The organism is Bradyrhizobium liaoningense, assembly GCF_018130955.1.
Taxonomy (GTDB): Bacteria; Pseudomonadota; Alphaproteobacteria; order Rhizobiales; family Xanthobacteraceae; genus Bradyrhizobium; species Bradyrhizobium liaoningense_C.
In genome coordinates this window covers 1-53,974 of the sequence record NZ_JAFCJM010000045.1, presented here as the reverse complement: position 1 = coordinate 53,974, position 53,974 = coordinate 1, and the positions used below count along the sequence as shown (strand labels likewise).

Here is a 53,974-nt window from a genome sequence, read left to right as displayed (position 1 = left end):
GACTGCGCTTCATGCTCTGGTCCTTGTCGTGGGCCAGAACGAACTTCAAACTGGATTAAGCCCGTGGGGCAAGGTCAAACCGCCCGTGCTTCACCCCGCGCACGAAGCCGCGAGATACCTGCATCTCCATTTCCTTTTCCAAGAACTCATTCGCCAGAATGAGCGCGCGGATGGTGGCGCGCAAATCACCTCCGCAAGCGGCGATGGCCTGATCAACAGCCACGTCAAGTCTGTCCGACTCGGGCGTTGAGGCGGCCGTAGAGGACTCAGCCATGACGGAGAAACTCAATTAGTCACCAACAACACGATGCGAACAAACCGCGAACAAGTCAAGGGCCAGTCCCTAACGTGCGCTAGGGAATACCGGCGCCAGCTCACAACCAGAATGAAGCCGTGAACAAGTCGGCTCCTATCCCTGCCAGAATCGGCGCCGCGCATGTAAGCAAACGAGTCCATTCGTGACATGAGGCAGCTATGCAAGCTCCATTTGACCTCTCCGAAGGCGAGAAGCGGCTGCGCGCGATCCTGGACTCGTTTCCTCCCGACAGCCCCCATTGGAATGAGGCTCAAAATCGCTTCCAGTTTATCGACCGACTCTTGACGGAGGTCTTAGGCTGGGAACGTCCATACATTGAGGTCGAACACACCGACGAATTGGGCGGAAAGTCGGACTACTTATTGGGACGGCCTGTTAAGGCTGCACTGGAAGCCAAGCGCGAGAGCGTCGCATTCAATCTTCCACCGACAAGCAAACCAGATGCGGCACGCAAGATCGAGCCAATCGTCAAGTCTTGCAAGAATTTCCGTAGCGCCGTCGAGCAAGTGATTCCCTACTGCGCGATAAAGGGAGCTCCGATTGCGATCGTTTGCAATGGACCGCAACTCGTCATCTTCCAAGCGCTGGTACAGGGGCAGTCCCCATTTGACGGCGAATGCTTCGTATTTGACGGTTATGACTCCTATCTCAGAAACTTTCCAGTTCTGTGGAATTTCCTATCGCCTGAGGGCATCTTTGAAAATCGCGTCTACCGTGACTTCTCACAGTTGCGCAACCCACGAATTCCGCCCAAGGCCGCGTTCGTCATTCCAGAACCCACAAAGTATCGATATCGGAACGCGTTCAAGGAGAACCTACGTCTTTTAGCTGCGACGTTGTTGGAAGACATTGAAGAGAATCCCGCTGTAAAGCCCGCGTTCTATCGTGAGTGCTATGTGCCGATTGACGCAAACAACAAGCACCTACTGCTCAGCAAGAAGCTAATCGCAGCCCGTTACGCGCGCGTCGCGGATGGCGACGGGACGCCCACCAGCTTTCAAAGCGCGGCATCACTGGATGCGGAAGGAAATTTTCAAGTCAATGACCCCGCCTTGATCGCGTCTATCAGCGCACGACCAATCGTAGTCGTGGGCGATGTCGGTGTCGGCAAGAGTTCGTTCTTCGAGAATCTATTTGAGAACCTCGATGCATCAGAGCGGGCGAACGCTTACTTCATTCATATCAATCTCGGCGTGAAAGCCAACCTTAGAAACGACATCAAGGGATTTGTTATCGACGAAATAGGTCGCGTGCTGAAGCAAGAATACTCGGTCGATATCGACTCGATGGATTTCGCAAGAGCCATCTATCACGCCGATCTTGAAGCTTTCGACAAGAGCGTCAGAGGCGCGATGAGAGGCGTGGACGACATCGCCTATCAAAAGGATAAGATTGAATTCTTGAAGGAACGACTTGCCGTGCGTGATAGTCATCTGCACGCCGCGCTTGGTCACTTGGCACATGGCAGGAATAGGCAGATTATCCTCGTTATTGACAACGCTGACCAACGGGAGTTCGACGCCCAGCAGCAAGCCTTCCTTATTGCTCAAGAGCTAGCTGCCACTAGAAACCTACTCGTTTTCGTCGCTCTGCGCCCCAGCACTTTCTATGTCTCAAAAACCAGCGGCGCTCTTTCTGGCTATCAGAATCGCTTGCTAACGATATCGCCACCGCCGGCCGATGAAGTAATGACCCGCAGAATAGCGTTTGCGGTGCGTGTAGCGGAAGGACAAGTAGCTCCGGCCGCACTTGAAGGCATTCGATTGCATTTGAAGAACATCGTGCTCTTCTTGCAGGCCACGCTGCGGGCCATACGCGCGAACGACGAGATCAAGCAATTTCTAGATAACATCACCGGCGGCAACGCGCGCGCTGTTGTCGAACTTGTTGCAGGATTTTGCGGAAGTCCCAACGTCGATTCTGAGAAGATCGTGAACATTGAGGACGAAACCGGCAACTACAAAGTACCTCTACACGAATTCACTAAGCACGCCCTGCTTGGAGACTATGCATATTTCAACCCGCTATCCTCGACTGTCGCATGCAACATTTTCGACGTTAGCGCGGCCGATCCGCGCGAGCACTTTCTCGCGTCGCTAATTGTTTCGTTTCTGAGTTCTGGCGCAGGCGTCAGAAGCAACGATGGCTTTATGAGCGGCTTGGCCATCATTCAAGAAATGGCACTCCACGGCTTCAACACCGAACAAACGGGAGCTGCGTTGAGGCGACTCGCCTCCAAAAAGTTAATCGAAACACCCCACGCCCATTTTCGCGAGGTCAGCGTGCCTGAGTCTGACCCCGTAGAGGACTTTCCTTTCCGAGTTACTTCAGTCGGAATTTATCACGTTCGCTTTTGGACCGGCTCATTTGCATTCCTTGATGCGACGTCCACGGACACACCAATCTTTGATGAAGAGGCGCGCGGTGTCGTCTGCGATTTGGCAGCATCCTTCGACATTAAGGACCGCTTCAGGAAAGCCGTCGCATTCCGCGACTACCTATTGCAAACTTGGTTTTCTGCCAACATACACGTTAGCTACTACAATTTCCCCGGCCACATTGAATTTCAGAATAGGACGTTCTTGTCTGTTGAAGCATCGCTGCAGCCGCGACGGCGCCAAACAAGAAACGACAGCCGCTAACGCGCTCGTGCCGTATTAGTCCATGGACCACCCCTTGCTATGCAGCGTTGGCACAACCTGATTGGTCTACTTGCCAACCGATTTTTCGTCATTTTTGTCGGACGTTCAATCGCCCCTTCCGCCGTTATTAAGTACAGAAGCCCAGAGCTGGTCTGCCTGCACGAAGCTGGTCACGCCATTACTGCGCTCATGGTTGGCGCGCGAGTCGTTGGGATGGAGCTTTACTTAGACGACCCTCCTCCCCATGCGCGAACACGGTGCCTACGAAATGACGAGCAACGACCAATCATTGCGCTCGGTGGCTTCGCTGTTGAACGGCGACTTTGGGAGGATTCCCGCCTCCTTTGGGAAGATGACCGGCGCCCGACAGAGAAAGAGATGTTGGACGAATCGGCGCGGAATGCGGCTATTGATCGAGTGTCGTATTTCGGCGCTGACTACAGTCTAGATGGACATTGGCCCGTTGAGATGGATTTAGAATTCATGATGGCCGCGCAAAAGCTCGGTAGGAGGCTTAACCTAGAAGCCGTGACCCGCGTGGCATCAGCGCTTCTGCGAAAGAGGCGTCTCGATGAGGTGACTATCAAGAAGTTGGCCGGTCTCTGAGATACCCTAAGCCGTTCCAAATTATTTTCCAGCTGGGGGTGGCTCGCGCCTCCGTATTGCCCGCGTTCCGCAGTGCGCCGCAGGGACCCGCGAAGCTAAATCGAATTAATTTCTGGGGCGTCGTCTAATCCATCGCGCTTTTCCGGCGGCGTTGCGAGCGAGTACGAGACCAAGTGTTGTCGTTTTCGGCTGGTGTTGTCGTCTTGTTGCTGCGCTCTGCAACACGAAGGTTATTGATCTATAATTGTTTTCTTCCATTTGTTGCCGTGTTGCTGTCCAAAAACTAAAGTCGATAAGGGCTGAGGCAGTAGCCATGCTGCCACGCTACTCACTGGATCGCGTGGAAGATAAACGCCACCGTCAGCTAACCTGAGAAAAAACGACAACACGGCAACATTTCGTCTTTTCGCCAGTGACGTCAATCGCTTGGCTGTTGATTCGGCACGGCAACACGACGGCAACACGGCAACACCGAAGGGCGGAGGGTCGATGTCCTACAATCTCGCATCGAACGTCGATAGCCCCATACGCGCTGCGCAATACCTGCGCATGTCGTCGGAGAATCAGCGATATTCCACCGAAAACCAACAGAATGCGATCAGGGAATATGCTGAGCAACACGGCTATGAGGTCGTTGCCTCCTACATTGATGCGGGAAAGAGCGGACTTTCGCTCAAAGGAAGGGACGCACTCCAGCAACTCCTAAGCGATGCGCTTGCCGCAAAGCGAGCGTTCGATGCCATCTTGGTTCTCGATGTGAGCCGATGGGGGCGCTTTCAAAACCCAGACCAAGCCGCACACTACGAGTTCTTGTGCCGACAAGCAGGGATTCGCGTCGTTTACTGCGGCGAGCCGTTTGGCGATGACGTCGCTCCCATTACGACCATCGTCAAGCATCTGAAGCGCGTGATGGCGGGCGAATATAGCCGCGAACTGTCTGTCAAGTTGGCACGCGCTAAACGACAACAGGCGGAGATGGGCTTTCGCCAAGGTGCTAAAGTGCTCTATGGATTTCGACGGGTTCTAGTCGACCCTGCGCGCAATCCCAAGCTGCTTTTGAAAGATGGCGACAGAAAAGCACTGGACAATGACAAGGTCATTGTCGTGCCCGGTCCGCCTGAAGAACTCGCCGTAATACGGCGAATTTTCCGATTGTACGTACGTAGCCAACTTTCGATTGTGAAGATTGCCCAGCGTCTGTCCGACGAAGGCGTGAAGGGATATCAGAACAGCCCGTTAAGTGCGGCAACCATCCATAGCATCCTGTCGAGCGAACTTTGCATCGGCCGAATGACCTACAATCGCACAATTCACAGGTTGCAAGGCCCCGTATTGAAAAATCCGGAGTCGGAATGGACAAGATTCGCTGCATTCGCGCCGGTCGTGCCGGTTGCACAGTTCATGAAGGCACAGAATCGTCTCCACCGCTGCCGGTCCTGGGACAAGCACACGATTAAAGCCTCTTTGCAGCAACTGCTGAAGCGGGCGGGTTACCTTAACCAGAAGCTGATTGAAAATGCGAAGGACGCCCCTTCGGCTGAAACTGTCGCCAATCACTTCGGTTCGCTCCACGCAGCGTACGAGGAGGTTGGCTATAGGCCGCCTCCAGTGTCTCCGTTCGGCAATAACGGGAAGCACTGGAGCAAAAGAGCGATTTTGGCCGGATTGCGAAAGCTATATGCAGCGAATGGGTACATCACAAACCGGCTTATCACGAAGTGCAGCTACTTGCCTTCAAACAATTACGTCCGTCGTCACCTCGGGTCCCTCCCGAAAGCCATGAGCGAAGCGGGGTTGCCCGTCCTCACTCATGGTGAGAAACAGCAGCGCGTCTGGCAACGCCGCAAGGCAGCTGGTTCTGATGAATACTACAGAGGAGTCCGCTGGACAGATGCGAAGCTTCTTCGGGCCCTACGGCAGCTCGAAAAGCAGCACGGCTATATGTCGGCCAACCTGCTCAATCAGAACGGGGCAACGCCCACGACCCACTACTATGCCAAACGCTTCGGGTCCCTTACCAAGGCTAGAGAGTTGGCTAGGCTTCCGCCCCGTAGCCGTTCGGAGATCACGCTAGCGGCCTGTAAGCGAAGAAAAGCAGGTACGCTGATCAGGCGTCGGCGACGGGATACGGAACAGCCTTCCCCGTTGCGCTATCGTTCGGAGGATATCTTGCGTGGCTTAAGGCGACTTGCCAAGCGAGAGGGCAAGGTCTCAATTTCCCTTATCGATGATGATGAGAACTTGCCGTCGGCGGCAACGGTGATTCACCAATTTGGCTCACTATCCAGAGCCTATCGACTCGCCGGACTCGTTCGTCTGGACGGATGGCCTATGCGACATGGATTGCCCGGGCGCGGATAAGGACTCAGGGGAGCTGAGGCGACCTTTTTAATCACTCAACGCTTCGGGCTTCATTTTGACTCCCAAGAACCAACGGCGCATCACAACGCCTTTCCCGTGCTTCCAGTCGGTAAGGCGCGGATCACGCCAGCGGCGGCCCATCTTGGAGTCGAATCGAACACCGCGCTCTCCCAGTGCCGCAATAAGATCGGCCTTGAAGTCGGTTCGGTTGCGCCGTTCGCGCCCGGACATGCCTTCCAAGATGGATGCCCAACGCTCATAGGATTCGAAGGCCACCGCTAGCGGCACCGCATCCGCCTCATCGCCGGTTACGATCAGACATTCTTTTGCGAACCGCAGCGCAGGGCTCTGAGCTTCAGCAAGCTCGCGCTGTGCCGTACGTCCACGCTCGCCGATGGTGAAGCGGTTGCCGTTGGCACGAAGGCGCCGAAGCCCCTCAAGAGACCAATTGGCGACGCCGCTTAGTTCCGCTTTGAGCTTGGCGCCTAGTTCGGTGTCCCTCACCTTCGCAAAGGAGCGTTCAAAGATCAGCACCAATTCGCGATCCGCCAGAGCCCCAGACTCGTCCAAGAACTTCGGATGCTTGTTGGCAACCAAAATGATCTTGGCCGGAATCTTCACGGAGAGCATCGATTGATTCTTTCGATTCACCGACACCTCGTCATTGCCGGTAATGGATTTGATGCGCTCGATGGCGGCAGAACGCCGGGACAAATCCGCATCATGCGCGTCGGGGATGAAGATAGCGCGCTTATCCATCAACCCCGCCAACCCGAAGTCGCTCGCAAGATCGTTCAGCATGACGGAGTAGTGGTGATGCTTGCCGACCAACGCCTGAAGGATTCGGGTCAACGTGCCCTTGCCGCCCCGCTTCGCGCCGATCATCGCAAGTAGCACTTCGATGGAGGTGTCAGCCGTCAGCGCATAGCCGAAGAACTCTTGAAGTGTCGGATGGAACGACGGATGTAGCCACTCGCCCAGCTTCTCAAGAAAGAGCGGCGCCGTCGCCTCCGGATCATAGGTCCAATCGGGCACGCCAGTGGCGAAGTATCGACCATCGTGCGGAAGCAAGTCTCCCGTCCTGGCATTGAGAACGCCGTTCGCCGAAAGAATCAGGTCGTTCGGGTCGGGAGCGCCCTCCGGCCTATCGATCCACTCAAATGGCCGCGCCTTGTTGAAGCGAGCCAGATGGATCGCGCGCACCATCTGATAGATTTTGCTGACATCCAAGATGTTGGTGGGATCGGTCGCGCGAATCTCCGCGGCCAACTCGGTATCGTCAAGCGCCAGCCAGACCCGATTCCCCTCAAGGGCGTACAGCACACCATCGGACGAAATCAGTTTCCCCGACCGCTCCGCAAGGAACGTTTCGGCGCACTTGCTGGCGTTGTCCTTGCCTTGATAGGTCAGCGGCTTAGGCCAGACGTGCGGCGTTTCGTCTTCCGAAGTTGCGGGCCATGGGTTGTCCGGGTCGGCACCGATCAGGGCTCCGCTGTTAGCGTTGCGCGCACGGCTCATGAGGCCCGATTCGGTGCGAGCCACCATATATGCCGAGTGAACCTGCTCGTTAACATCGCCCTTTGGAATGGGGCTTGTGCAGTATGTGTGGATCAACTCGACGGCTAACGGCTTGGAAATTCCAAGATCGCGAACGCGCATCGCAAGATCGAAGATGGCATCGCGGCCCTTGGCGTTGTTTAGGGGCCAATGTGCCAAGTCGCGGCAAATTTGCTTGGCCTCATCGACATCAATCCGGTTGTCCCAGCCGTAGCGGGGCGACGGCCCGTAATCGAAATTCGGCTCAACCTCGCAATCCGGATCATCGTCAGACGCGACAATGCTGACCGCGTACGCGGGGCGAACCTCAATCGTTAATGGAAAAGACTCCGGCGCACTGCTTGAATCGCTCTTGCTCATTTCGACAATCCCTTACCGGCCGTTAGCGCTTGCCCGCGCTGACGGCCACTTCATTTCTGAGACTGTCTGTTGTGCATCGTACGATGCACGCTTAGCCGCCAATCATGAGGCTGATAGGAATCTCCGTGGTCGCACTCACGAACTCATGTGGTGCAAATGCGGACATGAGCAGCACGGTGTCGGCGTCAAGTTCTTCATCGGTCCGCTTGATCAGCACCAACCACTGTTGCTTAACCGCGAGCTTGCACGCGATCCAAGCGAGATCGTGCGCAGTGAGCGTTCGGCCGAACATGCCGTGCGCTCGCGCCACGAAGCCGCCGCCATCGTCACCATCGGCGATTTCTCCGATGCTGTGGTATTTCCGGTCGCGGCCCAGCTCGCAAATCTGAGTCGGCGTCGGAATTCGGTCCGCGAGATCGTAGACCATGAAGACGCGCGGGCGATGCGCCCTCAAAATGCGTTCGTAGTCCGCCCGCTTCGCGTGGTACAAATCGGCGAAGTGCTGAGGTAGCTTCGAATGCGGAGCAATGTGCAGGATGTCCGTCGCGCCGGACGCGAAGTTCACCATGTGCAATTCCAACCCGCGTGGTCCTGCTCCGGGCATTTGAAGACCGCTCTCCGGAAAGTGGAACAGCAATTCAGAGCACTCTAAGCTCGGCGTGATCACTCCATCAACGCCACGCTTGCGCAGCGCGGTGAAGAAGTGCGTCACATCGTCGGGTGTCGCTCCGGCCGGAAGGATGCCAGAGCCCAGATGCATCTTGTGATCTAGTGACACCACGTAGAATTCAGCAAGGTCCTGCCCCGTCGCCGCGCAATACACTGCGAACTTGGTGACCTCGTTGCGTTTGTCCCACCAGAACTTGACGGACTCGACATCTGACACATTGGCGCCCGTCGCAAGCGCAACTACGTGCTCTTTGCCCCCGGCCTCGCGCCAACGGAAATTCAGCGCCTTCCACGGCTCGCCCTTACCGAAAGCTGGCGGCTGTTTGATCTTCACCGTAGGTCGCATCACCATCTTCATGATGTCGCTCCCTTCGCGCGTGGGCGATACCAGCGACGACAATTCCGCTTGTAGTATTGGACGGCGTGGCGCGCGAAGAGCTTTCGCGTACCTTCCTGCCTTTCGACGGGCGGAAATACCGGGTCGGCGCTGTGCAGTTGGTAGACGTACGGCAAGCTCTTGCCGAGCGTCCGCGCGATTTGCGGAAAGCCAATGAGTCCCTTGCGTCTCATTTGCGCACCGTCACATTCGCGTACGCCCGGCGCTGCAAGCGCGCAAATGGCGACATGTCCGCGCCGTTTGTGGCTTTGCGAAGCTCCTGATTGACGCGAAAGCGGTCAGCAAGCTCCACGTCTTCCACACGCGAAACGCCCGCGAGGGTGCGAAGAAGCGACGCAAGGGCCGCTTCGCCGAACTCTTCAGCGTAAGCACGTGCCGACAACTCCAATCGCTTCGGGTTGCAAAATCCATCAGTCATTGGAAAACCTCTTTGCTGAAGAGAAGACCGGCCGGGCGCCATTCGAAGGAACCTCAACAAGCGTCCGGCCGGGTCGGCCGATGGTGCCACCACTGACATCATCGGCCTCTAGCCGTCCGCCGGCAGGAGAAACGCGCGTCCAAATTGGACAAAAGACGCGCGATCCGTGGTGCGGCGGGCGAGCTCTGTTTTAGGTCGCAGACCCACTCACCGCCCGGCACAGCGTCGCGGGCTGCACGCACAACGGAAGCGGATTGGACTGCGCTTCCAACTCAACGAACTTGCCCATCCTGTCCGGTGCGGACCGTGCATACTTGGGCAAGCCCGGCGTGTTCACCGTATCGATGTAATCGGCGGGGGCGAACGCGTTGACGTAGAGTTCGGGCGTGTTCACAAAGAAGAAGCGCGCTTCATCGGAGTTGATGCCGACAGTAGTGCCATCATCGGTGCCCCGATAATTTTCCCAAAAGATACCGCCGAACTCAAAGACGCCGTGCGCCCAGTTCCCGCCAAGCATCGTGGCCGCAGCGTCCGTACCAATCCACGCTTCCTTCACGTCTTGACGCGAAATAAGACGGTCGAAGAAGTCGTCGCCGACGAACGCCCAGATCAGCGCGTCGCTCGGCAGAACCACCTTCGCGTGCCGGGTCATGAAGCGCTTCACTTCCTGCGACTTGATACGGATGTTCGAACCGGTCGTCGCAAGCGAGTCCAACTCAAAGTCAAAAGTTTCGGGTTGCGCAAGGCCGTCCGAGTTCAGGAATCCGAAGTCTTCGAACAGGTCGGTAAGGACGGTCACGCCGTCGGCGTCGATGATCTGACCTTTGAGCGCACCAAGCCGGTGGTTCTCCAAGGTCAGGTCCAGACGACGCGACATCTTGGTTAGAACCTCGTTGACCTTCGACTCCACCGTCACAGCGAGGTCGTTGGTACCGAACGCGCGCACGTTCTGGACGCTATCGGCGTAGATCGTGTCACTAGTGATCAGGTGCGGCACTTCGAACTTCTGGACATTGCGCTTATCCGCACGCTCCTTCTCCGCCGGAGCGCCGCGCGGCATGGTCTGGACGAGTTCAAGCGACTGCTCGACTCGCTCGATTGCAATCGAAGTGGTCGAAATGGGCTTCGTGACCTTTTCGTCGGCGAAGGCCAGCACGCCCGCACGCTGCGGCACGTGGTCGATTTCGTTGATAGCGGCCGTCAGTGACGTGAGGCTGAAGGCGTCGCCCGTAAAGAGGTCGGCAATCTCGTTGGACATGATACTTCCTTTTTTAATGCGTGAACGTGAACGTGATTCGAAACTGTCTGGCACCGGCCGCTATTCGGCGCGGAGCGAAAGAACTGCGAGAATGGAGATGTCGGGACGGTGATGTGCGGCGCCACCATCAGCGATGACCTGTTCCACGCATGCCGCTTCAAGGCGTTCGGCGACATCGATTTCCGAATCAAGCTCCGCCAACCGCGCCTCTTTGTCTTCGGCAGTCATCGCGTCGGGGAAGGCGGATGCGTTGAAATCGATCAGCTTGGACAACCGCGCTTCCAACTCATCGCGGAGGAGAAATGCGACTAGGGCCACCCCATCCGGAACGTTGTAAAGGCCCCCACCGAAGAGGCGTTGCGGCCATGCGATCTTGGCCCCGTGGAACATCGGAAGAAGCGTCGGGAGTCCGGAGTCCGCGAGCTTTGCGATTTCGCGGCGCATCGCCGCTTTGACCTCTTCCTTCGTCCGCGCAGCCTTCGCTGTAGCCTTCCGTTCGGAAATCAAGGCAACTGAAGCTTCCCTGAAGCGAGGCAAAGCGCCCTCCGCAGTTTCGTTCTTCCCAAGCGGAAGTTTGGGGCGCGCCACGGGCACTAGCTTTTTGCCCGCAAGCTTCTGCAATTCGTGATTGGCGCGGGGTGCGGACAGGCGCGGATTGCTCGGCGCCGCCTTAAGGAGGGCCGCCCTCTGCCATTCCAGAGCTTCAACGCGCGCAACGGCATCGTTGAGGCGGGCCGGATCAGGGACCCTCTTGACGATTTGCTCGCCCTTATCGTCCCATCCGCCGCGCTCCTCCTTATTCAACCGCCCGGCTTCGGCGGCTTCCGCGAGGCGGTCACGCTCCATCCGAGCGTCCGCCAATTCCGCGTCCACCCGTTGACGGTCAACGTTGCGGGCCTGCAAGGCGGCAGTGACTTTTGTATCGTCCACAACGAGACGCGCGAGAATGTTCTGAGCATAAGAGGGAAGCGGCTGGATAGGCATTTGGGCAACTCCGTTTTGGTTGCCACATCAATGATCCGGATCACGCGTCAGAAATAGCGTCGCAAATATTTCCGACGCCCGATTTCTTAGACCGCAGCGTTCCGCGTTTGCGCAGGATTGGGGTCACCCGGCTATTGCCGCCACGGATCAACTCCAAAAACTGTTCATCCGACATTTTGCAAGAGCGCCGCGCTTCGGCTTCGGCCTCCTTGTCGGATGTCCCAGAGTCAATGAGGTCATGATATGTTTCGTACGACGCACACAGTTGAGCGTCACGTGGCGTTGCGCCGTGCGCGTCCCGTGGCTGTAGCTTACGGCCGGGTTTCTTTCGGATTGGAGTTTGTTCGATCCGATAGACGAACCGCTCAAGAGCGTATGACGGAATGATACCGTTGAATTCGCGAACGATGGCCGCAAGCTTGCCCGGCCGCCCTTTGGCGTCCGCGTCAAGCGCTTCATCCCATCTGTCGAAATCGGAAAACAACTATTGAACTCAAAATCATAAAATATCTTGCAAGATTCGGCGATTTTGCCGCTGAAGTCTGTTAACGATTGGAAGGCGAAGGCAAAAGTAACGAATGAAAAGAGAAAGCCCGGCTAGTTACCGGGCTTTGCGTCGTACGATGAAAGATTGACTGGGCTTACGCTCGCATCGCGACCACGTTAGATTCGCCGTCCACATAGCGGCCCCAAGCATCCATCAGCTCGCGCCGTTTCTTCAGCGCGGTCCCGCGTCGATATGCTTGCTCCACTTCATCGCCCACCTTGTGCGCTAAGGCCATTTCCGCAATCTCGCGCGGGAAGTGCGTTTCGTCGCCCGCCCAATCCCGGAAACTAGACCGGCACCCGTGGGTGGTCATCGCGGGATAGGCCGCTTGCAAGGCGTGTAGCACCGCATTCATGCCAAGCGGCTTCTTGTGATCCTTCGACCACTGCCCGGCGAACACGTAGGCGTCCGGGTCCAAGCCTTTGGGGATGATGGCGTGAAGGATCGCGAGCGCGCGAGCGCTCAACGGCACTTCGTGTTCCTCGCCCTCCGGGTCGTCTTCGGTCTTCATCCGCTCCGCCGGGATGGTCCAAAGCTTCTTCTCAAAGTTAATTTCACACACCCGCATGAAGCGCGCTTCGCTAGTCCGCACGGCCGTTAGGATGATGAATTCAGCGGCGCGGTTCACGGCGGTGTCGGCGCTCTTGTGCTTCGTACGAAGCTCTTGAACGATGCCGGGCACGTCGGCGTAAGGCGCGGCCCGATGGTGGCGCTTCGACTTCTTGGCCTTCGGCAGTAGCTCCTTTAGATTGGCGCGCCAAACGGCCGGATTCTCCCCGGACCTGAGCCCCTTGGCTTTGGCGGCCGACAGAACACGCTCAATCCGACTTCGCGTCTCTCGCGCCGTCCGGTTGATCGTGAGCCACAGCGGCGAGAGGATGGCCAGCACATCGTTTGTGGTGATGTCTGGGAGCGCCTTGGAGCGGATTGGCTTGCACCGCACCTCCAAGTCCCTCTTCCAATCGGCATGCGTGTTCTTGCCTTTGAACCCGTCCTTGATCGATTCCAAATAGGCGTCCGCGAACTCGCCGAAGGTGGCTCCGATCGTTCCTCCCGCCTTGCGTTCGGCCGCCGGATCAATACCCCTACGAAGTTGCGCGCGAAGTTCCTCCGCACGCTCGCGTGCGTCGGCGAGCGTCACGCCCTCCTTGTCGGCTGATCCCAGCCCAAGGTCATTTCCGCCGCCGCCCGGCCTGCGATAACGAAACACCCATGATCGCCCGCCGTTGGTTCCGATCAGCAGACACAGCCCGCCACCGTCACTGTGCCGTCCCGCCGCCTTGATCTTCTCGACTTCCTTCGCGGTGCCGAGTTTACGCAACTCACGCTTAGCCATGCTCTTACCAACAAAATTACCAACATTGGCGCCGGATTGTCCTGAACTAGGATGGACTTCCGGGGACTGTGCTGGACTTTCGATGGCGCTAATATAGCAGGCAAAACAATGGATTAGTGGACTTTAGTGCACTGTGGTGAATTGCGGCAGATTCCCACCGCAGGCGTGGTGATGCCAGTCGCGCCTTACTTTTTTCGGGAGAGATCAGCTCGATCCCGCCCCCACCATCCGCCCCACTCTTGCCCGCCGCTACCCGGTCGGCGACTTCACGTCGACGTCGATCTGCAACAATGATCCCTTTGAAGAGCAGCGCGGTGGGCGGCGAAGTTCTGCAGCCGGTATCTAGAGGTTTTGCCTTACGCTTTGGAGAAACTGTTCTTTTTCTCCAGGCGCGTAACCTTGGGAAGCTCCAAAATACGGTTCATTATATTGATTGTACGGTGCAGCCCGGTGGTGGATCGGCGGCTTGAATTGCGCGTACGATCCGATGTCAGCCGGCGCAGGCGATCTTGATCCGACTTGGCGATTGTGACGCCGATTATCCCGCCTTGCCGTCGCACCAGCGAAATATGGATTGAGGACGCACATCTGACCGTTGGCCGACGCCCTGCATTGGTCCATCGTCGTGTAGCTGCATCTATAGTAAGGGGTGGCACCGAAAGAGACGACGTTCAAGCAAACGGGAAAAGCCGGATCATATTTCTGAGCCTGGACGTGCCCTGCTGCTAAAGCGATACCGGTCGTCAAGATCGTCAAGGCCAATGCGCGCATTGGAATTTCCTCCAAGCTGGCCCAACACCGGTGCACTCAAGCCAAGGCAGTATTGATCCAAGTCAACGTTCAGGCGCTTGCGCTGCTTGTGCTCAATGTGGCGGCTCGCCTCTACGAGCCCATCGCGAGGAAACGGGGCTGGGAAGCGAGGGCCGACTGACCCGGCTGCTCAGCCGTCCGCCCTTTGTCGATTCCTCGAAGCAGCGCGCGGCTGTCTAGGCAGCTCTCCCCGCCAGCCAGTCTCTTCCCTCGCCATAAAGCTTCTCGACCTCGGCACCGATCAGCCCGGGCATGTCGCGCTTCACCTTGTAACCGATCAGCTCCTGCATGTAGGCGAGATGGCGATAGCCTTCCGGAAGTGCGGCGAGTTTTTCCGCGTCGAGACGTAACGTCGCAGCCGGATCGACCGGATCGATCCGGTCCTTCTCATAGATCGGCTGGCGGCGGACGATGCCCCATTTGCCACCGCGCTTTTCCAGGAAGTCGTAGAAGCGCCCGGTACAGACGACGTCGCAGAGGACATCGTGGACCAGCGCTCGCTGCGAGATGGTCATCTTGGTCTGCGCGATGGCGCGCTCCCCTTCGAGGTCGATGCTGGTGCCGCCGAGGAAGTGCAGGATGCGGACACCCTTGGCGAAGCCTTCCCGGCTGACCCGGATGAAGTCGGCGGCCGGCCCCTGAAACCAGGTGGCCGACATCCAGCCTTCCTCATGCCAGACGGTCGCAAAGCGCTCCCAGTCGCCGGCATCGCGCCACACCGCCCAGTTTTCGACGAGGTCGCGGATGGCCAGGCGGTCGAGGAGGGACTGGTCGGGCATGAAGGATCTCCGGATAGGTGACGGCCGCAGCACGGCCGGCCAACCCGTATCAACGGAGGAATTCCGTCGCCGTCAAGCATGCCGACGTGCCAACAAAAATCCGGCGTGCCTTTCGACACGCCGGATCGGTTCTGCAGGTTTTCGCCGCGATCTTACGCCGCGGGCGCTTTCGGCGCGCGGTTGCGCGAGTTGCGCTGGAAGAACAGTGCCTGGCTCGCCACCGCCGACACCATGGCCGGCTGGAACGGTTTTGAGATCAGGAAGGCCGGCTCGGGACGTTCGCCGGTGAGGAAGCGCTCCGGATAGGCCGTGATGAACACCACCGGCACCTCGAAGGTCCTGAGCAGCTCGTTGACGGCATCCAGCCCCGACGAGCCGTCGGCGAGCTGGATATCGGCGAGGATCAGGCCGGGGCGCTTGTTCTTGGCGAGCGCCACCGCATCCGAATGGGTGCGCGCGACGCCGACCACATTATGCCCGAGGTTCTTCACCAGGCTTTCGAGGTCCATGGCGATGAAGGTCTCGTCCTCGATGATCAGCACATCGGTGGCGATCTCCGCCGCCATCTCGCGGCCGGCCGCATCGGCGAGGCGCCGCGTCTCGGCCACGTCGGAGCCGAGGATGAAGGCAACCTCTTCCTCCGAAAAGCCCTCGAGCGACAGCAGCAGGAAGGCCTGACGCGGCAACGGCGTGATGTTGGACAGCCGCCGCTCCGGCGGCATCGGCAGCGTCGTCACTTCCGAATCGTCGTTGATCGAGACCGAGTTCCAGATCTGGGTGAACAGCCGGAACAGGCCGGCGCGCGGTCCATGGCTCTCGTCAAGCACCGCAGGATCGCCCAGCATGGCTTCCAGCATAGCTGCAACGTAGGCGTCGCCGGATGACTGGGTGCCCGTCAGGGCACGGGCGTATCGGCGCAACAGCGGCAAATGCTCAGCAACAAGCTGTGAACGGGTCATCCCCACTCCATCCTTCTTTGGGCCAGGCATCGTTAAGGGGCGGCCCGGGTTCCCCTGTAGGCGAGATGACGCCCCAACCCAAGAAAAGTTCCGTTGAACGCGGAACTTTTAGTCGAACATCGCATTGGGTCTTTCTAGGGAACGGCTCCCGGTTGAGAGAATTTCTAGATTCTACAGCGGCTTAACTCGGGGAAACGTGGAACAGGTCATGAAAGATCTCAAGTCTCAAGCCAGCAGAAACACGACCCCCGGCAAGGGAGGGCTCACTCCGGAGATCCAATCCCGGATTGGGCACCAATTGCGCGCCATGTATGACGACGTCGTCAGGCAGGGGGTTCCGGAGCGGTTCGCAGAACTGATCAAGAAACTTGATACCCCCGGAGGCACACCCCAAGTAGATAATGACGGGGGATCCAACGACAACAACGGGAGGAACTAATGCCTCTCACGGACTCCCTGCGCGACGACATCCTGGCCGCAGTCCCAAGCCTGCGCGCGTTCGCCATCTCACTCAGCGGCAATGCCGACCGTGCCGACGACCTGGTCCAGGAAACGCTGTTGCGCGCACTCGCCAACATCGACTCGTTCCAGCCCGGCTCGAACCTGCCGGCGTGGCTGTTCACGATCCTGCGCAACCTGTTCCGCTCCGACTATCGCAAGCGGCGGCGGGAGGTGGAGGATGCCGAAGGCAACTACGCCAAGACGCTGAAGACGCAGCCGTCGCAGAATGCGCATCTCGAATTCGAGGAATTCCGCACTGCGCTGGACAAGCTGCCGCAAGACCAGCGCGAAGCGCTGATCCTGGTGGGAGCCTCGGGCTTCTCCTATGAGGATGCGGCCTCGATCTGCGGCTGCGCGGTCGGCACCATCAAGAGCCGCGTCAACCGCGCGCGCTCGAAGCTCGCAGCGCTGCTCTATGTCGACGGTGCCGAAGATTTCGGTCCCGACGAGACGGTGCGCGCCGTGATCGGCGGCAGCGGCGGCTGACAAGCCAAGGCCCTGAAGTGTGAAGGGCGGCCACCCCGGTGGCCGCCCGTTCAATCCCCTTGCGGGAGAAGGAAGAGGAGTTCAGCGCACCGGCCGCACCGGCTGCGAAAACTTCTCCGTGCGATCGCGCTCCGTCATGTCGATGACGGTCTCCATCGGAGCGGTCAGCTCATAGACGTAGCTGGCTTCCGTGAAATAGCGCTTGGCCGTGCCGCCGAGCGCTTCGGGCGCGACGCGATCGAGCAGGATCAGGCCGAAATCGGAATCGGCACGGCGCGTCGCCTCGCTGGTGTTGGACTCCTCCCAGCGGAAATGGAAGACCGCGTCGGGCTCCTCGCCCGTCACGGTCCAGTTCGCAGTGATATGCGGATGCTTGCCGACCAGCGACAATCCCTCGTCGGAATGCGAGGCAAGCTCGAAGAACAAGAGCGACAGGCTCTGCGCGGCGCGCGCGCTCACCGCGATATCGGGGCCGGTGACGGCGATACGGTCGGCATGCGGAATGGCGCGCGCCTCGAACAGGCCCTTCAGCTTCACGCCCTGCCACTGGCTCTCGCTCAGCAGCGAAACCACGTTGGACATGGCATGGATGCGGCCGATCAAGAGCTCGCGCGCGACGTCGATGTCGGAGCCGTGGCGCAGCGTACGCGTGACGATGGACTGGATCACCGCCAGGATGTTCTTGACCCGATGGTTGAGCTCGTCGATGACCGCCGTCAACCGCCGTTCGAAGCCGATCCGCACCTGGATTTCGCGGCTGAGCCGCAGATTGTTGTAGGCGACATAGCCGAACAGGCCACAGACCATCGCGGTGATGGCGAAACCGATCGCGGCCACGATTATCGCGGTCTGCTCGGCCCGTCGCACCGAATTGGTCTTGGCATAATAGCTGAGCTGCCAGTCACGGCCGCCGAAGCTCACGGTGCGGTTCGACGACGGCACGCGGCTGTCCGATACTTCACGCGTGCTGACGATCCCCTGATCGCTCGCGGTCAGCTCTTCGTACGGCTTGCGCGGGTCCTTCAAGGCAACCGAGAATAACGACATGTCGTCATTGGTCAGCATCAGCGAGGCGAGCTCGTAGGAGAAGGTGACGAAGCCGGCAGGCTCCGTCGCCCCCTCGGGGATGACGGGTGCGGCCACGATGACACCGATCGCCCCGTTGTCGCGGAGCAGCGGAAGAGGGTCGGATGCGACCGACCGCTTCTCCGCCTTGGCCCGCGCCAGCATCGCGCCGCGCACCGGATCCTGATCGTAGGAGCGCCCGGGCAGCGCCTTGGTATCGTCGCTGCGCGGCTCGAGATCCATCAGCACGTCGATCGGCTGCGTGAGCGCGGCGGGGTCAAGGGGCTTGTCGTCGAAATTGCGGATGGTGGGATTGGGGAAGCCGGCGGCCGCAAGCACCGCGCGCGCCGCATCCAGCTCGTCGGGCTTGAGCCTGGCGATCCAGGCGGCCACGACGAAATCGGTCTTGAAGGCGTAGATTGCCGAGCGCAGCGGCTCCAGCATGTTGGGCTTGATCACCGACGGCGCCCGGAACAGACCGGAGGCGACACGGGCGAGCAGCTCCCGTTCCGTCAGCCGGTCCTGCACCAGGCTCGCATGAACGTCGATCGCACGCGCCAGCGCAATGCGGTCGATGGTCAGCTCCTGATCATGGACACGATAGGCCGCAAGCCCGGACAACAACACTCCGAGCAACGCGATAAAGCCGATGATGAATCCCAGCCGGACCACTCGATTACTCAGAAGCAGGTGCGAGGCTGGCGAAGAACACGGAGCATTTGTACGCCGCTCGAACGGCCATCGCCGAAAGAGAGAAAGACCCCACCGAGGGATATAATGAAGGAGGCAGCATCGGGACGCAACTTGGATAGGCCAAGAAGCTTAATCCGCCTGGCCATGGCATTTTTGCGCTCCGGGCACCGGAGTTTGTTAATCGCAGGCGCCGATTATGGTTCCGCGGCTGCACATTTGCCGCAGGTGTTAACAAGGCGCGGGAAGCCCGCTCACGTCGCCCCGCGCAGCCCGCCCTTGGTTTCGATGAAGCCGATGATGCGGTCGAGGCCTTCGCTCTTCTTCAGATTGGTCATGACGAACGGACGTTCACCCCGCATCCGCTTGGCGTCCGTGTTCATCTTCTCCAGGGATGCGCCGACATGCGGCGCAAGGTCGATCTTGTTGATGACCAGGAGGTCGGAACGGGTGATCCCCGGCCCGCCCTTGGACGGAATCTTGTCGCCCGCAGCCACGTCGATGACATAGATCGTGAGGTCGGCGAGCTCCGGCGAAAAGGTCGCGGCCAGATTGTCGCCGCCGGATTCAATCAGCACCAGGTCGAGACCGGGAAACTTTGCGCGCATGTCCGCAACCGCCGCGAGGTTCATCGATGCGTCCTCGCGGATTGCCGTGTGCGGACAACCGCCGGTCTCGACGCCGGCGATCCGGTCCGGCGTCAGCGAACCGGAGCGCACAAGGAATTCCGCGTCCCATTTGGTGTAGATGTCGTTGGTGATTGCCGCGATATCGTAACGCTCGCGCATCGACTTGCAGAGCAGGTCCATCAGCGCGGTCTTGCCCGATCCGACCGGACCGCCGACGCCGACACGCAGGGGGCCGTGAGATTTCGACATAAGCTCGTTCTCTCCTAACGTCGTCCCGGGGAAGCGTCGTGCACCGTTCATGACCGGAACAGCCGGGTATATTGCGTCTCGTGCCGGAGGCTGGCGAGGTCGGCGCGGAAGGTGGCGCTGCCGAGATCATCCAATGTCGCATGCAGCGCACGATTTGCGGTCGCGACGACTGCTCCTTCGAGCGCGGCGAGCACGCGCTGACTGTCGGTCTGTCCGAGCGGAATCAGGCGACTCGCAGCCGAAATCCAGTTCGAGACCAGTGCATGCAGGAAGGCATGCAGCGTCGCGGGCAGCGGAACGCCATGGGCGGCCGCGACCACGCCGACCGCGACGGGGTAGACTGGTGGCCTGCCGCATGCCGCAACGAGCGCATCCAGACCTCTCGCATCCCACGCCGCGCGGGCGATGTCGGTGAAGGCGCGCCCCTGCGTCGTGGTCTCGAGTTGCCGCTCGCGCGAGGGCACGAAGACCGCGGCAAGCTCCACGACGTCCCGCAGGCGCGCTTCATCGCTGGCCTCCGCGGCGCGAAACGCGTGAACCAGGAAGGTTGCGTCGCAGAAGCCGGAGCCGTCGCCCAGCATCGCATCGAGCCAGTCGGCAAGCGTCGCGGTATCCGTGACGTCGCCGGCCTCGACCGCCCATTCGAGGCCGCTGGAGTAGGAGAAGCCGCCGACCGGAAAGGCCGGCGACAGCCAGGTCATCAGCCGATACAGCGCAGCCGCCTCGCCGTCCGCCAGCGCGCCCGCTGCCGGCGGCTCATTTGCGGTCATGAGCATGGGAGTGGCCGTGATGGTGGTCGTGATCGCAATGCTCGTCGTGATGGTGATGATCGTGGCCGTGGTGATCATGCGCGGAATGATCGTGATGGTGGTGATCATGACCGTGGTCATGGTGATGACCGTGATCGTGGTCATGGTGGCCATGATCGTGATGCGCGTGACCGTGATGCGCATGATCGTCATGCGCATGACCGGCATCGGCATAGGCGCCACCTTCGGGATCGAACGGCGCCTCGATCTCGATCACCCGTGCGCCCAATCCCTTGACCATCGCCTCGATCACGTGGTCACGCCGGATGCGCAGGCCCTTGGCCATGATCTGTGTCGGCAGATGCCGGTTGCCGAGATGCCAGGCGACGCGGATCAGATGATGCGGATCGGACCCGCGGATTTCCAGGAGCGGCTCGGGCGCCGCGACCACCTCGACCAGCCTTCCATCCTCCAGCACCAGCGCATCGCCTCCGCGCAGCGCGACGGCGTTCTCCAGATCGAGCAGGAATTCGAGCCCGCGGGTGCCGGTCATCGCCATGCGCCGGCGATGCCGGTCGTCGAAATCGAGCACGACGGTATCATCTGGCGCCTGCGTGAAGCGATGCTGTCCCTTGACCTGCGTTGCGCGGATCATGTGGCTTTGAGTCCTGTTAACGGGTTTCGACCTTTTCGGGCGTGATATATTCGATCTTCGGCGACGCTGTGAAGCACTTTACCGCGACGCGGCCGAAGGTCTTCACGTGCTCGGTGGCGCGATGCGGGCCCAGCGCCTCCATGTTTTCCCACTGCTCGACGAACACCATCTTGGTCGGATCGGTGACGCTCTCGTGCAGATCGTAGGCGATGTTGCCGGGCTCCTTCCGGGTCTCCTTGATGCAGGCGGTGGCGGCGGCAATGAATTCGGCGCGCGTTTCGGGCTTGATGGTCAGGGTGGCAACGACGTAGATCACGAAAGATCCTCCCGGCTTTTCTTATGGTGGATACCGGGCGCGACATTAGACCAAGCGGGAACGGACGCAAAACCGGAAATCCGCCCCCGGCCACGCGCCGGGGACATGCGTTTAGGCGCTATTTCAGTACATGAAATACCGCTGCGCCATCGGTAGCACCTCCGCCGGTGCGCAGGTCAGGAGTTCACCATCGGCGCGCACCTCGTAGGTCTCCGGATCGACCTCGATATTGGGTGTGGCATCGTTGTGGATCATGCTCTTTTTGGAAATTTTCCCGCGGGTGTTTTGGACCGCATAGAGCTTCTTGTCGATGCCGAGTTTGCGCGCAAGGCCGCCGGTGACCGCAGCCTTCGACGTGAACACCACCGACGATGCCGTGCGCGACTTGCCGAAGGCGGCAAACATCGGCTGATAGTGCACCGGTTGCGGCGTCGGGATCGAGGCGTTGGGATCGCCCATCGGCGCGGCCACGATCGAGCCGCCCTTGACGATGCAATCCGGCTTGACGCCGAAGAAGGCCGGCGACCACAGCACGAGGTCGGCGAGCTTGCCCTTCTCGACCGAGCCGATCAGCTTTGAGACGCCATGGGCGATCGCCGGATTGATCGTGTATTTCGCGATGTAGCGCTTGACGCGGAAATTGTCGTTGTCCTTGCCCTTGTCCTGCGGCAGCGACCCGCGCTGTTTCTTCATCTTGTCCGCGGTCTGCCAGGTGCGGATGATCACTTCGCCCAAACGGCCCATGGCCTGCGAGTCCGAGGACATCATCGAGAGCGCACCGAGGTCGTGCAGGATATCCTCGGCCGCGATGGTCTCCTTGCGGATACGGCTCTCGGCGAAGGCGAGGTCTTCCGCGATCGACGGATCGAGATGGTGACACACCATCAGCATGTCCAGATGCTCGTCGATGGTGTTGCGGGTGAACGGGCGCGTCGGGTTGGTCGAGGACGGCAGCACGTTCTTCAGGCCGGCGACCTTGATGATGTCGGGGGCGTGACCGCCGCCGGCACCCTCGGTGTGGAAGGCGTGGATAGTGCGGCCCTTGAACGCCTTGATCGTGTCCTCGACGAAGCCCGATTCATTCAGCGTGTCGGAATGCAGCATGACCTGGACGTCGTAGTCGTCAGCAACCGACAGGCAGTTGTCGATCGCGGCCGGCGTCGTGCCCCAGTCCTCATGCAGCTTCAGCGCGCAGGCGCCGGCCTTGATCATCTCGACCAGCGCCGCAGGGCGCGAGGCATTGCCTTTGCCGGAAATGCCGAGATTGACCGGGAAAGCGTCGAACGACTGGATCATCCGCCCCATGTGCCACGGACCAGGCGTACAGGTCGTGGCAAAGGTGCCGTGCGAGGGACCGGTGCCGCCGCCCAGCATCGAGGTGACGCCGCTCATCAGCGCGTGCTCGATCTGCTGCGGGCAGATGAAATGGATGTGGCTGTCGAAACCGCCGGCGGTGAGGATTTTTCCTTCGCCGGCGATCACGTCCGTGCCGGGGCCGATGATGATGGTGACGCCCGGCTGGATGTCAGGATTGCCGGCCTTGCCGATCGCGGCGATCATGCCGTCCTTGATCGCGACGTCGGCCTTCACGATGCCCCAGTGATCGACGATCACGGCATTGGTGACGACGGTGTCGGCCGCGCCCAGCTTGTTTGTGACCTGCGACTGCCCCATGCCGTCGCGGATCACCTTGCCGCCGCCGAACTTCACCTCCTCGCCATAAATGGTGAAATCCTTCTCCACCTCGATGATGAGATCGGTGTCGGCGAGCCGCACCTTGTCGCCGGTGGTGGGCCCGAACATGTCGGCATAGACGGAACGTTTGATCTTGACGGACATCTTTAGCCCCGCTTGCGTTTGAATGTTGTGTCGGCGCTCAAAGCGAAGCCCTCGCTCGTTGCACCATGTTGTCGAATGTCGTATCGAGCCATGGATTGCCGCCGCGGCAGCCTGCGACCACCTGTTCGGCCCAGCCGGTGTAGTCGACGAGGTCCCCGCGCTCTTCGGCGGTCGGATCGGGATGAATGCGCGCGCCGATATTGCTGATCTTGTCGGCGATCTTGATCAGCTTTGCGCCGGCGGATTTCTTGGGTGCATCGACCACTTGCAGACGGCGCCGCTCGGCCTTCGGCAGGCTCATGTCGTCGGTGCATTCGACGACGAGCGAAGCGACACGGCCTGAGAATCTTTCCGCCAGCTCCTCGCGCGTGGTGTCGGTGTCCTCGATCGTATCGTGCAGCCAGCCCGCCGCAACGAGTTCGGCATCCGCGCCATCGGTCGCTGTCGCCAGCAGGTTCGCGACCTCCGCGAGATGATTGATGTAAGGCTCGTTCCCCCGCCCCTTGCGCGCCATGCCATTATGCCGACGCGCGGCCAGCTCAGCGGCTTCGGAGATGAGACGGACGGCGGGCAGCATGCCTCACGCCTCCTCGACGCCGTGAGACGCGCCACTCTCGTCATCAGTCAGGGACGCATCGCTGGAAGGGTTCCCTCCCCCCTTGCGGGGGAGGGTTAGGGAAAGGGGTGCCGCTTGCTCCGCTGCTTCGAGAATGGAAAGAACAACTCCCTCGAGATTTTTCATCACGTCGTCGTTGGTGAAACGCAGCACGCGATATCCCCGGGATGCGAACCATTGGTCGCGCCGTTCATCATGGCGGATGCGCTCTTCGAAATCGTGGCTCTCACCATCGAGCTCAACGATGAGCTTGCGGGAATGCGCGACGAAATCGGCGATGTAGTGGCCCATGGGGGTCTGACGGCGAAAGGCTAGGCCCGCGAGTCGATCGGCCTTCAGGTAGCGCCACAGCAACGTCTCCGCGCGAGTCATCTCGCGCCGCAATCGTTTAGCGCGATGGCGCTGAATCTCGCTGACCTCGTCGTGCGGCATACCCCTCTCCCCAACCCTCCCCCGCAAGGGGGGAGGGAGCCCGACCGGCGTGCTCACCTCACTGTAGATCACTGCACTCATCTCGACTTACGTCAAAGCTTCCCCATCACATCGCCGCGAAAGCCGTAAATGGTCTTCTTGCCCGCAAGCGCGACGAGCTGGACGTCGCGGGTCTGGCCGGGCTCGAAGCGCACGGCGGTGCCGGCGGCGATGTCGAGGCGCATGCCGCGGGCCTTCTTGCGATCGAATTTCAGCGCGGGGTTGGTTTCGAAGAAGTGGTAGTGCGAGCCGACCTGGATCGGACGGTCGCCGGTGTTGGCAACGGTCAACGTCACGGTCTTGCGGCCGGCATTGAGCTCGATCTCGCCGTCCTTGATGAAGAGTTCGCCGGGGATCATGTCTATCTTCCTCTGTCATTCCGGGGCTCGCGAAGCGAGAACCCGGAATCTCGATCAACAACCTCTGGATTTCCGGGTTCGCCCTTTCGGGCGCCCCAATTGCGCACTTGCGCAATGTGGAATGACGAATTCAAATTAGCGGATCGGCTCGTGGACGGTGACGAGCTTCGTCCCGTCTGGAAACGTCGCCTCGACCTGAATGTCGTGGATCATCTCAGGGATTCCCGGCATCACCTGATCGCGCGTCAGCACCTGCGCGCCGGATTGCATCAGCTCGGCGACCGTGCGGCCGTCTCGGGCGCCCTCCAGGATGAAGTCGGAGATGATTGCGATGGCCTCGGGGTGGTTGAGCTTGACGCCGCGGTCGAGCCTGCGCCGCGCCACGATGGCCGCCATCGAAATCAGAAGCTTGTCCTTTTCGCGGGGAGACAGGTTCATGCGAAATCTCTGCTCGTTACATTCATCAATTCAGCCACAGCCGCGGCAGTGCGGCGCCGGTGCGCGCCAGCACGGCCATCATGTCGGCGCGCAAGGCGGCCGCATCTTGGGCACAGAAGCGCGCCATTGCAAATCCATTCCAGGCGGATATCCCGACTTCGCCGGCGAAGGATTCCGAGGCTTCCCGGAGCCGCTCGACCAGGGCCTCGTCGCCGGGGACGATGAGGGCCGTGCCGATCGCGGCGCCACCCTTGGCGACCGCGGACCGCGCCAGCTTGGCACCGATGGCGCCGTCGAGCCGAACGGTCTCGGCGAACACCAGCCGGCCGCCGCGCGAGAGGCGCCAGCGGTCGATGAACTCGCCCTGCTCCATCCGTTCGCCCATGGCGGCTCGGCCGAACACGACGATCTCGCAGAGCAGGAGCGAGGCGGTCTCATCGAGCTCGATGTCGAAGCGGCGCTGGACACGCGCCCTGTCGAACAGGATGGTCTCCTGCGGCAGCCAGCCGAGATGAGCGTTCGCGCCGACCTTCATGCCGATGCTGAGTTGCGCCGCCGGCCCCGGGGCGCGATAGACCTTTTCTGCTGCGGCAGTGGTCAGCGTCAGGCGCGTGCCTTCGGCTGCCGCGATCTCGACGTCAAAACGGTCGCCGCCGGCGACGCCGCCCGCCGTGTTGACGAACACCGCCGCGAGCCCCTCGCCTTCCGGCGACGGGAAGCGCACACGCAGGGAGCCGGATTCATGCAAGACGCCGCGACGCGTCACGCCGTCGCGCGCATGGACGTCGAAGCGCACCGCGCCGCGGGCGCGATTGGCCTCGAACGTCAGAGATGCCGATGAAACGTCGCTGCGCATCCGCCTCCCCAGCCGGCCGCGGCAGAAAATGCTGGCTTACAGCGCCATCTGGCGGCTGATTTCGCCCGGGTCGAGATTGGAGCGGTCGCAGGTGAATTTCACCGCGCCGCGATCCATCACCGCGAAACTGTCGCCGAGTTCGCAGGCAAAGTCGAGATATTGTTCGACCAGGACGATGGCGATGTTGCCGAGGTTGCGCAAGTAGGAGATGGCTCGGCCGATATCCTTGATAATCGACGGCTGGATGCCTTCGGTCGGCTCGTCAAGCAGCAGGAGCTTTGGCCGCATCACGAGGGCACGGCCGATTGCGAGCTGCTGCTGCTGGCCGCCGGAGAGGTCGCCACCGCGCCGGCCGAGCATGGATTGCAGCACCGGAAACAGCGAGAACACGTCATCCGGGATATGGCGATCCTCGCGCTTGAGCGGGCCAAAGCCGGTCTTGAGGTTTTCCTCCACCGTCAGCAGCGGAAAAATCTCGCGGCCCTGCGGCACGAAGCCGATGCCCTTGCGCGCGCGCTCGTAGGGCTTCAGACCGGTGATGTCATTGCCGTCGAACACGATCGCGCCGGACGAGATCGGATACTGGCCGACCATCGCGCGCAGCAGCGATGTCTTGCCGACGCCGTTGCGCCCCAACACGCAGGTCACCTTGCCGGGCTCGGCTGCGATCGAGACGCCACGCAGCGCCTGCGCAGCGCCGTAGAACAGGTTGATGTCCTTGACCTCAAGCATCGCTCAGCGTCCCAGATAGACTTCGATGACCCGCTCGTTGGACGAGACCTGGTCGATGGTGCCTTCCGCGAGCACCGTGCCTTCGTGCAGGCAGGTGACCTTGACGCCGAGTTCGCGGACGAAGGTCATGTCGTGCTCGACCACCATCACGGTATGGGTCTTGTTGATCTCCTTGAGCAGCTCGGCCGTGAGATGCGTCTCGACGTCGGTCATGCCAGCCACGGGTTCGTCGACCAGCAGGAGTTTTGGATCCTGCGCGAGCAGCATGCCGATCTCCAGCCACTGCTTCTGGCCGTGGCTGAGGCTGCCGGCGAGGCGATTGCGCGCGTCGGTGAGGCGGATGATCTCCAGCACCTTCTCGATGCGCTCCGATTCCGCCCTGTTGCCGCGCCAGAACAGCGTACCCTTGACGCTGTGATCGACATTGAGCGCGAGCAGGAGGTTGTCCTGCACGGTCTGGCTCTCGAACACCGTGGGCTTCTGAAACTTGCGGCCGATGCCGAGCTCCGCGATGCGGGTCTCGTCCAGCCGGGTCAAATCGGTGACGCCGTCGAACAGCACCGTGCCCTCGTCCGGCTTGGTCTTGCCGGTGATGATGTCCATCATCGTGGTCTTGCCGGCCCCGTTGGGGCCGATGATGGCGCGCATTTCGCCGGGCTCGAGCGTCAGCGACAGATTGTTGATGGCGTGAAAGCCGTCGAACGAGACGTGCACGCCGTCGAGATAGAGCATCGCGGAAGTCGCACGGGTGTCCATGACGTTCATGCGCCTACTCCGCCATCTTCGGTTCGCTGACGCCGTTCTCGGCCGCGGCGCTCTCCGCGGCCCCGGAGACGCGCTTGGCCCGCATGGGCTCCCACCAGGAATTGAAGGTGCCGACGATGCCCTTCGGCAAGAGCAGCGTCACCAGGATGAACAGCGCGCCCAACATGAACAGCCAGTACGGCGCGAGCACGCCCGAGGTGAAGAAGGTTTTTGCGTAGTTGACGACGACGGCGCCGAGCGCCGCGCCGACCAGCGTACCGCGGCCGCCGACCGCGACCCAGATCACGGCCTCGATCGAGTTGCCCGGCGCGAATTCGGACGGGTTGATGATGCCGACCTGCGGCACGTACAGCGCGCCTGCGACGCCGGCCATGCAGGCCGACACCGTGAACACGAACAGCTTGTAGGATTCCACGCGATAGCCGAGGAAGCGGGTGCGCGATTCCGCGTCGCGGATCGCGATCAGGACCTTGCCGAGCTTGGACGAGACGATCGCGCGGCAGATCAGGAAGCCGATGATCAACGCGAGGCAGCTCAGCAGGAACAGCGTCGCGCGGGTGCCGTCGGCCTGCACGTTGAAGCCGAGGATGTCCTTGAAGTCGGTCAGGCCGTTGTTGCCGCCGAAGCCGAAATCGTTGCGGAAGAACCCGAGCAGCAGCGCATAGGTCATCGCCTGCGTGATGATCGAGAGATAGACGCCGGTGACGCGGGAGCGGAAGGCGAGCCAGCCGAAGCAGAAGGCGAGCAGGCCGGGCACCACGATCACCATCAGGGCGGCAAACCAGAACATGTCGAAGCCGTGCCAGTACCACGGCAGTTTCGGATAGTTCAGGAACACCATGAAGTCCGGCAGGATCGGGTTGCCGTAGACGCCGCGGGTGCCGATCTGGCGCATCAGGTACATGCCCATGGCGTAGCCGCCGAGCGCGAAGAACGCGCCGTGTCCGAGCGAGAGGATGCCGCAATAGCCCCAGATCAAATCGATCGAGAGCGCCAGGATCGCGTAGCAGACATACTTGCCCCACAACGCCACCAGATAGGTCGGCACGTGCAGGAACGAGCCTGACGGCAAGAGCAGGTTGGACAGCGGGATCAGCACGCCAATCGTCGCGACGACGAGCAGGAATATCGTCGCGCCGCGGTCCAGCGATCGGGTCAGCATGTGAGGGGTCATGCTTCCACCGCACGGCCCTTGAGCGCGAACAGGCCGCGCGGCCGCTTTTGAATGAACAGGATGATCAGCACCAGGATGGCGATCTTGCCGAGCACGGCACCGGCGACCGGCTCCAGGAACTTGTTGGCGATGCCGAGCGTGAAGGCGCCGACCAGCGTGCCCCAGAGGTTACCCACCCCGCCGAACACCACGACCATAAAACTGTCGATGATGTAGCTCTGGCCGAGATTGGGGCTGACATTGTCGATCTGCGACAGCGCCACGCCGGCAATGCCGGCGATCCCCGAGCCGAGGCCGAAGGTCAGGGCGTCGACGCGGGAGGTCGCGATGCCCATGGATGCCGCCATGCGGCGGTTCTGCGTCACGGCCCGCATCTCGAGGCCGAGCGCGGTGTAGCGCAGCATGGCGAGCAGGATCGCGAATACCGCGAGCGTGAAGACGAGGATCCAGAGCCGGTTATAGGTGATCGTGATCTGGCCGAGCTCGAACGCACCGCTCATCCAGGAGGGGTTGCCGACCTCGCGATTGGTCGGGCCGAACATGGTGCGCACGGCCTGCTGCAGCACCAGCGACAGGCCCCAGGTCGCGAGCAGAGTCTCGAGCGGCCGGCCATAGAGGAAGCGGATGATGCTGCGTTCGATCAGGACGCCGATCGCGCCGGCGACGAGGAAGGCGAGCGGCACCGCAATCAGCAGCGAATAGTCGAACAGACCGGGATAGCGGGTGCGGATCACCTCCTGCACCACGAAGGTGGTGTAGGCGCCGATCATCACCATCTCGCCATGGGCCATGTTGATGACGCCCATCACGCCGAAGGTGATGGCGAGCCCGATCGCCGCGAGCAGCAGCACCGAACCGAGCGACAGGCCGTACCAGGCGTTCTGCACCCCGGACCAGACCGCAAGCGAGCTCTGGATCGACGCGATCGCGCTGGCTGCTCCCGCCTTCACCGAAGCCGGCTGATCGCTGCCGATCCCGGTCAGAAGCGCCATCGCCTCCTGGTCGCCGCGGCCCTTGATGGTGGCGACCGCCTCGAGCTTGTCGACCTCGCTGGCGTCCGGCTTGTACAGCAAGATGGCGGCGCGCGCCTCGCTGAGGGCCGTTTTTGCGGACCTGTTGGTCTCCTTGGCGAGCGCGTTGTCGACGACGGGAAGCGCCGACTCCTCATGCGACTTGAACACGGACTGCGCGGCCTGGATGCGCGTTCCGACATCCGGCGACAGCAGCGTCAGGCCGCCGAGCGCCGCATCGACGCTGCGGCGCAGGCGGTTGTTGAGGCGAACGGCGCTCGCGCTTGCGGGAACGCTGGCGACCGCCTCGCCGGTTGCGGCATCGACCGACTTGCCGTCGGTGCCGGTCACGTAAACCTTCTTGCTGTCGGCGTCGGCCATGAGACGGCCGTCCTTCAGCGCGCTGATGATGGGATAGGCGAGCGGATTGCCGCTGCTCGCGACCACGCCGATCGCAGCGTCAGTATCGGAAAAATCGTCGTTGGCGAATTTGGCGACCGCGTCCTCGAACGGACCGGCCGCGGCTGGCAGCGCAAATGCGATCAGGAACAACGAGAGCGCAAGCGTGCGAAGGCGAGCTGGCAAATTGGCAAGCACAGTGAATGACCCCGGCAGAAATGGGTGGAGAAGGCGGCGGGATGGCCGCCTTCTCCGGTCGTGCTATCAATCAAGTCCGGATCAGGAGCCCGAACCCAGGCACTTGTTGGTCTTGGTGTTGTAGTTGCCGCACTTCTTCTCGACCCAGTCGCCGATCAGGTCCTTGGAGCCATCGAGCTCCTTCGACCAGGCGTCGCCCGGAACGAGGCCAGGGGTCTTCCAGACCACGTCGAACTGGCCGTTCGCCTTGATCTCGCCGATGAACACCGGCTTGGTGATGTGGTGGTTCGGCAGCATCTTCGAGGTACCGCCGGTCAGGTTCTTGGCTTCGATACCGGGAAGCGCGTCGATCACCTTGTCCGGATCGGTCGACTTCACCTTCTCCACCGCCTTTACCCACATGTCGAAACCGATCACGTGCGCTTCCATCGGGTCGTTGGTCACGCGCTTCGGATTCTTGGTGTAGGCCTGCCAGGCCTTGATGAACTTCTCGTTCTCCGGGTCCTTGATCGACTGGAAGTAGTTCCAGGCGGCGAGATGGCCGAGCAGCGGCTTGGTGTCGATGCCGGCGAGTTCTTCTTCACCCACCGAGAACGCAACCACCGGAATGTCGGTCGCCTTGATGCCCTGGTTGCCGAGTTCCTTGTAGAAGGGAACGTTGGCGTCGCCGTTGATGGTCGAGACCACGGCGGTCTTCTTGCCGGCCGAGCCGAACTTCTTGATGTCGGCCACGATCGTCTGCCAGTCGGAGTGACCGAACGGCGTGTAGTTGATCATGATGTCCTCCTGGGCCACACCCTTCGACTTCAGGTAGGCTTCCAGGATCTTGTTGGTGGTGCGCGGATAGACGTAGTCGGTGCCGGCGAGCACCCAGCGCTTCACCTTCTCGTCCTTCATCAGGTAGTCGACCGCCGGAATCGCCTGCTGGTTCGGCGCGGCACCGGTGTAGAACACGTTGCGCTCGCTCTCCTCACCCTCGTACTGCACGGGGTAGAACAGGATGTTGTTCAGCTCCTTGAACACGGGGAGCACGGACTTGCGCGACACCGAGGTCCAGCAGCCGAACACGACCGAGACCTTGTCCTTGGTGATCAGCTCGCGGGCCTTTTCAGCGAACAGCGGCCAGTTCGAGGCGGGATCGACGACGACGGCCTCGAGCTTCTTGCCGAGTACGCCGCCCTTCTTGTTCTGCTCGTCGATCAGGAAGAGGATGGTGTCCTTCAGCGTGGTTTCGCTGATGGCCATGGTGCCGGACAGAGAGTGCAGCACGCCGACCTTGATGGTGTCGTCCACGGCCTTGGCGCCGGTAATGGAGGCCAGACCGAGCATCAGTCCGGCGGTCGCGGCGAGCAAGCCGCGGCGGCTGAATGGCGCCGCTATATCGTGAGTTGATTTAGTAAGCATAAGGTACATCTCCCTGACGCAGACGTGAAAACGCTGCGAAACGGCCCCACGGCCGCCTGCGGTTAATGGAATCGCAAGAACCATGCCATGGGGGAGATGAAGGCCAAGCTACTGTTATTTCATGTCAATTTGGCCGCAATCAAGAATTCGCCACGCTCAAACTGCCTATTTATTGAGCTAAGAAAATGTATGCTTATGCGGCAGACAGTCTAATTTTTGATCAAATTGAGCATCTTGGCTAAAAATCCGGCATTGTCCTGGCAAGGCAATATTGACCCAAACGCCGCTCCTGCCTTGAAAGTGCCCCTTCGATGTTCCATATGAGGGTTCGAGACCCCTTGCGAATCAATGGGTCGTAGCAAGCCGCGTGTTCTTAAGCCCCCGTGTTCTCAAGCTCCGTGGGCGTCTGGCTTGCCCCTTTCAGCTAGCTCATCCGACACCCCAAACACGCAGGTGTCCTCTCGACACCCTTCAGCGCGCGCTTCGCCAAAGCTGCGAGAGCGAGCGCTTTTGACATGGAAAGAACCCCTCTTTTGACTTCCTTTCAGGATTTCGGCCTGGCCGATCCCATTTCGCGCGCTCTCAAAGAAGAGAACTACGTCACCCCCACCCCCATCCAGGCCCAGACCATCCCGTTCGCACTGACCGGCCGCGACGTCGTCGGCATCGCCCAGACCGGCACCGGCAAGACCGCCTCCTTCGCGCTGCCGATCCTGCACCGCCTGCTCGAGAACCGGATCAGGCCGCAGCCCAAGACCTGCCGCGTGCTGGTGCTCTCGCCGACCCGCGAATTGTCCGGCCAGATCCTCGACAGCTTCAACGCCTATGGCCGCCATATCCGCCTGAGCTCGACCCTCGCCATCGGCGGCGTGCCGATGGGCCGCCAGGTCCGCTCGCTGATGCAGGGTGTCGACGTGCTGGTCGCCACCCCGGGCCGCCTGCTCGACCTCGTGCAGAGCAACGGGCTCAAGCTTTCCAGCGTCGAGTTCCTCGTGCTCGACGAGGCCGACCGCATGCTCGACATGGGCTTCATCAACGACATCCGCAAAATCGTTGCCAAGCTGCCGATCAAGCGGCAGACGCTGTTCTTCTCGGCCACCATGCCGAAGGACATCGCTGAGCTGGCGGATTCGATGCTGCGCGATCCCGCGCGCGTCGCGGTCACCCCGGTCTCCTCGACGGCCGAGCGTATCCAGCAGCGGATCATCCAGGTCGACTTCTCGGCCAAGCCCGCCGTCCTGACCAAGCTTTTGAAGGACGAGCCGATCAACCGCGCACTGGTCTTCACCCGCACCAAGCACGGCGCGGACAAGGTGGTGAAGAGCCTCGCCAAGGCCGGCATCGCCGCCAACGCCATCCACGGCAACAAGTCGCAGAACCATCGCGAGCGGACGCTCGCCGCGTTCCGCTCTGGCGAGATCCGCACGCTGGTCGCCACCGACATCGCCGCCCGCGGCATCGACGTCGACGGCATCAGCCATGTGATCAATTTCGACTTGCCCAACGTCCCCGAGACCTATGTCCACCGCATTGGCCGCACCGCGCGCGCCGGCGCCGACGGCATCGCCATCTCGCTGGTCGCCGGCGGCGAGGAGCTCAGCTACCTCCGCGACATCGAGCGGCTGATCCGCGTCGCGCTGCCCCGGGAGGACCACCGCACCGACGCCGGCCGCGAGGCGGCGCATGCCAAGTCGCCCGCCGCGCCCCACCAGCACCGGGCCGGACGCCCCGGGTCTCGGCCGCAAGGCGCACGACCGGGCAACGCAAGACATGGCGACTCAAGACATGGCGACTCAAGGCATGGCGACTCAAGGCACGGTGCCGGACGGCCTGGCGACGGCCAGAAGTCGAGCAACGGGTCTCGCCGCCGCCGTTCCGGTGGCAAGCCGAATTCTGCACCGAATGATCGGCAGGAACAGCGTCCCGCGCATGGCGCTGGCAAGCCTGATGGGATACAAGGCGTTGCATTTTTGCGCCGTGAGAGTCGCCCGAACGGCAACCCGAACCGCAAGCCCTATTCGCACTAGCCGTCCAGGACCTGGAGACAACCATGGCTAAGGAAGAGCTGATCCAGTTCGAAGGACTGGTCACCGAAATCCTCCCCGACGCACGCTACCGCGTGCAGCTCGATGCCGGACACGAGATCGTTGCCTACACCGCCGGCAAGATGAAAAAGAATCGCATCAAGACGCTGGCGGGCGACCGCGTGACGGTCGAGATGTCGCCCTACGATCTGGAGAAGGGCCGGCTGATATTCCGCCACAAGGACGAACGTCCTGCGGGCGCTGGCGGTCCGCCGCGGGGAGGCCCGCAGCGCGGCGGACAGTTCCGCCGCAGGTAATAAGACCCCGCTCGCGGGGAGCTTGACGACCTGACCTGCATGGGGTCCGCCGCTTGACTGCGGCGGATCAAAAATTCGTGCGCGTCAGGATTGTTTTGAGGCCCTATTTCCAATAAAATGAATTTAATCGATTTTCGGCCGGACGACATTAGCATCCACCGGTACAGCCGGTTCAGACACGCTGACGACCCTTCCAGAAATTCGATCTAACCCGCCTGCGAAAGTGGGCTTCGATACTGCATATCTGAGAAGGACTACCCCCGTGAGCATGGGAACCGTGAAGTGGTTTAACGCGACCAAGGGCTTCGGCTTCATCCAGCCCGATGACGGCGGCAAGGACGTGTTCGTGCACATCAGCGCCGTGGAACGTGCCGGTCTCGGCACGCTGCGCGAAGGCCAGAAGATCTCCTACGAGATCGTCGCCGATCGCCGCTCCGGCAAGTCGGCTGCCGACAATCTCCGCTCCGCGGGCTGAGCCGGGCTCAAGCGAACCGGACAAACAAAAGGCCGTGCGCTCCGCACGGCCTTTTTCGTATGCAGGCGATTTGGGCTCAAGTCGTCGTGCAGGTCGTCGACGGGCTGTAATAGACGCAGATCGACTGGCGCGGACGGGTATAGGCGACGTCGCTCAGACTGATCCCGCTCTGGAGCACGAACTTGACCGAGGGCGTGTAGGTGTAGCTGACCTCGCTGAAGATCAGATAGGTGCCGCCGATCGCCAGCGTCGTGGGGATGCTTACCACGGTGCCTGCCGTCTTCGGGACCGCTCCCTTGCTCCACTGCACGCGAGCCTGCAACGTCGAGGGATCGACATAGAGTTCGTGGACCGTCGCCACGACCAGGTTCTTGTCATACGGCGTCATGATGCCGGTCGAGGCGGCGAAGAAATTGGTCATGTCGGTGTCGCCGACCGAGGTCGACTGCGAGGTGAGGTCGGACAGCGTCCGCGCCATCAGCGTCACCTTGCGATCGATCGCAACCGCCGAGGAGAACTCGACGGTGCCGAAGAACATCACCAGCATCAGCGGCACGATGACGGCGAATTCGGTCGCAGCCAGCGCTTGGCTGTCGGCAGTGAAACCTTCAACGGAGAGACGGGTGGTCCGCCAGATTTTAGCAATCGCCTGCATCGTTCCGCTCAATCCGATTGATCCTAGTAGGGTTCGTTCTTGAAGGCCGCGGTCGCCACGAGCAACCGCTTGTTGCCGGCGAGATTGGAGATGTTCAGGCCGAGCCCGGTCACGAACAGCGGCCACTGGTAGAACAGTCGCACCACGACGACGTCGCCGGCACTGCCGGGACTGTAGCCCATGGACGTGTTGAAGTTGCCGGCGGAATCGATGTGACTGTCGATGGTCACCGAGGAAAACGACGTCGAGTAGCTCTGCACGTCGACATAAAGGCTGTTGCAGTCGAACAGCGCCGGAATTTGAGTGCAGACATAGGTCTTGAACTGCGTTTGCGTGTAGGAGCCGGTCTGGGCCTGGCCGGTCAGGATCATGCGCGCGGAGTTCTGCGTGACGGTCTCGAGCACCTGGCTCGCGAAGAACATGATCGCGGTCTCGATGATCGCAAACAGCAGCGCGAAGAACACCGGCGCAACCAGCGCGAATTCGATCGCCGCGGATCCGCGGCGATTGCGGCGGAAGCGGCGCAGAATGTTCGGGAGCGTCAACTTCGAGGCGACGGGCAGCATCGCGAGAAATCCCCAGCGGCAGCGATCTTCTGCCCCGTCTTAGCCGAAAGTAATTGTTAGAGTGTTTCCGGCGGCCGGACTGCGGCGACGTGGGCCGTCAAGGAAGCATTAACCATGTTTGGTCGCAGCCAGGCGGGCGCGGTCACCGCACCCTGCCTGCATCACGATCAGGCTAGTTGGTCTTGCCCGCGCCGCCGGCGTTGCCCGCCGCCGTGCTGCTCAGCGCGCCGGCCTGGCCCATCGTGTTGTTGAAGTAGGTATCGCTGTCGCCGAGCGTCACGCGGCGCTGGCAGACCGGCATACAGCTATATGATTCGCGCTCGACGCCGCGATAGACGGTGACGAGCCGGTCGCTCGGGCCCTCGACCTGGATCTGGCGATCGACGAGAATCTCGCCGCCGCGGTCCAGCGCGATGAAGTTGGTCGCGCCATAGCCCTTGCCGGTCACCACGATCATGCCGCCGGGCTGCAGCGTCACGTCCGCGATCATGGGATTGCCGACCACGATGGTCGCCACCTTGCCGGGCAGCCTCACGAGCTTGGCCTGGTCGACATTCACCGCGATGGCGTCAGTGGTGGATTCGGCAAGGACGGCTGCCGGCGACGCCAGGACGGCGGCCGCAACCAGCAAACAGACGCGCGCACGATGGCGCAGATACTCTTTACGCATACTCAACCCCGGGACGTGAACTGGCCGGCAAAGGCGATACACGAGCGGTGCCGGCGCCCGACCCGGCTAACCTGACGTCAATTCGTGAACGTTCCGCAAATACAAAGCCTATTGTCTGAACGGATAGGCCAATTGACCGCCGAACTCCCCCGGCATGGCGGCCTCGTCCTTACCGTATTCCTTCGGAAGCTCATTGTCCGGCATCCGGAAGGTCCCGAACAGCACGTCCCAGATCGGGAAGGTGCCCGCGAAATTGGTGTTGCCGCCCTCTTCGAGCGAGGTGTGATGCCAGCGGTGGAACACCGGCGTCGCCAGCAAATATTTGAACGGCCCGAACGTCCAGTTGAGGTTGGCGTGGACAAAGGCCGAATGGAAGGTCGTGAAGGGCCCGACCCAGATCATGACGTTCGGCGAGATGCCGGCCATCAGGAGCAGCACGTCGACGCTGATCGTGCCCAGCATCAGGTTGACGGGGTGGAAGCGCGCCGCCGAGATCCAGCCGAGCTCTTCCGAGGAGTGGTGGACCGCGTGGTACTTCCAGAAGCCGCCGCCGTGGAACTGCCGGTGCAGCCAGTAGAGCATGAAGTCCGACAGGACGAGGAACAGCACGCCCTGCATCCACAGGGGCAGCTCCGAGAGCGGGCCGTGGCCGTTGTCGTAGAAGGCGATGAGCTCGTCGGGATCGTGGATGTTGAAGACGACGCCGGCGCCGACAATCAGGAGGCCGATCCGCATCGTGCGCGCGAACACCGGAACGAAGAACCAGTAGCAGATGTCGGTGACGATCTCCCGCTTGCGCCACCAGGGTGCGCCGGGATTGCAGGCCCAGACATGCTCGAGCACGGTGAAGACCACGGCGAGCGCGAAGGTGATGGGAACGACCTTGGTGATGGTCTCGCCCAGCATCAAGGCGACTTGCACGGGCAGGCTCGACATCATCGCCGTAACTCCGATTCCTGATCCCTCACGCCTACTCCCCGAACTTTAAGGGAGCGTGAAGTCGCTTGTTTCCGAGGGTTTCCGGCGCGCTTCGTTGCGAACAACAGAATTGCAGCGAACGCCTTAAGGCGAAATTCACTCTGGTTAAAAGCTGCCCGTCACGATCGCGTTTCCACGATCGAATTAACCCTACCGAAAGAGCTCGGCTCTCATCCTCGACGCGCTGAGACCAGCCCCGAACGAGGCCACCAGATCCCAAATGGAGTTTTGCTTATGAAGAACCTTATCGCGCGTTTCGTGAAAGACGAATCCGGTGCCACCGCCATCGAATACGGCCTGATCGCCGCCGGCATCGCGCTCGCCATCATCACCGTCGTCAACAACCTCGGCACCACGCTGAACGCCAAGTTCGGTTCGATCAGCAGCTCGCTGAAGTAAGCGACGGCCTATCTGCAGCAAAAGCCCCGGAACCCTTCGGGGCCTTTGTTTTTCTCAGGAGTAGTCGGGGTTCCCGTGGCGTTGCGTAGAGTAGATCCGGATGCCGCCCTTGGTGCGGCCGCGAGCGGCACGTCGCCGACCGAGGCGCCGGCGTATTGGGTCTGCCTGGCGCTGCTGCTGGCGCTCGTTGCGCTGGCCGCGCGCATCGCCAGCGTGTGGTGAGGCGAGCGCCGCGTCCGGACGAGCCGCTGTGCCGTTTTCGGTTTGTTTAGCACTGCCGTCTAGAATTCGGCGACGCTCCGATCCCGCGCCACCAGTACGGCCTCAAGAAGCAGCCCATGATCCTCGACTTCGCGCGCCTCATGCTCTTTCCGGCCCTGATAGCGTTTGCCGCGGCGAGCGACCTCTTCACCATGACGATTTCGAACCGGGTGTCGCTGGCGCTGGTCGCCGGCTTCTTCATCGTCGCCGTCGCCGGCGGCATGACGCCCTACGACGTCATGACCCATGTCGGCGCCGGCGCGCTGGTCCTGGCCGTGACGTTCACCTGCTTTGCGATGGGCTGGGTCGGCGGCGGCGATGCGAAAGTCGCAGCCTCCGTCGCGCTTTGGTTCGGCTTTGCGCATCTGATGGACTTCGCGCTCTACGCCTCGCTGTTCGGCGGCGCGCTGACCCTGCTCCTGCTCCAGTTCAGGCAATGGCCGCTGCCTTTCGGGCTTGCCGGGCAGACCTGGCTCGCGCGGCTGCACGCCAAGGAGACCGGTATCCCCTACGGCATCGCGCTCGCGCTCGGCGCGTTGATGGTCTACCCGGAGACGGAATGGGTGAAGGCGATTGATCTCGCTCACCTCGCGCTGCGCTGAGCGCACCGGGGTAACCCGGCGTTAAGGCGATTTAGATACGGCTCATTAACCATGCTTTGACGAATAACTGCTCAACTGCGAACACGGCGGCGGCAGCGTCGCGGCGTTTAGTTGGGAAGTGAAGCGTATGAATACCGCACGCATTGTCGTACTGACGGTCGCTATCGGTGCCGGCGGCATCGCCGCGTACCTGGCGAGCGGCTCCGACAATTCCGCGCCGCCCCCCGCCGCGCCGGTCGTTCAGCTTCCCACCGTCGACGTGCTCGTGGCCAAGACCGACATCGGCCTCGGCCAGCCCGTCAAGCCGGAAGACGTCCAATGGCAGAGCTGGCCGGCGGCAACCGCCAGCGCCACCTTCATCCGCCGCAACGAACGTCCCGACGGCAACACCCAGGTCGTCGGCGCGATCGCGCGCGCCCCCTTCATCCAGGGTGAGCCGATCCGCGACCAGAAGCTGGTCAGGGCCGAGGGCTCCGGCTTCATGGCCGCGATCCTGCCGAGCGGCATGCGCGCGGTCTCCACCGAGATCTCTCCCGAGACCGGCGCCGGCGGCTTCATCCTGCCCAACGACCGCGTCGACATCCTGCTGACCCGGCGCGACAAGAACCCGGATCGCGCCAGCAGCGCCGGCGACCTCATCACCGCCGAGGTGCTGCTGTCCAACATCCGCGTGCTGGCGATCGACCAGGCGCCGAAGGAGAAGGACGGCCAGAACGCCGTCGTCGGCCGGACCGTACTGCTCGAGCTCAAGCCGGAACAGACCGAGACGCTCGCCCGGGCGCGCCAGAGCGGCACGCTGTCGCTGGCGCTGCGCAGCATTGCCGACGTCAACGCCAAGGACAACACGCCGGATGAGCCTGCCCGCAGGCGCGGCGAGAGCATCTCGATCATCCGGTTCGGCGTGCCGAGCCAGATGACGGCACAGAAGTGACGATGAGGACTTTCGACATGAATTGCAGGGTCACCACGGCGAGCTTGCGGACCATGATGGTCCGCGCCCTGTCGTTTTCGGCCGCAACCGCGCTGATTCTCAACCCGGCGCTCACGCCGGTCATCGCCGCCGATTATCGCCCGGTACCGCAGGCCTCGGCGTCCGACGGCCAGATGAACGCGCGTTTCCTGTCGCTCGGCGTCGGCAAGTCGATCGTGATCGACCTGCCGCGCGACATCAAGGACGTGCTGGTCGCAGATCCCAAGATCGCCAATGCGGTGGTGCGCTCGGCGCAGCGCGCCTACATCATCGGGGCCGCGGTCGGCCAGACCAACATCGTGTTCTTCGATTCCGCCGGGCAGCAGATCGCGGCCTACGACATCGCCGTCAAGCGTGACCTCAACGGCGCTCGCGCCGCGCTGAAGCAGATCCTGCCCAATTCCGACGTCCAGATCGACGGCCTCGGCGAAGGCGTTGTCCTCACCGGCACGGTGCAGAGCCCGCTCGAGGCGCAGCAGGCCAACGATATCGCCTCGCGCCTTGCCGGCGGCGCCGACAAGGTGGTGAATTCGATCGTGGTTCGCGGCCGTGACCAAGTCATGCTCAAGGTGACGGTCGCCGAAGTCGCGCGCAACATCATCAAGCAGCTCGGCATCGATCTCTCCGCCAACCTCAATTACGGCACTGCGGTGGTGAACTTCAGCAACGCCAACCCGTTCACCGCCTACGGCCGCAACCTGGTGTCCGGCAACAACCTCTCCACGTCGTTCGGCGCGACCCCAACGGTGTCTGCCACTCTGCGCGCGATGGAGAGCGCCGGCGTCGTGCGCACGCTCGCCGAGCCGAACCTCACCGCGATCTCGGGCGAATCGGCGACCTTCATCGCCGGCGGCGAGTTTCCGGTGCCGGCAGGCTATGCGTGCGATCCCACCACGCATGTCTGTACCACCCAGATCAGCTTCAAGAAGTTCGGTATCTCCCTCAATTTCACCCCGGTCGTGATGACCGAGGGCCGGATCAGCCTGCGCGTGATGACCGAAGTCTCGGAGCTGTCGAACGACAACTCGATCACGCTGTCGCAGGCCGTCACCTCGACCTCGGTCAACTCGCTGACCGTCCCGTCAATCAAGACCCGCCGCGCCGAGACCACGCTGGAGATTCCGTCCGGCGGCTCGATGGCCATGGCCGGCCTGATCCAGGAGCAAACCAAGCAGGCGATCAACGGATTGCCGGGTCTGATGCAGCTGCCGCTGCTCGGAACGCTGTTCCGCAGCCGCGATTACGTCAACAACCAGACCGAGCTGATGGTGCTGGTGACGCCTTACGTCGTCCGCGCGGTCGCGCAGAAGGACCTGTCGCGCCCGGATGACGGTTTTGCGGCGCCCGCCGACCCGCAGGCAGAGCTGCTCGGCAACATCAACCGCATCTATGGCGTGCCGCGCCGGGCCGACCCGGCGCGCAACTATCGCGGCACCTACGGCTTCATCACCGACTGAGGCGGAACGGGAACTATACAATGACCGCAAGACAACCCCTCGATCGCAAGCGTGCCGCCCGCCTCGGCCTCGCGCTGATCGGCATTGCCGTGGCGCTCGGCGCCTGCACGCACACCGAAACCGAGGTCGTCGCCTCGATTCCGGACGATTACAAGCAACGTCACCCGATCGCGATCGAGGAGCAGAACCGCTCCATCGTCGTGTTCGTCGGCCATGCACGTGGTGGCCTGACCGCGGCCCAGCGCGCCGACGTCATGGGCCTCGCCTCGACCTGGCTGCACGAGGGCACCGGCGCGATCCATGTCGACGTTCCCTCCGATACGCCGAATGCGCGCGCCGCCGCAGACTCGCTGCGCGAGATCCAGGCGATGCTGGCGGCGGCCGGCATTCCGCCGCGCGGCGTTATGGTGCGGCGCTATCGTCCGGAAGATTCGCGCTTCCTGCCGCCGATCCGGCTGACCTACTCGAAGATCGCCGCCGTCGCCGGCCCCTGCGGCCTGTGGCCGGAAGATCTCGGCCCCTCGATCAAGAACAAGAGCTGGTTCGAGAACAAGTCGTACTACAATTTCGGCTGCGCCGCGCAGCGCAACCTCGCCGCGATGGTCGACAATCCGTCGGATCTCGAGCAGCCGCGGCCGGAAACGCCAGCCTACACGACGCGTCGTAACATCGCCTTCGACAAGTATCGCAAGGGCACGTCGACGGCGACCACCTATCCAGAAGCCGACAAGGCCAAACTGAGCGACACCGGCAAATGATCAGCTACGCGCGCCAGACTCAAGACGAGCAGCCGCAGGCCGCGCCGCCGCCGGTCGAGGAGCATATTGCGCCCGCGCCCCGCGTGTCCGTGCAGGCCTTCTGCGAGACCGTGGAAACGGCTGCTGCCGTGCAATCGGCCGGCGAGGATCGACGCCTCGGCAAGGCCCATCTGAAGATCCAGATGGGCGGCATGGCGGCTGCGATCGAAGCCTACCGCACCGCGCCCACGCCGAACGTGATCGTGCTGGAGGCCGACGCCCGCACCGACATGCTGGGCGGGCTCGACCAGCTCGCCACCGTCTGCGATGCCGGCACCCGGGTCATCGTGATCGGGCGCATCAACGACGTCACGCTCTATCGGGAGCTGGTGCGCCGTGGCGTCAGCGACTACGTGCTGGCGCCGGTGGGCCCCATCGACGTCGTCCGCTCGATCTGCAACCTGTTCTCGGCGCCTGAAGCCAAGGCGGTCGGCCGGATCATCGCGGTGGTCGGCGCCAAGGGCGGGGTCGGCGCGTCCACCATCGCCCACAACGTCGCCTGGGCGATCGCCCGCGACCTCGCCATGGACGCCGTCGTCGCCGATCTCGACCTCGCCTTCGGCACCGCCGGGCTCGACTACAACCAGGACCCGCCGCAGGGCATCGCGGACGCCGTGTTCTCGCCGGACCGCGTCGACACGGCCTTCATCGACCGGCTGCTGTCGAAATGCACCGACCATCTGAGCCTGCTGGCGGCGCCGGCGACACTCGACCGGGTCTACGACTTCGGCACCGACGCCTTCGACTCCGTCTTCGACACGTTGCGCTCGACCATGCCCTGCATCGTGCTGGACATCCCGCATCAGTGGACGGGCTGGACCAAGCGCGCGCTGATCGCGGCCGACGACATCCTGATCGTGGCCGCACCCGATCTGGCGAACCTGCGCAACACCAAGAACCTGTTCGACCTCCTGAAGGCCTCCCGTCCCAACGACCGCCCGCCGCTCTACTGCCTGAACCAGGTCGGCGTGCCGAAACGGCCGGAAATCGCCGCCACGGAGTTCGCCAAGGCGATCGAATGCCAGCCGATCGTGTCGATCCCGTTCGAGCCGCAAACCTTCGGTTCTGCGGCCAATAACGGCCAGATGATCGCGGAAATCTCGGCCAATCATAAGTCGATCGAGATGTTCCTCCAGATCGCGCAGCGCCTGACCGGCCGCAGCGAGAGCAAGAAGCAAAGGTCGTCCTTCCTTTCACCTCTGATTGAGAAGTTGCGGGGAAAATAGGCCACCGCAAGGAGTTGTTAAGTGTTCGGTAAGCGTAGCGGAACAGACACCGATTTTCGGGCCCCCAAGCCCGGCGCCGGGTCGCCAGAGCCTCAATCGGCTCCGGCGCCGGCCGTTTCGCGCGCGCCGCCCCCGCCGGCCGTCGCCTCGCCGCCGCTTGCGCCGGCCAGGCCCACCCCGACCATGGAGAACCGCCGCTCCGACAATTACTACGAGGTCAAGGCGACGATCTTCGGCGCCCTGATCGAGGCGATCGACCTCGCCCAGCTCGCCAAGCTGGACTCGGAGTCCGCACGCGAGGAAATCCGCGACATCGTCAACGAGATCATCGCGATCAAGAACATCGTGATGTCGATCGCCGAGCAGGAAGAGCTGCTCGACGACATCTGCAACGACGTGCTCGGTTACGGGCCGCTCGAGCCGCTGCTGTCGCGCGACGACATCGCCGACATCATGGTCAACGGCGCCAACACGGTCTACATCGAAGTCGCCGGCAAGATCCAGCGCACCGGTATCCGCTTCCGCGACAACCAGCAGCTCCTCAATATCTGCCAGCGCATCGTCAGCCAGGTCGGCCGGCGCGTCGACGAATCCTCGCCGATCTGCGACGCGCGCCTCGCCGACGGCTCCCGCGTCAACGCCATCGTGCCGCCGCTGTCGATCGACGGCCCCGCACTCACCATCCGAAAGTTCAAGAAGGACAAGCTGACGCTGGATCAGCTCGTCAAGTTCGGCGCGATCACGCCTGAAGGCGCCGAGATCCTGCAAATCATCGGCCGCAGCCGCTGCAACGTGCTGATCTCCGGCGGTACCGGCTCGGGCAAGACGACGCTGCTCAACTGCATGACCAACTATATCGAGCACGACGAGCGCGTCATCACCTGCGAGGACGCCGCCGAGCTCCAGCTCCAGCAGCCCCACGTGGTCCGCCTGGAAACCCGCCCGCCGAACATCGAGGGCGAAGGCCAGGTGACCATGCGCGAATTGGTGCGCAACTGTCTGCGCATGCGCCCCGAACGCATCATCGTCGGCGAGGTCCGCGGACCCGAAGCCTTCGACCTGCTGCAGGCCATGAACACGGGCCATGACGGCTCGATGGGCACGCTGCACGCCAACAATCCCCGCGAGGCGCTGTCGCGCTGCGAATCCATGATCACGATGGGCGGCTTTTCTCTTCCTTCGCGGACAATTCGCGAGATGATCTGCGCCTCGATCGACGTCATCATCCAGGCCGCCCGCCTGCGCGACGGCTCGCGCCGCATCACCCACATCACCGAGGTGATGGGCATGGAAGGCGACACCATCATCACCCAGGACATCTTCATCTACGACCTGATGGGCGAGGACGCCAACGGCAAGATCATCGGCCGGCATCGCTCGACCGGCATCGGCCGTCCGCGCTTCTGGGAACGCGCCCGCTACTATGGCGAGGAGAAGCGGCTCGCCGCGGCGCTCGATGCCGCGGAAGTGGCGGCGAAGGCCTGAGGGATAGCGCGCCATGAACATGCAAGTGCTCGCCCTCGCCTTCCTCGCGACCGCCGCCGTCGGCGGCATCGCGTGGGTGTTCCTGTATCCGCTGCTCTCGGGCGAACGGAAGGCGGAAAGCCGCCGTGCCTCCATCGCACGCACCGAGCCCGCCGCGGCGCGGCAGGCCGAGAAGAGCCAGCGTTCCCGCCGCGAGCAAGTCGAGAGCACGCTCAAGGATCTCGAAGCGCGGCGCCAGCAGGAGAAGAGCGTTCCGCTCAACATCCGCCTGCAGCAGGCCGGCCTCGACTGGACGCCGAAGAAATTCTACGTCGTGTCCGCCGTGCTCGCCGGCGCGTTCTTCTTCATGGTGATGTTGGGCGGCGGCGGCCTGTTGGGTGCCGTCGGCCTCGCCTTTGCCGCGGGCTTCGGCCTGCCGCGCTGGATGCTCAGCTTCCTGAAGAAGCGGCGCGAAACAAAGTTCCTGGCCGCACTGCCCGACGCCGTCGACGTGATCGTCCGCGGCATCAAGGCCGGCTTGCCGCTGTTCGAATCGATCAAGGTCGTCGCCGCCGATTCACCGGAGCCGCTGCGCAGCGAGTTCCTGGCCATCATCGAGACGCAGGCGATCGGCATGCCGCTTGGCGAGGCCTGTGCGCGCCTCTACGACCGCATGCCGCTGCCGGAGGCGAACTTCTTCGGCATCGTCGTCTCGATCCAGCAAAAATCCGGCGGCAACCTCTCCGAGGCGCTCGGCAACCTCTCCAAGGTGCTGCGCGACCGCAAGAAGATGAAAGAGAAGATCCAGGCGATGTCGATGGAGGCCAAGGCGTCGGCCGGCATCATCGGCTCGCTGCCGCCCATCGTCATGTTTCTCGTCTACCTCACGACGCCCGGCTACATCTCGCTGCTGTGGACCCACCCGACCGGACAGCTCATGCTGGTCGGCTGCGTCATCTGGATGTCGATCGGCATCATGGTGATGAAGAAAATGATCAACTTCGACTTCTGATGGTGCCGCATGGTCGAGTTCCTCGTCGCTAAACTGCACGACGTCCGCTTCATGACCATGCTGCTGGCGGCCATTGCCGCCAGCGCCACCGTCTACACGCTGATCATGCCGCTGTTCGCCGGCGAAGGCCTTTCCAAGCGCATGAAGGCGGTGGCGAACGAGCGCGAGCGCATCCGCCAGCGCGAACGCGACCGGCTCTCCAAGAGCGAAAAGGTTTCGCTGCGGCAAACTCCGAAGCAGCTCGTCTCCAAGGTCGTCGAGGACTTCAACCTCACCAAATGGCTCGCGCAGGAAGCCGCGCGCGAAAAGCTCATCATGGCGGGCTATCGCGGCCAGGCGCCCTACATCACCTTCCTGTTCGCCCGCATGGTGGCGCCGCTGGTGTTGTTCGTGGGCTCGATCCTATACGTATTCCTGATCTCCCGCATGCAGCAGGCGATGCCGGTCAAGATCGGCCTCTGCGTCGGCGCGGCCTATCTTGGGCTCCAGGCGCCGATGCTGTTCCTGAGGAACGCGATCTCGAAGCGCCAGCTCTCGATCAAGCGCGCCTTTCCCGACGCACTCGACCTGCTCTTGATCTGCATCGAATCCGGCATGTCGGTCGAGATGGCGTTCCGCAAGGTCGCCACCGAGATCGTGGGACAGTCGATCGCGCTCTCGGAAGAATTCACGCTGACCACCGCCGAACTGTCCTACCTTCAGGACCGCAAGGTCGCCTACGAGAATCTGGCGCGCCGCACCGGCCTCGAGGGCGTCAAATCGGTCTGTCTCGCGCTTCAGCAGGCCGAACGCTACGGCACGCCGCTCGGCCACTCCTTGCGCGTGATGGCGCAGGAAAATCGCGACATGCGCATGAACGAGGCCGAGAAGAAGGCGGCCGCGCTGCCGCCGAAGCTGACGGTGCCGATGATCCTGTTCTTCCTGCCGGTGCTGTTCGTGGTCATTCTCGGACCGACCGGCATCAAGGTCGCCGAGTTGCACTAAGGCGCGGGCACCAAAAGCTCGAAAACAACCCCATGCAAAGTAGCCGGCGCCTGCCGGCCTGATGCGCGGCGGATATCACGAACCGACTGACACGGCAGAACAAATCGACGTTGCGGCGCATCCGCGCCGTGCCGGCTCGTCAACGACGGGTTTGATCAGTCAGGCTGATTGAGCGAGGCGACCGGCGTCCGCTTCGAAGCGCCGCGCGGCGCTTCGTTGCGGTTCAGCATGTCCTTCAGATAGGCGACGTTGGCCGCGGCCTCGTCCGGCGGCAGGTCGGCCTTGACGATGGTCTCGGCCTCCGCGAAGCGGCCCTGGAGCCCCACCACGAGACCGAGATTCTGCCGCACGCGCGCGCTCGCGCGCGGCGACGCATAGGCCTGCCGCAGCGTCTCCTCGGCCTTCGGCAGGTCCTTCGACAGCATGTAGGACAGGCCGAGATTGGAGAGCACGCTCGGCTCGCCGGGCGCGATCTTCAGCGCGCTGAGGTAATAGCGGCGCGCATCCTCGTGCTTGCCCATCTGGTCGAGCGCGGTGCCCTGCACAGAGAGCAGGCGCCAGTCGGGATTGTCGGGCGAATGCGCCTTCGACAGCACGTCGAAGGCGGTCTGGAAGTTTCCGTTGTCGGCGAGCGCGCGGCCGTAGAGCGCAAGTAGCGCCTTGTTGCCGGGATGGGCGATGGTCGCCTGCTCGAGCACCGCGACCGCCTGCGCCCGCTGGCCATTGGCGCGCAGCGCCTGGCCGTAGGCCAGCGCGGCCTCGGCGTCCTTCGGGTTGGCGCGATAGCGCTCGCCATAGACTTCAGTCGCACGCGCGGGATCGGCGGGGGCGGCCGCGGCTTCGGCACGCGGGCTGACGGACCCGGTGACGTTGTCGGAGATCTTGGACATCGCCGTGCAGCCGCCGAGGCCTGCCGCCAACGCCGCAACCAGCGAGGTGGACGCAAGGAGCCGGGCAAAACTGTACCGATGACGCATGACGCTAAGGACTCTCGAGCCGATTGATCGAGCCGAACGCGCCAGCAATAGACTGTTAACCCTAACGGGCGGTTAACGTCAGCGCCATGCGCGTTTTCAAGCGAAGTGGACGCCGGTTCGCGTCAAGAAAACGCGTCAAAACAGAGTCTGGAGATTCCGTTCCGATAAAATCGGAACGGAATCTCTGGCCTCAGCGTGGCGTTCCGGCCGAAGGAGGGCCACCGAGATCGAGATCAGCGCCCAGTGCTCGCACCTGCGCGTTCAGTTCGCGTAGCGTGCCAAGCCGCTGCTGCCGCTGGGCGGCGAGATCCAGCCCATTGCGGGGCGTCCTCGGCAATTCGCGCATGATGTCGGCCTGCTCGATCAGGCGCTTGGCGCGGAGATCGTCGAGCTCCTCGCCATCGATGCCGAGCACGTCGGCGGCCTGGTCAATCAGCCGGTCCAGGAGCAGCCCGACCGTCGCGAGCGCGCCGCCGTCGCGTGGCGCGCCGGATCTCGGGATCTGGCCGTCGAGATCGCTCCAGACGCGCGAGGTGGCGAGAGCTGCGTGAAGTGCGTAGGCCCAGTCCTCTCCGTCGTCGTAGAAGGCCCGGCGCTTCAGCAGTCGACAGGCGATCGAAACGATCTGTTCGCTCTTCGGCATCTCGCAGGACGACAGATCGATCGCCGCCTGGAATGCCGGATCGCGGCAAAAGTCCCGTTCGGCGGGCAGGTGGATGATGCCATCGGGCAAGTTGCCGTCGAGCCGGTGGAACGATCCATCGTCGCGCGGTCGCGAATACCTGATGACCGAGAAGCCGTATCGCCGCCCGGCAAAGCGAGGAGACGGGCCGAAATGGACGATGTTGAAGCCGGCGTCGTCGCCCCCCTGCCCCGTCGACGACGGACAGGACAGCACATAGAGCGTGCGCCAGAAATCCTCGGCCTCTCCGCTCGCCGTGGCGCGCGGATTGGGGATCGAATACCGCGTCAGCCCTTCGACGTGCCGGTGGCCGTGCAGGATGAAATTGACGTTGAGGGACGTTGCCGCCTCGAGAAAGGTGGCGGGGCTTGCGAGATACATCATGGGCTCGTCGGGATTGCCCAGGAAGCGCTTGCCCTCGCCGGTCGCCTGCGGCAGCGGATGATGATGCAGTGCCAGCACGCGCACCAGATTCTCGGCAGGCTCGATATAGTCCGCGCGGCCATCGGCGCTCAGACTGCCGGCGAGCTCGGCGCTCAGCCGGGCCGACTGCGCCACGACGGCATGATAGGTGCGCTGGTCGAATTTGCCGTTGGGAAGCCTCGCCGCGTTGGAATCGAGCAGCACGAGATCCAGTCCGGACTGGCGATAATAGACGTTCTTCGATGTCCTCGGCAGGTTGAGATAATCGTAGCTGTCGTGGCGGCGGCCGAGCAGGCCGAGCGGCCTGACGTCGCGGTTGCCGGCGACCGCCTGGATGTCGGTGAAGACGCCGGTCTGCCGAAACGTCGCGATGACCGAAAGCGCTTCGTCGAGCGCACGCGGCGTCGGCTCGCTGACGAGGTCTCCCGTGATCAGCAGGATGCGGTCCGGCACGTCGGCGAATTCCGCCATCGTCTCCCGGATGGTTGCGATGAGGCCCTCGATCGCCTGTTGCAGCCGACCTGATCCATCGAGGTGCAGGTCGGACAAATGCGCAATGACGAATGACCTATCCATGTCGCGCCGCCTCATCGCAAATGGTGCGTCGCTCAAGGCCTGAACAAAATGCCTTTCGGCTAATCCGCTTCAGTCGCACCGATCGGGAGGCCGCCGCGCGCGGTCGCGCAAGAACGTGCTACGGCACATCCACAATCTAAAATATGTCGCGACTATGCCACAACCACAACGTTAGTAAAGCCCTAGACGCACTTCGTCCAAGGTCCTGCGAACGACGGTTCTCAGGATCAAATACGAGCCGAGGTTGCAAAAGGTTTCGCCGGCCCGTTCAATATTCGATGGCGAGCCGCTTCCTGATCTCGTCGATGCGCTTGTCGAGCGCATCGAAGCGGGCGTGGATGGCACGGTCGTGCAGGTAGAAGATGTAGCCGCCGGCTAGGAACGCAAAGATCCAGTGATGATGTTCGACATAGGCGAATACCGCTTCGACGGCGAGGCCAAGAAACGCGACGATGCTCCACAGTATTTCCATCAAACTTCCTCCCGGCGCGTCCTGCAGTTACTCGGCCCGCGGTGTCCGCGGGGCAATTTTTGCCGGAACCTAGCATGTAGGTCCCTAGGGAGTGTACTATATCAACCCACGCAGTCAGGGCGCGTATTAGGTCCGCTGCGCCCTTATAGCAGCGCAATAGCGGAGTCAGAGGTCCGAGTTGGGCCCAGAGGCGGAAGTCGCCACTCTGGTTCGATCACCCCGTCGCCTACGGACGAAAATCCCCGGCTACACTAATCATTCGGGCAGCCCGAGTGGAGGAAATGTAAATCCGTAGGTCAAGCGCGCTCCCTCATGCCTAGGTTTTCTCGTCGGGGTAGAAACAACGGGGAGTCCCATAATATCGGCACTCAAGCAGTGAGATCGATTACGTCGCCTCGACCCGCTCCACCGATCCGCCGCCAATCCCGATAGCAAAAAATAACAATGCCTATTTCGGCGCACTGCGAGCGCCTTCTGTAGCAGCGTTGCTGGCCTATTTTTTCAATGGTTCGTGCGATCACTCGGCGGTATGCTGCTCTACGCTTGGGCCCATATGCCTGCAGGTCTTCTGGTTGTGTTCACTTCGTATGGAGGAACTTGACCCAAGACAGAGCAATGCGCGAGCGCGTCCCGCAGCCCCTTCCGCCGGCGGTGGACGTAAGACGGCTTTCAAGCGCTCCTCACGTAAACTTTGCTGTTAGTCGCGAGGTCATACGATGAAGGGTTTTCGCATACGTCCCGATGGACTGATTGATCTCACTGAGTCTGATACTTTTGGCGCGGGCACAGGCTTCGATGCGTTGAGCTTCGCCGGCAGCCTCAACGCGCCAGCGCCTCCGTCGCAGATCGTGCTGCAAGGCGCATCGAGCACGGCTGCGTTTCCGGATGGAGTTGCCTCCGGCGATGTCACTCAGACCTCGGCGGTCCTGTGGGCGCGGGCGATCGAGACCGGCGAGTTGATCTTCCAGATCTCGACCGATCCCTCCTTCCACCATGTGAAGAGCCAGCACCTCACGGTGGCCAACCCGCTGGTGCCTGTGAAAGTCGAATTCGACCATCTCAAAGCGGGTCAACACTACTTCTATCGTGTCATCGACGCGTCCGGCGATGCGCTCCAGGGCAGCTTTACTACCGCCAGTGAACTCGGCGCCCATGACGGATTCCACTTCGCCCTCGTCGCCGATCTGCACAGCGAACTCGCTCCGTTTGTCTCGATCAAGAATGCCGCGGCGGCAGACCTCGATCTGGTGGTGAAGCTCGGCGACACCGTCTACGCCGACATACCGCCGCCGGCGGCCACCACGCTGGACGAGTTCCGGCTTGCGCATGACGAGATCTACAGCAGCCATCTCGGCTTCAACTACTGGGCGGACTTGCAAGCCAATACGCCGGTCCTCGCCATGATCGACGATCACGAGGTCACCAACAACTTTGCCGGCGGCGCGTCACCGAGCAGCGATCCGCAATTCGCCGGTCAGCCAGGCGATTTCATCAATGAAACGCCCCTGTATTCGAACGGTCTGCAGGCTTTCACTGAATACAACGCAATCGAGAACCGGACCTACGGCGGCACCGGCGAACCTCTCTTTGACGGTGCGCCCGATCTCTATCGCTACGACACGTATGGGTCCGATGCGGCGATCATTGTGACCGATGAGCGCACTTTCCGGGATGCAGAGCTTCCGGCGCCGACAAATCCGCTCGACCCGGCCCAGATTTCGCAATTCCTGACCGCCTCGTTCGATCCAAGCCGCAGCGTCCTGGGCGACGTCCAGTTCGCGCGCGTGGAGCACGACCTTCTCGACGCCCGAGACAACGGCGTCACCTGGAAGTTCGTCATGGTGCCGGAGCCGATCCAGAATTTCGGTCCAGTCCTCAGCCCTGGCGACCGCTTCGAAGGCTATGCGGCCGAGCGCGACGCGCTCTTGAAGTTCATCGCCGACAATCACATCGAGAACGTGGTGTTCGTATCCGCAGACCAGCATTGGACCTCGGTCAATAACCTGACCTATCAAGAGACGCTCGGCGGTCCACAGGTCAAGAGCGGCGCGTTCGAGGTGGTCGCCATGGCTGCGGCTGCCGGTTCGTTCGCACCATTTCTGCCCGCGGCCGCGCTTCAACTCGGCCTGATCACCCCACAGCAGTTCGCGTTGTATAACAGCCTGCCGAACGCGCCGGATACCGACAGCATTCCCAATGACAAGGACGACTTCGACAAGGCGATCCTCAACGGATACATGACCAAGCTGGGCTACGATCCGATCGGGCTGGAGAGCGGTGGCCCGATCCATGCCACGCTGTTGCAGGGCGATTATTTCGTCGGACACGACTATGGCTGGACCGATTTCAACATCGATCCTGCAACCGGACAGCTACTCGTTACGACCTGGGGGATACCGACCTATACGGCCGCCGACCTCGCCGCCCATCCGGATCAGATCCTGGCGCGGACCCCGGCGATCGTCAGCCAGTTCAGCGTGACGCCGACATCAGACTCGATCATTGGCACCGACAAGAGCGATGCGCTGAGCGCGACTGATGGAGCTGACGTCATCATCGGCGCCGGCGGCAATGACGTGATCGACGGCAAAGGCGGCAACGACTACCTGGACGGTGGACAAGGCAATGACGTCGTCTACGGCGGTGACGGAAATGACCGAATTTTCGGCCGTGACGGCAACGACACGCTCTACGGCCAGAACGGCAACGATCGAATCGACGGCGGCGCCGGCAACGACGTTCTCTTCGGTGGATCCGGCAACGATACCTTCGTCTTTTCCAAAGACCCCGGGGCGGACGCGATCGCCGACTTCGTCGCTGCAGGCGCTGACCACGACGTCATAGAATTCAGCAAGTCGGTCTTTTCCGACTGGGCGGCGCTGCAGGGCGCGATCTCGGATAGCCCGGACGGAGCGATCATCAAGGTCGGTGACCATGACACGATCACCCTTGCCGGCGTCACCTCCGCGGAGCTCACTGCCAACCACGCCAACGACTTCCACTTCGTGTGAGGTGGGCCGTGGCCCGCTTGTGCTACCTCTTCCGCCACAAGCGGACTTTTTCAGGGGCCGTCGGTATGTCCAAAGGGGCCAGCAGCGGACTCGCGCCGCAGCATACAGCCTCTTTATTCGATCACCTCGTCAGCGCGAGCGAGCAACGACGGTGGTACGGTCAGGCCAAGCGCTTTGGCAGTCTTCATGTTGATCACCAGCTCGAATTTGGTCGGCTGCTCGACCGGCAGATCAGCAGGCTTGGTGCCTTTGAGGACCTTATCGACGTAGTCGCCTGCGCGGCGAAATAGATCGGGTACATCGGGGCCATAGACGATCAATCCGCCAATCGCGTCGTGTCGGAAAAGATAACTCGCGGGCAGATTATGCTTCGCAGCGAGTGCGACAACTCGCGGACCCTGGGAATTGGTCAGAGGATCATTAAGATCAACTATGGCATCGGCGTGCTGGGCGGCGGCCGAGGCAAAGGCGGCATCAATTTCCTCGGGCGTGGTCGCCTCAACTATCAGGAGAGCGGCGCCCAGGTTCCGCGCCGCGCGAGGCGCCTCCTCGGCCAGCGCCAATCTGTGGAGTGGGTTATTCGGATTGACCAAGAGGGCAATTTTCGAGGCGCCAGGCACCAATTCCCGGATGATTTCTATACGTTTTGCCAAGAAATCTCCCGGCACGAAGGTCGTAAGGCCGGTGATGTTGCCGCCCGGATGCGAGAGGGTTTGGACGAGTCCGAGCGCCACGGGATCGGCCACAGCCACGAAGACAATCGGAATGGTGGCAGTTGCCGATTTCAGGGCTAGGGCTGCTTGCGGCCCGACGGCAATTATCAGATCGGGGTTGATGGCGACGAGTTCGGCCGCTAGAGCCGATACGCGATCCGGAGTTTCGACATAGTAACGATACTCGACGAGCAGGTTCTTGCCCTCGATCCAGCCTTTTTCACGCAAGCCGCTGCGCCACGCGTCGCGACCTGACTGTCTGAAGTAAGGGATCAAGAAACCGATCCGGCGAGGCGGCCCTTGCGCCCGCAAGCGTGGTGGCGAAACGAGCAGCGCCGCAGTAGCCGCTATGAACTCCCGCCGCTTCATTGCGATCCTCACAACGGCTTGAGGACGACGTCGCGCAGAATATCATGTCTTGATTGTGGCCGCACTCACGATGGGCGTACTTGTTGCGTCGCAAATGCAGCGCATGCCGTATGACGGCTTTGGGCCAAAAGCGGCGATTGCAACAGCCTACTGGGTGGAATCCGCTTCACCTCTGATAGCGGACCTCAGTGAGCTTCTGCACGACTTCACCTCAGGGCCGATTTTGTTGCAGAACTGTCTTGAGGAGCCGAGCGAACCGTGATTCCGTCGAGGTGAAGCGGCCATCGACGGAGA

55 protein-coding genes are annotated in these 53,974 nt (G+C 62.0%); 20 read left to right on the top strand and 35 right to left on the bottom strand.

Annotation, left to right across the window (positions count from 1 at the left end; all coding sequences use genetic code 11):
• Positions 1 to 55 precede the first annotated feature (55 nt).
• Positions 56 to 274, bottom strand: coding sequence for a hypothetical protein (locus JQ632_RS39695; RefSeq protein WP_249152593.1), 219 nt, complete (start codon positions 272 to 274; stop codon positions 56 to 58).
• A gap of 200 nt (positions 275 to 474) precedes the next feature.
• On the opposite strand from JQ632_RS39695, the gene JQ632_RS28455 reads away from it, so the two are divergent.
• From JQ632_RS28455 to JQ632_RS28445, 3 genes are all read left to right on the top strand, one after another.
• Positions 475 to 2,958 carry a hypothetical protein gene (locus JQ632_RS28455; RefSeq protein ID WP_212405953.1) on the top strand — a complete coding sequence of 828 codons (2,484 nt, stop codon included), beginning with the start codon at positions 475 to 477 and terminating at the stop codon, positions 2,956 to 2,958.
• Between the two features lie 39 nt (positions 2,959 to 2,997).
• Positions 2,998 to 3,564 carry a M50 family metallopeptidase gene (locus JQ632_RS28450; RefSeq protein ID WP_212405952.1) on the top strand — a complete coding sequence of 189 codons (567 nt, stop codon included), beginning with the start codon at positions 2,998 to 3,000 and terminating at the stop codon, positions 3,562 to 3,564.
• A 489-nt stretch (positions 3,565 to 4,053) separates the two neighbouring features.
• Positions 4,054 to 5,925: a recombinase family protein gene (locus JQ632_RS28445; RefSeq protein ID WP_212405951.1), complete on the top strand. Its 1,872-nt coding sequence runs from the start codon at positions 4,054 to 4,056 to the stop codon at positions 5,923 to 5,925.
• A 27-nt stretch (positions 5,926 to 5,952) separates the two neighbouring features.
• On the opposite strand, the gene JQ632_RS28440 is transcribed toward JQ632_RS28445, so the two are convergent.
• From JQ632_RS28440 to JQ632_RS28395, 10 genes are all read right to left on the bottom strand, one after another.
• Complete coding sequence (locus JQ632_RS28440) at positions 5,953 to 7,842, bottom strand: phage/plasmid primase, P4 family (protein WP_212405950.1); 1,890 nt, start codon at positions 7,840 to 7,842, stop codon at positions 5,953 to 5,955.
• Positions 7,843 to 7,933: 91 nt separating this feature from the next.
• A complete protein-coding gene (locus tag JQ632_RS28435) occupies positions 7,934 to 8,869 on the bottom strand; it encodes a hypothetical protein (protein WP_212405949.1) in 936 nt (311 codons plus the stop codon).
• A 208-nt stretch (positions 8,870 to 9,077) separates the two neighbouring features.
• The gene (locus JQ632_RS28430; protein WP_212405948.1) at positions 9,078 to 9,326 is read right to left on the bottom strand and encodes a hypothetical protein; all 249 of its coding nucleotides are present in this window, start codon (positions 9,324 to 9,326) and stop codon (positions 9,078 to 9,080) included.
• 190 nt (positions 9,327 to 9,516) lie between these two features.
• A complete protein-coding gene (locus JQ632_RS28425; protein ID WP_212405947.1) occupies positions 9,517 to 10,584 on the bottom strand; it encodes a major capsid protein in 1,068 nt (355 codons plus the stop codon).
• Positions 10,585 to 10,644: 60 nt separating this feature from the next.
• On the bottom strand, positions 10,645 to 11,568 hold the full coding sequence (locus JQ632_RS28420; protein WP_212405946.1) for a hypothetical protein: 924 nt from the start codon (positions 11,566 to 11,568) through the stop codon (positions 10,645 to 10,647).
• A gap of 40 nt (positions 11,569 to 11,608) precedes the next feature.
• Complete coding sequence (locus JQ632_RS28415; protein ID WP_212405945.1) at positions 11,609 to 12,052, bottom strand: hypothetical protein; 444 nt, start codon at positions 12,050 to 12,052, stop codon at positions 11,609 to 11,611.
• Between the two features lie 157 nt (positions 12,053 to 12,209).
• Positions 12,210 to 13,451, bottom strand: a complete 1,242-nt coding sequence (locus JQ632_RS28410; RefSeq protein ID WP_249152588.1) for a site-specific integrase — start codon at positions 13,449 to 13,451, stop codon at positions 12,210 to 12,212.
• Positions 13,452 to 13,793: 342 nt separating this feature from the next.
• Positions 13,794 to 14,222, bottom strand: a complete 429-nt coding sequence (locus tag JQ632_RS28405) for a DUF3551 domain-containing protein (RefSeq protein ID WP_212405944.1) — start codon at positions 14,220 to 14,222, stop codon at positions 13,794 to 13,796.
• Positions 14,223 to 14,437: 215 nt separating this feature from the next.
• Entirely contained in the window at positions 14,438 to 15,040 is a 603-nt protein-coding gene (locus JQ632_RS28400; RefSeq protein ID WP_212405943.1) for a nuclear transport factor 2 family protein, read from the bottom strand.
• Positions 15,041 to 15,192: 152 nt separating this feature from the next.
• Complete coding sequence (locus JQ632_RS28395) at positions 15,193 to 15,999, bottom strand: response regulator (RefSeq protein WP_212405942.1); 807 nt, start codon at positions 15,997 to 15,999, stop codon at positions 15,193 to 15,195.
• A 208-nt stretch (positions 16,000 to 16,207) separates the two neighbouring features.
• On the opposite strand from JQ632_RS28395, the gene JQ632_RS28390 reads away from it, so the two are divergent.
• Positions 16,208 to 16,438 (top strand): NepR family anti-sigma factor, encoded by a 231-nt coding sequence (locus JQ632_RS28390; RefSeq protein ID WP_212405941.1) that lies wholly within the window; start codon positions 16,208 to 16,210, stop codon positions 16,436 to 16,438.
• Positions 16,438 to 16,986: a sigma-70 family RNA polymerase sigma factor gene (locus tag JQ632_RS28385; RefSeq protein ID WP_140976407.1), complete on the top strand. Its 549-nt coding sequence runs from the start codon at positions 16,438 to 16,440 to the stop codon at positions 16,984 to 16,986. Before JQ632_RS28390 ends, JQ632_RS28385 begins: the two co-directional genes overlap by 1 nt.
• An 81-nt stretch (positions 16,987 to 17,067) precedes the next feature.
• On the opposite strand, the gene JQ632_RS28380 is transcribed toward JQ632_RS28385, so the two are convergent.
• The 16 genes from JQ632_RS28380 to urtA all read right to left on the bottom strand — a co-directional run bounded on the left by JQ632_RS28380 (position 17,068) and on the right by urtA (position 31,600).
• Complete coding sequence (locus tag JQ632_RS28380; protein ID WP_212405940.1) at positions 17,068 to 18,723, bottom strand: HWE histidine kinase domain-containing protein; 1,656 nt, start codon at positions 18,721 to 18,723, stop codon at positions 17,068 to 17,070.
• 272 nt (positions 18,724 to 18,995) lie between these two features.
• Entirely contained in the window at positions 18,996 to 19,619 is a 624-nt protein-coding gene (gene ureG / locus JQ632_RS28375) for an urease accessory protein UreG (RefSeq protein WP_212405939.1), read from the bottom strand.
• Between the two features lie 47 nt (positions 19,620 to 19,666).
• Complete coding sequence (locus JQ632_RS28370; protein WP_212405958.1) at positions 19,667 to 20,395, bottom strand: urease accessory protein UreF; 729 nt, start codon at positions 20,393 to 20,395, stop codon at positions 19,667 to 19,669.
• A complete protein-coding gene (gene ureE / locus JQ632_RS28365; protein WP_212405938.1) occupies positions 20,376 to 21,023 on the bottom strand; it encodes an urease accessory protein UreE in 648 nt (215 codons plus the stop codon). Before ureE ends, JQ632_RS28370 begins: the two co-directional genes overlap by 20 nt.
• A gap of 16 nt (positions 21,024 to 21,039) precedes the next feature.
• Positions 21,040 to 21,339, bottom strand: a complete 300-nt coding sequence (locus JQ632_RS28360; protein ID WP_212405937.1) for a putative quinol monooxygenase — start codon at positions 21,337 to 21,339, stop codon at positions 21,040 to 21,042.
• A 123-nt stretch (positions 21,340 to 21,462) separates the two neighbouring features.
• Positions 21,463 to 23,178 (bottom strand): urease subunit alpha, encoded by a 1,716-nt coding sequence (ureC, locus tag JQ632_RS28355; protein ID WP_212405936.1) that lies wholly within the window; start codon positions 23,176 to 23,178, stop codon positions 21,463 to 21,465.
• A gap of 37 nt (positions 23,179 to 23,215) precedes the next feature.
• Positions 23,216 to 23,755, bottom strand: coding sequence for an HD domain-containing protein (locus JQ632_RS28350; RefSeq protein ID WP_212405935.1), 540 nt, complete (start codon positions 23,753 to 23,755; stop codon positions 23,216 to 23,218).
• Between the two features lie 3 nt (positions 23,756 to 23,758).
• Complete coding sequence (locus JQ632_RS28345) at positions 23,759 to 24,226, bottom strand: endonuclease domain-containing protein (protein ID WP_249152587.1); 468 nt, start codon at positions 24,224 to 24,226, stop codon at positions 23,759 to 23,761.
• A gap of 92 nt (positions 24,227 to 24,318) precedes the next feature.
• On the bottom strand, positions 24,319 to 24,624 hold the full coding sequence (locus JQ632_RS28340; RefSeq protein ID WP_212405934.1) for an urease subunit beta: 306 nt from the start codon (positions 24,622 to 24,624) through the stop codon (positions 24,319 to 24,321).
• 135 nt (positions 24,625 to 24,759) lie between these two features.
• Positions 24,760 to 25,062 carry an urease subunit gamma gene (locus tag JQ632_RS28335; protein WP_007605424.1) on the bottom strand — a complete coding sequence of 101 codons (303 nt, stop codon included), beginning with the start codon at positions 25,060 to 25,062 and terminating at the stop codon, positions 24,760 to 24,762.
• A 25-nt stretch (positions 25,063 to 25,087) separates the two neighbouring features.
• Positions 25,088 to 25,918 carry an urease accessory protein UreD gene (locus tag JQ632_RS28330; protein WP_212405933.1) on the bottom strand — a complete coding sequence of 277 codons (831 nt, stop codon included), beginning with the start codon at positions 25,916 to 25,918 and terminating at the stop codon, positions 25,088 to 25,090.
• Between the two features lie 36 nt (positions 25,919 to 25,954).
• Positions 25,955 to 26,650, bottom strand: coding sequence for an urea ABC transporter ATP-binding subunit UrtE (gene urtE / locus JQ632_RS28325; RefSeq protein WP_212405932.1), 696 nt, complete (start codon positions 26,648 to 26,650; stop codon positions 25,955 to 25,957).
• Positions 26,651 to 26,653: 3 nt separating this feature from the next.
• Positions 26,654 to 27,415 (bottom strand): urea ABC transporter ATP-binding protein UrtD, encoded by a 762-nt coding sequence (gene urtD / locus JQ632_RS28320; RefSeq protein WP_212405931.1) that lies wholly within the window; start codon positions 27,413 to 27,415, stop codon positions 26,654 to 26,656.
• A 4-nt stretch (positions 27,416 to 27,419) separates the two neighbouring features.
• Entirely contained in the window at positions 27,420 to 28,589 is a 1,170-nt protein-coding gene (gene urtC, locus JQ632_RS28315) for an urea ABC transporter permease subunit UrtC (RefSeq protein WP_212405930.1), read from the bottom strand.
• The gene (gene urtB / locus JQ632_RS28310; protein ID WP_212405929.1) at positions 28,586 to 30,196 is read right to left on the bottom strand and encodes an urea ABC transporter permease subunit UrtB; all 1,611 of its coding nucleotides are present in this window, start codon (positions 30,194 to 30,196) and stop codon (positions 28,586 to 28,588) included. Before urtB ends, urtC begins: the two co-directional genes overlap by 4 nt.
• Before the next feature lie 81 nt (positions 30,197 to 30,277).
• The gene (urtA, locus tag JQ632_RS28305) at positions 30,278 to 31,600 is read right to left on the bottom strand and encodes an urea ABC transporter substrate-binding protein (RefSeq protein ID WP_212405928.1); all 1,323 of its coding nucleotides are present in this window, start codon (positions 31,598 to 31,600) and stop codon (positions 30,278 to 30,280) included.
• A 515-nt stretch (positions 31,601 to 32,115) separates the two neighbouring features.
• Here urtA and JQ632_RS28300 point away from each other — a divergent pair.
• The 3 genes from JQ632_RS28300 (at position 32,116) to JQ632_RS28290 (ending at position 34,416) form a co-directional block, all read left to right on the top strand.
• Complete coding sequence (locus JQ632_RS28300) at positions 32,116 to 33,627, top strand: DEAD/DEAH box helicase (protein WP_212405927.1); 1,512 nt, start codon at positions 32,116 to 32,118, stop codon at positions 33,625 to 33,627.
• 23 nt (positions 33,628 to 33,650) lie between these two features.
• Complete coding sequence (gene infA / locus JQ632_RS28295; RefSeq protein ID WP_212405926.1) at positions 33,651 to 33,941, top strand: translation initiation factor IF-1; 291 nt, start codon at positions 33,651 to 33,653, stop codon at positions 33,939 to 33,941.
• Positions 33,942 to 34,203: 262 nt separating this feature from the next.
• Complete coding sequence (locus JQ632_RS28290) at positions 34,204 to 34,416, top strand: cold-shock protein (RefSeq protein ID WP_011084262.1); 213 nt, start codon at positions 34,204 to 34,206, stop codon at positions 34,414 to 34,416.
• Between the two features lie 76 nt (positions 34,417 to 34,492).
• Here the strand turns inward: JQ632_RS28290 and JQ632_RS28285 are convergent, their stop codons facing one another.
• The 4 genes from JQ632_RS28285 to JQ632_RS28270 all read right to left on the bottom strand — a co-directional run bounded on the left by JQ632_RS28285 (position 34,493) and on the right by JQ632_RS28270 (position 37,243).
• Positions 34,493 to 35,071 carry a TadE/TadG family type IV pilus assembly protein gene (locus tag JQ632_RS28285; RefSeq protein WP_212405925.1) on the bottom strand — a complete coding sequence of 193 codons (579 nt, stop codon included), beginning with the start codon at positions 35,069 to 35,071 and terminating at the stop codon, positions 34,493 to 34,495.
• A gap of 23 nt (positions 35,072 to 35,094) precedes the next feature.
• Positions 35,095 to 35,637, bottom strand: coding sequence for a TadE/TadG family type IV pilus assembly protein (locus JQ632_RS28280; protein WP_212405924.1), 543 nt, complete (start codon positions 35,635 to 35,637; stop codon positions 35,095 to 35,097).
• A gap of 172 nt (positions 35,638 to 35,809) precedes the next feature.
• Positions 35,810 to 36,307 (bottom strand): pilus assembly protein N-terminal domain-containing protein, encoded by a 498-nt coding sequence (locus JQ632_RS28275; RefSeq protein WP_212405923.1) that lies wholly within the window; start codon positions 36,305 to 36,307, stop codon positions 35,810 to 35,812.
• A gap of 108 nt (positions 36,308 to 36,415) precedes the next feature.
• The gene (locus JQ632_RS28270; RefSeq protein ID WP_212405956.1) at positions 36,416 to 37,243 is read right to left on the bottom strand and encodes a sterol desaturase family protein; all 828 of its coding nucleotides are present in this window, start codon (positions 37,241 to 37,243) and stop codon (positions 36,416 to 36,418) included.
• Positions 37,244 to 37,519: 276 nt separating this feature from the next.
• On the opposite strand from JQ632_RS28270, the gene JQ632_RS28265 reads away from it, so the two are divergent.
• The 10 genes from JQ632_RS28265 (at position 37,520) to JQ632_RS28220 (ending at position 46,457) form a co-directional block, all read left to right on the top strand.
• Positions 37,520 to 37,684, top strand: a complete 165-nt coding sequence (locus tag JQ632_RS28265) for a Flp family type IVb pilin (protein WP_045002505.1) — start codon at positions 37,520 to 37,522, stop codon at positions 37,682 to 37,684.
• Between the two features lie 75 nt (positions 37,685 to 37,759).
• Positions 37,760 to 37,906: a hypothetical protein gene (locus tag JQ632_RS28260; protein WP_212405922.1), complete on the top strand. Its 147-nt coding sequence runs from the start codon at positions 37,760 to 37,762 to the stop codon at positions 37,904 to 37,906.
• 116 nt (positions 37,907 to 38,022) lie between these two features.
• A complete protein-coding gene (locus tag JQ632_RS28255; protein ID WP_212405921.1) occupies positions 38,023 to 38,547 on the top strand; it encodes a prepilin peptidase in 525 nt (174 codons plus the stop codon).
• 127 nt (positions 38,548 to 38,674) lie between these two features.
• A complete protein-coding gene (gene cpaB, locus JQ632_RS28250) occupies positions 38,675 to 39,478 on the top strand; it encodes a Flp pilus assembly protein CpaB (protein WP_212405920.1) in 804 nt (267 codons plus the stop codon).
• A gap of 2 nt (positions 39,479 to 39,480) precedes the next feature.
• Positions 39,481 to 40,974 carry a type II and III secretion system protein family protein gene (locus JQ632_RS28245; protein WP_249152586.1) on the top strand — a complete coding sequence of 498 codons (1,494 nt, stop codon included), beginning with the start codon at positions 39,481 to 39,483 and terminating at the stop codon, positions 40,972 to 40,974.
• Positions 40,975 to 40,994: 20 nt separating this feature from the next.
• Complete coding sequence (locus JQ632_RS28240) at positions 40,995 to 41,732, top strand: CpaD family pilus assembly protein (protein ID WP_212405919.1); 738 nt, start codon at positions 40,995 to 40,997, stop codon at positions 41,730 to 41,732.
• Positions 41,729 to 42,997, top strand: coding sequence for an AAA family ATPase (locus JQ632_RS28235; RefSeq protein WP_212405918.1), 1,269 nt, complete (start codon positions 41,729 to 41,731; stop codon positions 42,995 to 42,997). The genes JQ632_RS28240 and JQ632_RS28235 overlap by 4 nt, the downstream gene beginning before the upstream one ends.
• A gap of 21 nt (positions 42,998 to 43,018) precedes the next feature.
• Positions 43,019 to 44,482 carry a CpaF family protein gene (locus JQ632_RS28230; protein WP_212405917.1) on the top strand — a complete coding sequence of 488 codons (1,464 nt, stop codon included), beginning with the start codon at positions 43,019 to 43,021 and terminating at the stop codon, positions 44,480 to 44,482.
• A gap of 13 nt (positions 44,483 to 44,495) precedes the next feature.
• Positions 44,496 to 45,473: a type II secretion system F family protein gene (locus JQ632_RS28225; RefSeq protein WP_212405916.1), complete on the top strand. Its 978-nt coding sequence runs from the start codon at positions 44,496 to 44,498 to the stop codon at positions 45,471 to 45,473.
• A gap of 9 nt (positions 45,474 to 45,482) precedes the next feature.
• On the top strand, positions 45,483 to 46,457 hold the full coding sequence (locus JQ632_RS28220; protein WP_212405915.1) for a type II secretion system F family protein: 975 nt from the start codon (positions 45,483 to 45,485) through the stop codon (positions 46,455 to 46,457).
• A 155-nt stretch (positions 46,458 to 46,612) separates the two neighbouring features.
• Here JQ632_RS28220 and JQ632_RS28215 read toward each other — a convergent pair whose 3' ends face one another.
• The 3 genes from JQ632_RS28215 to JQ632_RS28205 form a co-directional block, all read right to left on the bottom strand.
• On the bottom strand, positions 46,613 to 47,434 hold the full coding sequence (locus tag JQ632_RS28215; protein WP_212405914.1) for a tetratricopeptide repeat protein: 822 nt from the start codon (positions 47,432 to 47,434) through the stop codon (positions 46,613 to 46,615).
• Positions 47,435 to 47,624: 190 nt separating this feature from the next.
• Positions 47,625 to 49,115, bottom strand: a complete 1,491-nt coding sequence (locus tag JQ632_RS28210) for a metallophosphoesterase (protein WP_212405913.1) — start codon at positions 49,113 to 49,115, stop codon at positions 47,625 to 47,627.
• A 268-nt stretch (positions 49,116 to 49,383) separates the two neighbouring features.
• Entirely contained in the window at positions 49,384 to 49,587 is a 204-nt protein-coding gene (locus JQ632_RS28205) for a hypothetical protein (RefSeq protein WP_212405912.1), read from the bottom strand.
• A gap of 716 nt (positions 49,588 to 50,303) precedes the next feature.
• Here JQ632_RS28205 and JQ632_RS28200 point away from each other — a divergent pair.
• Positions 50,304 to 52,598, top strand: a complete 2,295-nt coding sequence (locus JQ632_RS28200; RefSeq protein WP_212405911.1) for an alkaline phosphatase D family protein — start codon at positions 50,304 to 50,306, stop codon at positions 52,596 to 52,598.
• 113 nt (positions 52,599 to 52,711) lie between these two features.
• On the opposite strand, the gene JQ632_RS28195 is transcribed toward JQ632_RS28200, so the two are convergent.
• On the bottom strand, positions 52,712 to 53,587 hold the full coding sequence (locus tag JQ632_RS28195; protein ID WP_249152585.1) for an ABC transporter substrate-binding protein: 876 nt from the start codon (positions 53,585 to 53,587) through the stop codon (positions 52,712 to 52,714).
• Between the two features lie 142 nt (positions 53,588 to 53,729).
• Here JQ632_RS28195 and JQ632_RS28190 point away from each other — a divergent pair, with 142 nt between their 5' ends.
• The gene (locus JQ632_RS28190; protein WP_212405909.1) at positions 53,730 to 53,942 is read left to right on the top strand and encodes a hypothetical protein; all 213 of its coding nucleotides are present in this window, start codon (positions 53,730 to 53,732) and stop codon (positions 53,940 to 53,942) included.
• The last annotated feature ends 32 nt before the right edge of the window (positions 53,943 to 53,974 follow it).

Bases quoted from the DNA above. Each gene is read 5' to 3' on its own strand.
- JQ632_RS39695 (WP_249152593.1), bottom strand. From the start codon at position 274: ATGGCTGAGTCCTCTACGGCCGCCTCAACGCCCGAGTCGGACAGACTT.
- JQ632_RS28455 (WP_212405953.1), top strand. From the start codon at position 475: ATGCAAGCTCCATTTGACCTCTCCGAAGGCGAGAAGCGGCTGCGCGCG.
- JQ632_RS28450 (WP_212405952.1), top strand. From the start codon at position 2,998: ATGCAGCGTTGGCACAACCTGATTGGTCTACTTGCCAACCGATTTTTC.
- JQ632_RS28445 (WP_212405951.1), top strand. From the start codon at position 4,054: ATGTCCTACAATCTCGCATCGAACGTCGATAGCCCCATACGCGCTGCG.
- JQ632_RS28440 (WP_212405950.1), bottom strand. From the start codon at position 7,842: ATGAGCAAGAGCGATTCAAGCAGTGCGCCGGAGTCTTTTCCATTAACG.
- JQ632_RS28435 (WP_212405949.1), bottom strand. From the start codon at position 8,869: ATGAAGATGGTGATGCGACCTACGGTGAAGATCAAACAGCCGCCAGCT.
- JQ632_RS28430 (WP_212405948.1), bottom strand. From the start codon at position 9,326: ATGACTGATGGATTTTGCAACCCGAAGCGATTGGAGTTGTCGGCACGT.
- JQ632_RS28425 (WP_212405947.1), bottom strand. From the start codon at position 10,584: ATGTCCAACGAGATTGCCGACCTCTTTACGGGCGACGCCTTCAGCCTC.
- JQ632_RS28420 (WP_212405946.1), bottom strand. From the start codon at position 11,568: ATGCCTATCCAGCCGCTTCCCTCTTATGCTCAGAACATTCTCGCGCGT.
- JQ632_RS28410 (WP_249152588.1), bottom strand. From the start codon at position 13,451: ATGGCTAAGCGTGAGTTGCGTAAACTCGGCACCGCGAAGGAAGTCGAG.
- JQ632_RS28405 (WP_212405944.1), bottom strand. From the start codon at position 14,222: ATGCGCGCATTGGCCTTGACGATCTTGACGACCGGTATCGCTTTAGCA.
- JQ632_RS28400 (WP_212405943.1), bottom strand. From the start codon at position 15,040: ATGCCCGACCAGTCCCTCCTCGACCGCCTGGCCATCCGCGACCTCGTC.
- JQ632_RS28395 (WP_212405942.1), bottom strand. From the start codon at position 15,999: ATGACCCGTTCACAGCTTGTTGCTGAGCATTTGCCGCTGTTGCGCCGA.
- JQ632_RS28390 (WP_212405941.1), top strand. From the start codon at position 16,208: ATGAAAGATCTCAAGTCTCAAGCCAGCAGAAACACGACCCCCGGCAAG.
- JQ632_RS28385 (WP_140976407.1), top strand. From the start codon at position 16,438: ATGCCTCTCACGGACTCCCTGCGCGACGACATCCTGGCCGCAGTCCCA.
- ureG (WP_212405939.1), bottom strand. From the start codon at position 19,619: ATGTCGAAATCTCACGGCCCCCTGCGTGTCGGCGTCGGCGGTCCGGTC.
- JQ632_RS28370 (WP_212405958.1), bottom strand. From the start codon at position 20,395: ATGCTCATGACCGCAAATGAGCCGCCGGCAGCGGGCGCGCTGGCGGAC.
- ureE (WP_212405938.1), bottom strand. From the start codon at position 21,023: ATGATCCGCGCAACGCAGGTCAAGGGACAGCATCGCTTCACGCAGGCG.
- ureC (WP_212405936.1), bottom strand. From the start codon at position 23,178: ATGTCCGTCAAGATCAAACGTTCCGTCTATGCCGACATGTTCGGGCCC.
- JQ632_RS28350 (WP_212405935.1), bottom strand. From the start codon at position 23,755: ATGCTGCCCGCCGTCCGTCTCATCTCCGAAGCCGCTGAGCTGGCCGCG.
- JQ632_RS28345 (WP_249152587.1), bottom strand. From the start codon at position 24,226: ATGCCGCACGACGAGGTCAGCGAGATTCAGCGCCATCGCGCTAAACGA.
- JQ632_RS28340 (WP_212405934.1), bottom strand. From the start codon at position 24,624: ATGATCCCCGGCGAACTCTTCATCAAGGACGGCGAGATCGAGCTCAAT.
- JQ632_RS28335 (WP_007605424.1), bottom strand. From the start codon at position 25,062: ATGAACCTGTCTCCCCGCGAAAAGGACAAGCTTCTGATTTCGATGGCG.
- JQ632_RS28330 (WP_212405933.1), bottom strand. From the start codon at position 25,918: ATGCGCAGCGACGTTTCATCGGCATCTCTGACGTTCGAGGCCAATCGC.
- urtE (WP_212405932.1), bottom strand. From the start codon at position 26,650: ATGCTTGAGGTCAAGGACATCAACCTGTTCTACGGCGCTGCGCAGGCG.
- urtD (WP_212405931.1), bottom strand. From the start codon at position 27,415: ATGAACGTCATGGACACCCGTGCGACTTCCGCGATGCTCTATCTCGAC.
- urtC (WP_212405930.1), bottom strand. From the start codon at position 28,589: ATGACCCCTCACATGCTGACCCGATCGCTGGACCGCGGCGCGACGATA.
- urtA (WP_212405928.1), bottom strand. From the start codon at position 31,600: ATGCTTACTAAATCAACTCACGATATAGCGGCGCCATTCAGCCGCCGC.
- JQ632_RS28300 (WP_212405927.1), top strand. From the start codon at position 32,116: ATGGAAAGAACCCCTCTTTTGACTTCCTTTCAGGATTTCGGCCTGGCC.
- infA (WP_212405926.1), top strand. From the start codon at position 33,651: ATGGCTAAGGAAGAGCTGATCCAGTTCGAAGGACTGGTCACCGAAATC.
- JQ632_RS28285 (WP_212405925.1), bottom strand. From the start codon at position 35,071: ATGCAGGCGATTGCTAAAATCTGGCGGACCACCCGTCTCTCCGTTGAA.
- JQ632_RS28280 (WP_212405924.1), bottom strand. From the start codon at position 35,637: ATGCTGCCCGTCGCCTCGAAGTTGACGCTCCCGAACATTCTGCGCCGC.
- JQ632_RS28275 (WP_212405923.1), bottom strand. From the start codon at position 36,307: ATGCGTAAAGAGTATCTGCGCCATCGTGCGCGCGTCTGTTTGCTGGTT.
- JQ632_RS28270 (WP_212405956.1), bottom strand. From the start codon at position 37,243: ATGTCGAGCCTGCCCGTGCAAGTCGCCTTGATGCTGGGCGAGACCATC.
- JQ632_RS28265 (WP_045002505.1), top strand. From the start codon at position 37,520: ATGAAGAACCTTATCGCGCGTTTCGTGAAAGACGAATCCGGTGCCACC.
- JQ632_RS28255 (WP_212405921.1), top strand. From the start codon at position 38,023: ATGATCCTCGACTTCGCGCGCCTCATGCTCTTTCCGGCCCTGATAGCG.
- cpaB (WP_212405920.1), top strand. From the start codon at position 38,675: ATGAATACCGCACGCATTGTCGTACTGACGGTCGCTATCGGTGCCGGC.
- JQ632_RS28245 (WP_249152586.1), top strand. From the start codon at position 39,481: ATGAGGACTTTCGACATGAATTGCAGGGTCACCACGGCGAGCTTGCGG.
- JQ632_RS28240 (WP_212405919.1), top strand. From the start codon at position 40,995: ATGACCGCAAGACAACCCCTCGATCGCAAGCGTGCCGCCCGCCTCGGC.
- JQ632_RS28235 (WP_212405918.1), top strand. From the start codon at position 41,729: ATGATCAGCTACGCGCGCCAGACTCAAGACGAGCAGCCGCAGGCCGCG.
- JQ632_RS28225 (WP_212405916.1), top strand. From the start codon at position 44,496: ATGAACATGCAAGTGCTCGCCCTCGCCTTCCTCGCGACCGCCGCCGTC.
- JQ632_RS28220 (WP_212405915.1), top strand. From the start codon at position 45,483: ATGGTCGAGTTCCTCGTCGCTAAACTGCACGACGTCCGCTTCATGACC.
- JQ632_RS28215 (WP_212405914.1), bottom strand. From the start codon at position 47,434: ATGCGTCATCGGTACAGTTTTGCCCGGCTCCTTGCGTCCACCTCGCTG.
- JQ632_RS28210 (WP_212405913.1), bottom strand. From the start codon at position 49,115: ATGGATAGGTCATTCGTCATTGCGCATTTGTCCGACCTGCACCTCGAT.
- JQ632_RS28205 (WP_212405912.1), bottom strand. From the start codon at position 49,587: ATGGAAATACTGTGGAGCATCGTCGCGTTTCTTGGCCTCGCCGTCGAA.
- JQ632_RS28200 (WP_212405911.1), top strand. From the start codon at position 50,304: ATGAAGGGTTTTCGCATACGTCCCGATGGACTGATTGATCTCACTGAG.